Origin of the sequence: Acinetobacter sp. YH12094, assembly GCF_013419295.1 — a bacterium.
In the GTDB taxonomy this organism is placed as follows: domain Bacteria; phylum Pseudomonadota; class Gammaproteobacteria; order Pseudomonadales; family Moraxellaceae; genus Acinetobacter; species Acinetobacter amyesii.
The window spans coordinates 55,709-108,866 of the sequence record NZ_VPAK01000012.1; the positions used below are offsets into that span (position 1 = coordinate 55,709).

At 42.3% G+C, this 53,158-nt stretch carries 53 protein-coding genes (1 of these 53 only partly in view); 27 read left to right on the forward strand and 26 right to left on the reverse strand.

The window, feature by feature from the left end; translation table 11 throughout:
- A protein-coding gene (locus tag FTU34_RS10740; protein WP_180035663.1) for a type 1 glutamine amidotransferase crosses the window boundary here: on the reverse strand, window positions 1-624 show its 5' portion. The gene continues 114 nt to the left of window position 1, outside the view; 624 of the gene's 738 nt are visible here — the first part of the coding sequence; its start codon is at window positions 622-624; its stop codon lies beyond the left edge, outside the window.
- Window positions 625-782: 158 nt separating this feature from the next.
- On the opposite strand from FTU34_RS10740, the gene FTU34_RS10745 reads away from it, so the two are divergent.
- From FTU34_RS10745 to FTU34_RS10775, 7 genes are all read left to right on the forward strand, one after another.
- The gene (locus FTU34_RS10745; RefSeq protein ID WP_180035662.1) at window positions 783-1,985 is read left to right on the forward strand and encodes a PLP-dependent transferase; all 1,203 of its coding nucleotides are present in this window, start codon (window positions 783-785) and stop codon (window positions 1,983-1,985) included.
- Window positions 1,986-1,999: 14 nt separating this feature from the next.
- Window positions 2,000-3,583: a helicase HerA-like domain-containing protein gene (locus tag FTU34_RS10750; protein ID WP_180035661.1), complete on the forward strand. Its 1,584-nt coding sequence runs from the start codon at window positions 2,000-2,002 to the stop codon at window positions 3,581-3,583.
- Between the two features lie 150 nt (window positions 3,584-3,733).
- The gene (gene hmpA, locus FTU34_RS10755; RefSeq protein WP_078192460.1) at window positions 3,734-4,942 is read left to right on the forward strand and encodes an NO-inducible flavohemoprotein; all 1,209 of its coding nucleotides are present in this window, start codon (window positions 3,734-3,736) and stop codon (window positions 4,940-4,942) included.
- Between the two features lie 86 nt (window positions 4,943-5,028).
- Window positions 5,029-5,472, forward strand: a complete 444-nt coding sequence (locus FTU34_RS10760; protein WP_180035660.1) for an Rrf2 family transcriptional regulator — start codon at window positions 5,029-5,031, stop codon at window positions 5,470-5,472.
- An 85-nt stretch (window positions 5,473-5,557) separates the two neighbouring features.
- Window positions 5,558-6,418, forward strand: coding sequence for a ribosome biogenesis GTP-binding protein YihA/YsxC (yihA, locus tag FTU34_RS10765; RefSeq protein WP_180035659.1), 861 nt, complete (start codon window positions 5,558-5,560; stop codon window positions 6,416-6,418).
- 157 nt (window positions 6,419-6,575) lie between these two features.
- Window positions 6,576-7,520: a metal-dependent hydrolase gene (locus tag FTU34_RS10770; RefSeq protein WP_180035658.1), complete on the forward strand. Its 945-nt coding sequence runs from the start codon at window positions 6,576-6,578 to the stop codon at window positions 7,518-7,520.
- A 224-nt stretch (window positions 7,521-7,744) separates the two neighbouring features.
- Window positions 7,745-8,170, forward strand: a complete 426-nt coding sequence (locus FTU34_RS10775; protein ID WP_180035689.1) for a VOC family protein — start codon at window positions 7,745-7,747, stop codon at window positions 8,168-8,170.
- Here the strand turns inward: FTU34_RS10775 and FTU34_RS10780 are convergent.
- Window positions 8,167-9,426, reverse strand: coding sequence for a dicarboxylate/amino acid:cation symporter (locus FTU34_RS10780; protein ID WP_171525930.1), 1,260 nt, complete (start codon window positions 9,424-9,426; stop codon window positions 8,167-8,169). The genes FTU34_RS10775 and FTU34_RS10780 overlap by 4 nt on opposite strands.
- 249 nt (window positions 9,427-9,675) lie before the next feature.
- Complete coding sequence (locus tag FTU34_RS10785) at window positions 9,676-10,548, reverse strand: acyl-CoA thioesterase II (protein ID WP_180035657.1); 873 nt, start codon at window positions 10,546-10,548, stop codon at window positions 9,676-9,678.
- Window positions 10,549-10,835: 287 nt separating this feature from the next.
- Between FTU34_RS10785 and plsB the strand changes: the two genes are divergently transcribed.
- Window positions 10,836-13,409, forward strand: a complete 2,574-nt coding sequence (gene plsB / locus FTU34_RS10790; RefSeq protein WP_180035656.1) for a glycerol-3-phosphate 1-O-acyltransferase PlsB — start codon at window positions 10,836-10,838, stop codon at window positions 13,407-13,409.
- A 97-nt stretch (window positions 13,410-13,506) separates the two neighbouring features.
- On the opposite strand, the gene FTU34_RS10795 is transcribed toward plsB, so the two are convergent.
- Window positions 13,507-14,118, reverse strand: coding sequence for a hypothetical protein (locus FTU34_RS10795; protein WP_180035655.1), 612 nt, complete (start codon window positions 14,116-14,118; stop codon window positions 13,507-13,509).
- 121 nt (window positions 14,119-14,239) lie between these two features.
- A complete protein-coding gene (locus FTU34_RS10800) occupies window positions 14,240-15,016 on the reverse strand; it encodes an NAD-dependent epimerase/dehydratase family protein (RefSeq protein ID WP_180035654.1) in 777 nt (258 codons plus the stop codon).
- Between the two features lie 59 nt (window positions 15,017-15,075).
- On the opposite strand from FTU34_RS10800, the gene recG reads away from it, so the two are divergent.
- Both recG and FTU34_RS10810 read left to right on the forward strand, forming a co-directional pair.
- Window positions 15,076-17,121, forward strand: coding sequence for an ATP-dependent DNA helicase RecG (gene recG / locus FTU34_RS10805; RefSeq protein WP_180035653.1), 2,046 nt, complete (start codon window positions 15,076-15,078; stop codon window positions 17,119-17,121).
- 139 nt (window positions 17,122-17,260) lie between these two features.
- Entirely contained in the window at window positions 17,261-17,893 is a 633-nt protein-coding gene (locus tag FTU34_RS10810) for a ComF family protein (RefSeq protein ID WP_180035652.1), read from the forward strand.
- A 45-nt stretch (window positions 17,894-17,938) separates the two neighbouring features.
- Here FTU34_RS10810 and FTU34_RS10815 read toward each other — a convergent pair whose 3' ends face one another.
- Both FTU34_RS10815 and FTU34_RS10820 read right to left on the reverse strand, forming a co-directional pair.
- Entirely contained in the window at window positions 17,939-18,346 is a 408-nt protein-coding gene (locus tag FTU34_RS10815) for an NUDIX domain-containing protein (protein ID WP_180035651.1), read from the reverse strand.
- Complete coding sequence (locus FTU34_RS10820; protein ID WP_180035650.1) at window positions 18,343-18,951, reverse strand: TIGR00730 family Rossman fold protein; 609 nt, start codon at window positions 18,949-18,951, stop codon at window positions 18,343-18,345. The genes FTU34_RS10815 and FTU34_RS10820 overlap by 4 nt, the downstream gene beginning before the upstream one ends.
- Before the next feature lie 155 nt (window positions 18,952-19,106).
- Between FTU34_RS10820 and FTU34_RS10825 the strand changes: the two genes are divergently transcribed.
- Window positions 19,107-20,120 (forward strand): CorA family divalent cation transporter, encoded by a 1,014-nt coding sequence (locus FTU34_RS10825; RefSeq protein ID WP_078189297.1) that lies wholly within the window; start codon window positions 19,107-19,109, stop codon window positions 20,118-20,120.
- Window positions 20,121-20,195: 75 nt separating this feature from the next.
- On the opposite strand, the gene FTU34_RS10830 is transcribed toward FTU34_RS10825, so the two are convergent.
- The 8 genes from FTU34_RS10830 to dxs form a co-directional block, all read right to left on the reverse strand.
- Window positions 20,196-20,456 carry a lipid asymmetry maintenance protein MlaB gene (locus FTU34_RS10830; RefSeq protein ID WP_218945760.1) on the reverse strand — a complete coding sequence of 87 codons (261 nt, stop codon included), beginning with the start codon at window positions 20,454-20,456 and terminating at the stop codon, window positions 20,196-20,198.
- A 39-nt stretch (window positions 20,457-20,495) separates the two neighbouring features.
- Complete coding sequence (locus FTU34_RS10835) at window positions 20,496-21,131, reverse strand: phospholipid-binding protein MlaC (RefSeq protein ID WP_078189299.1); 636 nt, start codon at window positions 21,129-21,131, stop codon at window positions 20,496-20,498.
- Window positions 21,132-21,148: 17 nt separating this feature from the next.
- On the reverse strand, window positions 21,149-21,829 hold the full coding sequence (locus FTU34_RS10840; protein WP_180024337.1) for an outer membrane lipid asymmetry maintenance protein MlaD: 681 nt from the start codon (window positions 21,827-21,829) through the stop codon (window positions 21,149-21,151).
- A complete protein-coding gene (mlaE, locus tag FTU34_RS10845; protein WP_078189301.1) occupies window positions 21,829-22,608 on the reverse strand; it encodes a lipid asymmetry maintenance ABC transporter permease subunit MlaE in 780 nt (259 codons plus the stop codon). Before mlaE ends, FTU34_RS10840 begins: the two co-directional genes overlap by 1 nt.
- Window positions 22,605-23,423 (reverse strand): ABC transporter ATP-binding protein, encoded by an 819-nt coding sequence (locus tag FTU34_RS10850; protein WP_078192847.1) that lies wholly within the window; start codon window positions 23,421-23,423, stop codon window positions 22,605-22,607. Before FTU34_RS10850 ends, mlaE begins: the two co-directional genes overlap by 4 nt.
- A gap of 408 nt (window positions 23,424-23,831) precedes the next feature.
- Complete coding sequence (locus FTU34_RS10855) at window positions 23,832-25,643, reverse strand: DEAD/DEAH box helicase (RefSeq protein ID WP_078189302.1); 1,812 nt, start codon at window positions 25,641-25,643, stop codon at window positions 23,832-23,834.
- A gap of 457 nt (window positions 25,644-26,100) precedes the next feature.
- Window positions 26,101-26,931 carry an inositol monophosphatase family protein gene (locus FTU34_RS10860; RefSeq protein ID WP_180035649.1) on the reverse strand — a complete coding sequence of 277 codons (831 nt, stop codon included), beginning with the start codon at window positions 26,929-26,931 and terminating at the stop codon, window positions 26,101-26,103.
- Between the two features lie 112 nt (window positions 26,932-27,043).
- A complete protein-coding gene (gene dxs / locus FTU34_RS10865) occupies window positions 27,044-28,954 on the reverse strand; it encodes a 1-deoxy-D-xylulose-5-phosphate synthase (protein ID WP_180035648.1) in 1,911 nt (636 codons plus the stop codon).
- A 311-nt stretch (window positions 28,955-29,265) separates the two neighbouring features.
- Between dxs and ribA the strand changes: the two genes are divergently transcribed.
- Complete coding sequence (gene ribA / locus FTU34_RS10870; RefSeq protein WP_168379100.1) at window positions 29,266-29,868, forward strand: GTP cyclohydrolase II; 603 nt, start codon at window positions 29,266-29,268, stop codon at window positions 29,866-29,868.
- 94 nt (window positions 29,869-29,962) lie between these two features.
- Here the strand turns inward: ribA and hemN are convergent, their stop codons facing one another.
- Window positions 29,963-31,336, reverse strand: a complete 1,374-nt coding sequence (gene hemN / locus FTU34_RS10875) for an oxygen-independent coproporphyrinogen III oxidase (RefSeq protein ID WP_180010508.1) — start codon at window positions 31,334-31,336, stop codon at window positions 29,963-29,965.
- A 277-nt stretch (window positions 31,337-31,613) separates the two neighbouring features.
- Between hemN and hemF the strand changes: the two genes are divergently transcribed.
- The 3 genes from hemF to aroE all read left to right on the forward strand — a co-directional run bounded on the left by hemF (window position 31,614) and on the right by aroE (window position 33,899).
- The gene (gene hemF, locus FTU34_RS10880; protein ID WP_180035647.1) at window positions 31,614-32,555 is read left to right on the forward strand and encodes an oxygen-dependent coproporphyrinogen oxidase; all 942 of its coding nucleotides are present in this window, start codon (window positions 31,614-31,616) and stop codon (window positions 32,553-32,555) included.
- Window positions 32,556-32,786: 231 nt separating this feature from the next.
- Window positions 32,787-33,008, forward strand: a complete 222-nt coding sequence (locus FTU34_RS10885; RefSeq protein ID WP_078189308.1) for a hypothetical protein — start codon at window positions 32,787-32,789, stop codon at window positions 33,006-33,008.
- A 102-nt stretch (window positions 33,009-33,110) separates the two neighbouring features.
- Window positions 33,111-33,899: a shikimate dehydrogenase gene (gene aroE / locus FTU34_RS10890; protein ID WP_168379097.1), complete on the forward strand. Its 789-nt coding sequence runs from the start codon at window positions 33,111-33,113 to the stop codon at window positions 33,897-33,899.
- 86 nt (window positions 33,900-33,985) lie between these two features.
- Here the strand turns inward: aroE and FTU34_RS10895 are convergent, their stop codons facing one another.
- The gene (locus tag FTU34_RS10895; protein WP_180035646.1) at window positions 33,986-36,496 is read right to left on the reverse strand and encodes a hypothetical protein; all 2,511 of its coding nucleotides are present in this window, start codon (window positions 36,494-36,496) and stop codon (window positions 33,986-33,988) included.
- 230 nt (window positions 36,497-36,726) lie between these two features.
- Here FTU34_RS10895 and FTU34_RS10900 point away from each other — a divergent pair, with 230 nt between their 5' ends.
- Both FTU34_RS10900 and FTU34_RS10905 read left to right on the forward strand, forming a co-directional pair.
- Window positions 36,727-38,550 carry an acyl-CoA dehydrogenase C-terminal domain-containing protein gene (locus FTU34_RS10900; RefSeq protein ID WP_180003419.1) on the forward strand — a complete coding sequence of 608 codons (1,824 nt, stop codon included), beginning with the start codon at window positions 36,727-36,729 and terminating at the stop codon, window positions 38,548-38,550.
- Window positions 38,551-38,894: 344 nt separating this feature from the next.
- The gene (locus tag FTU34_RS10905; RefSeq protein WP_180003417.1) at window positions 38,895-39,197 is read left to right on the forward strand and encodes a hypothetical protein; all 303 of its coding nucleotides are present in this window, start codon (window positions 38,895-38,897) and stop codon (window positions 39,195-39,197) included.
- A 42-nt stretch (window positions 39,198-39,239) separates the two neighbouring features.
- Here FTU34_RS10905 and FTU34_RS10910 read toward each other — a convergent pair whose 3' ends face one another.
- Both FTU34_RS10910 and hemW read right to left on the reverse strand, forming a co-directional pair.
- Window positions 39,240-39,647, reverse strand: coding sequence for a hypothetical protein (locus FTU34_RS10910; RefSeq protein ID WP_180009514.1), 408 nt, complete (start codon window positions 39,645-39,647; stop codon window positions 39,240-39,242).
- A 133-nt stretch (window positions 39,648-39,780) separates the two neighbouring features.
- Entirely contained in the window at window positions 39,781-40,935 is a 1,155-nt protein-coding gene (gene hemW / locus FTU34_RS10915) for a radical SAM family heme chaperone HemW (protein ID WP_180003413.1), read from the reverse strand.
- A gap of 125 nt (window positions 40,936-41,060) precedes the next feature.
- Between hemW and FTU34_RS10920 the strand changes: the two genes are divergently transcribed.
- The 3 genes from FTU34_RS10920 to FTU34_RS10930 all read left to right on the forward strand — a co-directional run bounded on the left by FTU34_RS10920 (window position 41,061) and on the right by FTU34_RS10930 (window position 43,792).
- Entirely contained in the window at window positions 41,061-41,519 is a 459-nt protein-coding gene (locus FTU34_RS10920) for a DMT family transporter (RefSeq protein ID WP_180003411.1), read from the forward strand.
- Between the two features lie 41 nt (window positions 41,520-41,560).
- Entirely contained in the window at window positions 41,561-42,919 is a 1,359-nt protein-coding gene (locus FTU34_RS10925; RefSeq protein WP_373686368.1) for an MATE family efflux transporter, read from the forward strand.
- A gap of 441 nt (window positions 42,920-43,360) precedes the next feature.
- Entirely contained in the window at window positions 43,361-43,792 is a 432-nt protein-coding gene (locus tag FTU34_RS10930; protein WP_180035645.1) for a hypothetical protein, read from the forward strand.
- On the opposite strand, the gene FTU34_RS10935 is transcribed toward FTU34_RS10930, so the two are convergent.
- Window positions 43,789-44,001 (reverse strand): DUF1737 domain-containing protein, encoded by a 213-nt coding sequence (locus tag FTU34_RS10935; RefSeq protein ID WP_180010499.1) that lies wholly within the window; start codon window positions 43,999-44,001, stop codon window positions 43,789-43,791. The two genes, FTU34_RS10930 and FTU34_RS10935, sit on opposite strands and share 4 nt — an antisense overlap.
- A gap of 201 nt (window positions 44,002-44,202) precedes the next feature.
- On the opposite strand from FTU34_RS10935, the gene FTU34_RS10940 reads away from it, so the two are divergent.
- Complete coding sequence (locus FTU34_RS10940; RefSeq protein ID WP_180035644.1) at window positions 44,203-45,501, forward strand: AarF/ABC1/UbiB kinase family protein; 1,299 nt, start codon at window positions 44,203-44,205, stop codon at window positions 45,499-45,501.
- 107 nt (window positions 45,502-45,608) lie between these two features.
- Entirely contained in the window at window positions 45,609-45,863 is a 255-nt protein-coding gene (locus FTU34_RS10945; RefSeq protein WP_078189321.1) for a type B 50S ribosomal protein L31, read from the forward strand.
- A gap of 121 nt (window positions 45,864-45,984) precedes the next feature.
- On the opposite strand, the gene crcB is transcribed toward FTU34_RS10945, so the two are convergent.
- Window positions 45,985-46,368 carry a fluoride efflux transporter CrcB gene (gene crcB, locus FTU34_RS10950; protein WP_078189322.1) on the reverse strand — a complete coding sequence of 128 codons (384 nt, stop codon included), beginning with the start codon at window positions 46,366-46,368 and terminating at the stop codon, window positions 45,985-45,987.
- A gap of 168 nt (window positions 46,369-46,536) precedes the next feature.
- Between crcB and FTU34_RS10955 the strand changes: the two genes are divergently transcribed.
- Window positions 46,537-46,869, forward strand: coding sequence for a HopJ type III effector protein (locus tag FTU34_RS10955; RefSeq protein ID WP_078192490.1), 333 nt, complete (start codon window positions 46,537-46,539; stop codon window positions 46,867-46,869).
- Between the two features lie 89 nt (window positions 46,870-46,958).
- Here FTU34_RS10955 and FTU34_RS10960 read toward each other — a convergent pair whose 3' ends face one another.
- Both FTU34_RS10960 and FTU34_RS10965 read right to left on the reverse strand, forming a co-directional pair.
- Window positions 46,959-47,393 (reverse strand): protease inhibitor I42 family protein, encoded by a 435-nt coding sequence (locus FTU34_RS10960; RefSeq protein WP_257226275.1) that lies wholly within the window; start codon window positions 47,391-47,393, stop codon window positions 46,959-46,961.
- A 63-nt stretch (window positions 47,394-47,456) separates the two neighbouring features.
- On the reverse strand, window positions 47,457-48,017 hold the full coding sequence (locus FTU34_RS10965; protein WP_078189325.1) for a hypothetical protein: 561 nt from the start codon (window positions 48,015-48,017) through the stop codon (window positions 47,457-47,459).
- A gap of 304 nt (window positions 48,018-48,321) precedes the next feature.
- On the opposite strand from FTU34_RS10965, the gene FTU34_RS10970 reads away from it, so the two are divergent.
- Complete coding sequence (locus FTU34_RS10970; RefSeq protein ID WP_180035643.1) at window positions 48,322-48,948, forward strand: class I SAM-dependent methyltransferase; 627 nt, start codon at window positions 48,322-48,324, stop codon at window positions 48,946-48,948.
- Between the two features lie 47 nt (window positions 48,949-48,995).
- Here FTU34_RS10970 and FTU34_RS10975 read toward each other — a convergent pair whose 3' ends face one another.
- A complete protein-coding gene (locus FTU34_RS10975; protein ID WP_180035642.1) occupies window positions 48,996-49,589 on the reverse strand; it encodes a hypothetical protein in 594 nt (197 codons plus the stop codon).
- A 55-nt stretch (window positions 49,590-49,644) separates the two neighbouring features.
- Entirely contained in the window at window positions 49,645-50,115 is a 471-nt protein-coding gene (locus FTU34_RS10980) for a Holliday junction resolvase-like protein (protein WP_078192492.1), read from the reverse strand.
- A 132-nt stretch (window positions 50,116-50,247) separates the two neighbouring features.
- Here FTU34_RS10980 and FTU34_RS10985 point away from each other — a divergent pair, with 132 nt between their 5' ends.
- From FTU34_RS10985 to sodC, 3 genes are all read left to right on the forward strand, one after another.
- Window positions 50,248-50,892, forward strand: a complete 645-nt coding sequence (locus tag FTU34_RS10985; protein WP_180035641.1) for a ParA family protein — start codon at window positions 50,248-50,250, stop codon at window positions 50,890-50,892.
- 150 nt (window positions 50,893-51,042) lie between these two features.
- A complete protein-coding gene (locus FTU34_RS10990; protein WP_180003496.1) occupies window positions 51,043-52,164 on the forward strand; it encodes an AI-2E family transporter in 1,122 nt (373 codons plus the stop codon).
- Between the two features lie 116 nt (window positions 52,165-52,280).
- Window positions 52,281-52,829, forward strand: a complete 549-nt coding sequence (gene sodC / locus FTU34_RS10995) for a superoxide dismutase family protein (protein WP_180010495.1) — start codon at window positions 52,281-52,283, stop codon at window positions 52,827-52,829.
- Between the two features lie 71 nt (window positions 52,830-52,900).
- Here the strand turns inward: sodC and FTU34_RS11000 are convergent.
- The coding region (locus FTU34_RS11000) for a zinc ribbon domain-containing protein (RefSeq protein WP_180021479.1) at window positions 52,901-53,158 on the reverse strand (258 nt) is incomplete at its 5' end.

Consider the following 53,158-nt stretch of genomic DNA (forward strand, 5'->3'; position numbering starts at 1 on the left):
TCCTGAAAAAAATGCCACTTCTTCATCATTTTCCAAAAATAAATCGAGTACTTCAGGGGTAATTTCAGGATGAAATTGAAAGCCCAAAACATTTTGTCCAATTTGATACATTTGATTACGACATGCATCATTTTCCGCCAGTAATACCGCTCCTTTAGGAATTTCAAATGTTTCACTGTGCCACTGCATGACTTTAAACTCTTCCGGTAGTTTGAAACAGCCATGCGGTACGTTAGCGACCTTACGGATGGTCGTCCAACCCAATTCTTGTTGTGCATTTCGACTCACCGCACCACCCAAAGCATTGGCAATCAATTGCCCACCTAAACAAAGGCCGATTGCGGGTTTACCGATGGCTAAATAGCGTCGCAGCCAACGTTTTTCTATTTTTAACCATGGGAAATTTGCCTCATCATTTACGCTCATGGTTCCACCCATAATGATAAGTAAATCGACATCTTCAACATGCGGCAAAGCCTCGAGATCTAAGGCTTGATCGACAGGTAATGCAAAGAATTCTGTGGCCGTAATTTTGGCCTGATGCTGTTTTAAAAATTCATAACAACTGCCGAACCCTTCGCCAGCAATATGCTGAAAATAATGTACTTTTAAATGCGACTTCATGCGCTAAACCTATTGTTGTTGCTCTGATATCGGTTTTGCAAGAATGAAGCCAACTTTGCTTTTCACTTAATTTTCTATACAAAAGCATCGTAAATCCATGCGTTTTAGTCGTATTCTTTTGAACATTCATTATTATTTTGATCATTTCAGAGCGCCACGTGAAAAAGAATCCTCAAACCGAACTCATTCATGCACCAAGAAAGGCACCGCAATACATCAATAGTGTTCAACCTCCCCTGTTTCGTGCATCCACTATAATTTTCGAAAATACAGATGCGCTATTTAATCGCCATTGGACTGATGATTATGACTATAGCTATGGCACACATGGTACCCCCACAACATTTACCCTAGGCGATCAGATTGCTCAGATTGAAGGTGGCTTGTATCACTTACTCGCACCAAGCGGTTTATCTGCAATTAATTTGGTCAATTCATGTTTTTTAAGTCAAGGGGATGAAGTGTGGGTCGCAGATAATATCTATGGCCCAAATATGGACCATTTACGCAATTTAGAAACCCGCTATGGCATCGTGGTCAAGGTTTATAACCCTATTGATGTCGATTCATTTAGCCCTTCAGCGCAAGCCAAGCTTATCTGGTTAGAAGCCGCGGGTTCTGTCACTTTAGAGTTTCCAGATTTAGTTGGCTTGGTCAAAAAAGCTCAAGCGCAGAACATTCTCACTGCACTGGACAATACGTGGGGCGCAGGACTTGCCTTTAATGCTTTTGATTTTAGTGCTGAGCACCTGGGTGTCGATATCAGTGTGCATGCCTTGACCAAATACCCAAGTGGCGGCGGGGATATTTTGATGGGTTCGGTAATTACACGAGATAAAAAGCTTCATCACAAACTGTTTCGTGCGCACGCCATTCAAGGCATTAGTATCTCTGGTGATGACGCCGCGCAAGTACAACGCAGTCTGGCTTCTATGCGCCTGCGCTATGAACACCAGTCACAAAGTGCTTTAACTTTATTAAATTGGCTAAAACAGCAACCAGCCTTTGTACAGGTTTTACATCCTGCTGATGAAGCTTCCGCAGGACATCAGTATTGGAAAGAAATTTGTACAGAACAACACAGTGCCGGCTTGGTCAGCGTGGTATTTAATGAAAAATATAGCTTGCAAGATGTACGCCGCTTTTGTGATGCGCTGAAACTATTTAAACTCGGTTTTAGCTGGGGTGGCCCAGTCAGTTTAGTCATGCTATATAACTTAAAAGATATGCGTGTACTCGAACATTCACATATTCAAGCCGGCTTACTGGTTCGCTTCTGTATAGGACTAGAACATCCTGCAGATTTAATACAAGATATAGAAAACGCACTACAACATTTTAATAAACAGCAACCCGAATAAATACAGGAACATCTATGGGTACACCAATTATTATTGGCAAAAAAACACAAGACACCACACAAGATGTGGTGCTTTATTCACAATTTGCAAACCGCCATGGTTTAATTGCTGGAGCAACAGGCACTGGTAAGACGGTGACGTTGAAGGTGTTGGCAGAAAGTTTTTCTCGGCTGGGTGTACCTGTATTTTTAGCTGATGCCAAAGGGGATGTTTCTAGCCTTGCCAAAGCAGGTGAAAGCAATCCTAAGTTTGACGAACGAATTAAAAGCTTAAATATCGAGAGCATTCCTTTTGCTGCCTCCCCTGTGGTGTTTTGGGATTTGTTTGGTGAACAAGGACATCCCATTCGCACCACCATTTCTGAAATTGGTCCACTGCTCCTTGCCCGAATTCTAAATTTAAACGACACGCAAGAAGGTGTGCTATCTGCGGTCTTTCGTATTGCCGATGATCAGGGCTTATTGCTCATCGACTTTAAAGACTTAAAAGCCATGATCAGCTACGTCAGTGAACATGCATCCGAATTTAAAAATGAATATGGCAATTTATCACCTGCAAGCTTAGGTGCAATTCAACGTAATTTGCTTGCATTGGCAGATCAAGGCGGTGACAAGTTCTTTGGTGAGCCTGCGCTCAATATCATGGATTTCATTCAAACGGATGCGCAAGGTCGTGGCAACATCAACCTGCTCGCAGCCGACAAGTTAATGAATACCCCTAAGCTCTATGCGACTTTCTTACTTTGGATGCTGTCAGAACTGTTTGAACAATTGCCCGAAGTTGGAGATATGGATAAACCCAAACTAGTGTTCTTCTTCGATGAAGCGCATTTATTGTTTGATAATGCCAGCCCTGCTTTACAAGAAAAAATTGAGCAAGTGGTTCGTCTGATTCGCTCTAAAGGCGTTGGGATTTACTTTGTAACGCAAAACCCACTTGACCTACCTGAGAGTGTTTTAGGACAACTGGGTAACCGCGTTCAGCATGCGCTACGTGCATTTACCCCAAAAGATCAGAAAGCAGTTAAAACGGCAGCAGATACTTTCCGAGCTAATCCTGCGTTTAAAGTCGATCAAGTAATTACGGAACTGGCTGTAGGTGAAGCATTAATTAGCTGTTTAGATGAACAAGGCACACCACAAATCGTTGAACGTGCTTGGGTGATGCCACCCTACTCATCATTTAGCCCAATTGCTGTAGAAGAACGCAAAGCACTCATGACAAATAGCGTTGTTGCAGGCGTGTATGACACCGAAGTAGACCGTGAAAGTGCCTATGAACTTTTACAAAATAAAGTGGCGGAGCGCCAACAACAAGCCGTCCAAGCGGAACAAGATAAAATACAAGCCAAAGTACAAGAAGCGTTAGCCAAACAACAAGCCAAAGAAGCAGATGCACTCGCCAAACAGCAAGCGCGTGAACAAGAACGACTTGCACGCGAACAACAAAAAGAAGCTGAGCGTTCAGCCAAACAACGTGAAAAACTGATTCAAGACACGGTAGGAACTTTTGCAAAAAGTGCTGCACGCAGCTTGGGTGGGTCGACAGGTCAGAAAATCGTACGCGGTTTGCTAGGTTCACTGTTTGGTAAAAAATAATTCGCCATTACGATTATCTATGCTGAATTTATGGGATATTTTAATATCCCATATTTTTTTTATGGTTTTTACTAAAACATGTATTGCGCGGATGTATTTAAAAATGTATTTTAAATACATCTTATAAATAACAGCCATGAGAGATCAGCTATGACTCCGCAGCAAATTGACCTAGTAAAAGCTACTGTTCCTGTTCTACGTGAAAATGGTGTCGCGCTGACTGGTTACTTCTATAATCGTATGTTGGGCAATAACCCTGACCTCAAAGAAACCTTTAACATGGGACATCAGCGCAGCGGTGCTCAGGCACAAGCTTTGGCGGGTGCTGTATTGGCTTATGCTGAAAATATTGAGGACCCATCTGTACTTTTACCAGTTGTAGAATTAATTGCGCATAAACATGTGAGTCTTAACATTCAAGCTCCAGACTATAATATTGTCGGCGAAAATTTGCTGCACTCGATCAGTGAAGTATTAAGCATTTCAATGGAAGATCCACTGATTGCAGCTTGGGCAGCAGCATATGGACAATTGGCAGACTTGTTTATCAGCACTGAAAAAGCGATTTATGAGCAACATCAGCAAACTAAAGGCAGTTGGTTAGGTTGGCGTAATTTCAAAATCGCGAAAAAAGTGGCTGAAAGTGATGAAATCACCTCATTCTACCTTGAGCCTTCTGATGGTGGTGATTTACCAAAATATGAAGCAGGTCAGTACATCTCTGTACGTGTATTGGTCGATGAGCTGGGTCTAAAACAACCACGTCAATATACACTGTCTACCAGCCCACAAGACAACTACTTACGTATCTCTGTAAAACGTGAAGATCAGAAAGGTGACTTGGTTCCAGGTTGGGTATCAAATACACTGCATGGCTTGGAGATCGGTTCAGAAATCGAAGTGTCTGCACCAACAGGTAATTTCTTCCTGATTGATTCACAAAAACGCAATGTCTTTATCAGTGGTGGTGTAGGTCTAACACCAATGATTGCGATGCTGAATCAGTTGGTGACTTTAGACATGCCACAACCTGTAACCTTTATCCATGCCTGCCGTAGCAAACAAGTGCATGCAATGCATAAACACATTCAGGATTTGGAAGCAAAATACCCACGTCTTAGCACTTTTACAGCGTATGAGTTCCCTCATGCTAATGATAAATTAGGTGAAGATTATGATGCTGCTGGTCGTCTAGACTTAGGCAGCATGGATACTGCACTGTTACCGATCAATGCGGATTATTACCTTTGCGGTCCAATGCCATTTATGGCTGAACAACAGAAAGCTTTAATTGCTCGTGGTATTCCTGCTAGCAATATTCACAGCGAAGCTTTCGGCACTGGTGGTGTAAAACACTAACTAAGCTATTCACCTGAAATACAAAGGGTTAGTTTAGTTATGCTAGACTAGCCCTTATTTATTTCTCTCAGACTCACAGTATTATCATGCAACTCAATAAATTCACCGATTATGCATTACGCATTTTGCTCTATATCGCACGTCCTCGTGATGTGCCTTATAACATTGCTGAAATTGCAGAAGACCTGCATGTTTCGCGTAATCACTTGGTGAAAATTGTGCATTTTATGGCAAAACAAAACTGGTTAATCACCAGCCGCGGCAAAGGTGGCGGCATTCGCTTAAACCCTGAAGCACTTGACGCTCAGCTCGGTCAAATCGTACGAATTCTGCAAGGCCATCACCAGATAGTAGAATGCAATGACCCACCCTGCGTACTACGCAGTCAGTGTGGTTTAAAAAGCCTCTTAGACCAAGCTTTAGAACAGTTTTATCAAAGTCTCGATCAGTACAAACTTGCTGACGTCTTACAACCAAGCAGCGCATCTAAATTTACAACACAATCTCCGATTCAACTGCTCAATCTCTAATTTCACTTTGCCTGCGACAAAATTCGCTTGCCTGCCCGACTTCCTTTATAATGCGTGTTGTTAAATCAGTTATTGAAGTTGGGTTATGCATCAGCACAGAGGAAAATCACGAAACAGTAAAGCGGCCAATGCGCCGAAGCAAAAGATTACTTACGAGAAAAAAGTAGACTCTGCGATTACTGAATATGCTGTGCGCTCACTCAACTGGCTACGCAAAGCTGAGTTCTTAATGAGTGCGCCTAAACTCAACCTCTGCGTTGAAGATACCGGCTATGAAATTGCCTTTGCTGGCCGCTCAAATGCTGGGAAGTCAAGTGCCATTAATGCGCTCACCAACCAAAAGCAATTGGCTCGTGCGTCGAAAAAACCGGGTCGTACCCAAATGATCAACTTTTTCAGTTTAGGAAATCCTGATCAGCGTTTGGTCGACTTACCGGGTTATGGCTATGCTGCTGTACCTGAAGCGATGAAAATCGTGTGGCAAAAAGAGCTAGAAAACTATCTAATACACCGTGAAAGTTTACAAGGTCTTGTGCTGTTGATGGATATCCGTCATCCACTACAACACTTTGATGTCATGATGTTGGAATGGGCACATTCACGTAAATTGTTCGTGCATGTACTGCTCACCAAATCAGATAAACTAAACCGTGGCCCAGCCTCTAAAGCACTACAAGAAGTGAAAGCAGCATTGAAAAAAATGAAGCTGAACTTCTCTATCCAATTGTTCTCATCATTGAATAAACAAGGCTTAGAAGAGTTAGCGAGTGTCATGGCGGGTCGTCTAAACTTCACTCTAGAACAATCGACAGAGTTTGATCTCGACAGCATACCTGAAGCATCGGAAGATGATATTGAAATCGATGTGGACGCGGAAGCATTCGATGACTTCCACACTACATCTGAAGACTTACCCCAAGCTGAAGGCAAAAATTCAGACCACTAATCGAGTAATTTTAAAGTCGGTACAAAGATGATTGTCTGACAAAAAGTATCTTCTGAAGATAATGAAATGTCCTGTATTGCTAATCACAATGCAGGATTTTTTTTGGATACTGAATACATCAGATGTGTACTCGATCACATAAAAACAAGGATAGGTCATGAAATTACTCTCCCGCTTGAGAACCACAAAACTTGGATCATCAATCGAATATAAAATTAAGCCACGTAAAGTGAAATTTGAGTGGCAAGATACTCAAGTTGACTGGGTGCCTAACCAACCTTTTGTCAGCTATTTTATTAATGAAATTAATATGATCTTACCGGCAGGTGAGTTTTGGTTTTGCCGTCTGTATAACAAAGTATTGCCACAAATTAGAGATGAAAAATTAGCAGAGGACGTTAAAGCATTTATCCGCCAAGAAGCTATGCATGCTCAGGCGCATAACTCTGCTAATAAAGAATATCTATCTCAGCGTAATATCAGTATTCAACGCAACCTTGAAATCATGGACTTCCTCTTTGGCAAACTGCTTGCGGATCAACCTTTAGGGTTCAACGTACCCAAAGCATTGGATCATCAATGGGATCTCTTTCGTTTAGGGGTGATTGCAACGGTTGAGCACATGACCTGTGTACTAGGTAAATATGCTTTATACAACAAAGAGTGGGAACGCCTCGGTGCCGATCCGAATATGCTCGATCTAGTAAAATGGCATGGTGCAGAAGAAATTGAGCATCGTACCGTGGCCTTTGATTTGTATCGTCATCTCGGTGGGGGCTATATTTCTCGCTATTATCAAAGTGTGATCGTGATTGCAGCCGTACTTGGTCTATGGGTCGATGGTGCAGCACATATCATGCAGCAAGACGCGCGCTATGCATCGATTAAACCTGCCGTATATAAACCGTGGATTTGGCGTGAATGGGCGCGTATCGCGCAAAAAGACAATCGCTTATTGCCACATCCGCTTTGGCTAGTGTCACAGCAATTGGGGTATTTAATGCCTTGGTACGATCCTGTGCATGAAGCGAAAACTGAAGATGCGATTGCTTACCTCGACAACTCTCCTGCTGCAAAACGTGCCGCACTGAAAGTTGCATAAACACCATTTAAAATCTGTATTAAGCAGGGTTCGCCCTGCTTTTTTTTGTGCTCACTTCCATTACGCTCTATTTTTTTATTGAGCAATCAACAAACTTAAGATGAATAGGGTCGTCATAAGTTCGAGGTTTAAAGTATAGTTCTTCCGAACTCCCTATTCTCTTTAAAATGCATTTATACTCAGCCTCATCCTAAAATAAAAATAAGCCATTCAGGAGCATCTCCCTGCACGCTCACATCTCCGTCATCACACTGGCCGTGAAAGATTTACACTCTGCATTCGCGTTTTATCAGGACGGTTTAGGCCTTAATAGCGCAGGGATTATTGGGACTGAATTTGAACATGGCGCTGTGGCATTATTTGATTTACAACACGGTTTAAAGCTCGCACTCTGGCCACAATATAGCCTTAGTCATGACACAGAAATCAGCACTTCAGCGTTTTGTCCAACGCAAATGTCTCTTGGACATAACTTTAAAAGTCCCGCAGCCGTCGATCAAATCATGCACCAAGCCCAACGCGCAGGTGCAAAAACAATTAACCCCGCACAGCCCACGTTTTACGGTGGTTATACAGGCTATTTTCAAGACTTAGATGGGCATCTGTGGGAGATCGTCTACAACCCACATTTTAGTTCTTTATCTGCTTAATTCGACAACGCAGGTTCATCTACATCTCGCGTATGACGATCAACCACCACGCTAATCATCATATCACCCTGTACATTCACCACAGTCCGTACCGTATCTAAGAGTCGATCTATCGGCAGCAATATCGCAATCGCTTCTGCAGGGAGTCCGACTGATTGTAAAACCATAATCATCGTCACCATTCCAGCGCTTGGAATACCCGGCGCGCCGAGTGACGCAATCATGGCGGTTGCACAGACAATTAACTGCTGACCCAAGGTTAAATCTAAGCCCATCAAGTTGGCAATAAACAAGGCAGCAGCAGCTTCATACAGCGCTGTACCATCCATATTCAACTGTGTGCCCAATGGAATCACAAAACCTGCTGTTTGAGGACGTACGCCTAAATTTTCCTGCGCACATTTCATCGACAGTGGCATCGTTGCTGAACTTGAACTAGTTGCAAAAGCAGTGATTAAGGCAGCTCGTGTTCCTCTAAAAAATGTCAGTGGGCTCATTTTCCCAAAAATCCATAGCAGCAGAGGTAACACCACTGCCCCATGGAAAATCGTCGTGCCAGTGACCACCGCAGCAAACTCCGCGAGGCGACTCAACACCGAAATATCTTCGGTAGCAATCAATTTAGCCAATAATGCAAAAATACCAATCGGTGCAAGCTTCATCACCCAGCCGATGATCATCATCATGATGTCGAAAAATTGCTGACTGAGCTTTCTCACACTTCGGAACTTTTCACCGCCTTTGACCAAGGCCACACCGAGAAATAGTGAAAACACCACGACTGCGAGTACGTTGCCATCACTAAAGGCTTTAAACGGATTAATCAGTGTATTTTGAATAAAATTGGTAAAGAATGAACCTGCTGTGAGGGTGTCAGGACTTTGATGCTGTTGCATTGCATCTTGGAACATGACGATGTCCACGCCCTGCCCGACTTTAAAAATATGCGCGCATGCTAGACCCAAGATCAGTGCCAAAGTTGTGGTAGTGACACAGCACGCTAAGGTAATTTTCCACGTTCGACTCAGCTGACCACCCGCTTGTAAATTCGATACCCCCACCACGATCGAACTAAAGATCAGCGGAACCAAGATCATTTTCAGCAAACCAATAAAAATACTACTGGCAATCCCCAAGCCATACAGGCTGGCGGATAAAAACTGCGTCTCTGGAAACTGAATTAATAAAAACCCAAATGCCACACCCAATATTGCGGCAATTAAAATCTGCGTATTTAAGCTCATTGTGCCTTGCATTTATCATCCTTTATTCAGGCACTATGCCATGCGCCCCACCGGGAATCGAGGAATTTTTTGTCACATGTACTGCTGCAATTCTGCAAAGCACGAATTCAGCCCCATTCAACGTATACTGTAACCTAACTAGATAACTCCATTCTGCAATTAAGTTCATACAAATAAATGATGGACATAAAAAAACCGAATCAGAAGATTCGGTTTTTTCCAGTATTCAGCTTTTACGACTTAACACATAGTGCTCAAAGCTTATTGGGTTTCAATTTCGCGTAAACGGATCAAGCCTTCTTGTGTCGTACTACAGACCAACTCACCGTTTTGCCACATGCGACCGAAATTTAGACCACGTGAACTAGCACTGACGGTGGCATCCATGTCATAAAGCATCCACTCATCCACACGGAATGGCTTATGGAAATACATGGCATGGTCAATACTCGCACACTGCAAACTTGGTGATAAATAACTTAAACCATGTGGACGTAGTGCAGTCGTCATCAGCGTAAAGTCTGAATAGAATGCCGCAATAGCCTGATGTAAAGAGATGTCATCAACATCGGCAGCAATCGTATCATGGGTACGAATATAGTGTGCATACGATGGCGCAGCAGGCTGCGGTTGGTACGGGTTTTGTGGATCAATCGGGCGAATTTCTACGTGACGGTCGCGCATAAAAGACGCACGGACGTTTTCAGGGACAAACTCCACCATCATTCGTTTCAGCTCTGCTTCAGATTTTAAATCTTCGACGGCTGGATATTCTGGCTCTGCAACTTGGTAGTTCAACCCGTCTTCTTGCTCTGCAAATGACACCATACACATAAAAATGGTTTTACCATGTTGAATCGCACGAACCTGACGACTCACAAAACTGCGTCCATCGCGAATACGATCTACTTCATAAATGATTGGTGCACTGATATCACCGCCAAATAAGAAATAGGCATGTAAAGAATGAGCAGGTCGATCTGTCGTATAAGATGCCGCACGTAGCGCCTGACCTAAAACCTGTCCACCAAAGACACGTTTCCCGACCAAATTTCGGCTTTGCCCACGAAAAATATTTTCTTCTAATTTTTCAAGGCTGAGTAAATCAACCAACTCTTGTGTTAAGGCATTCATAACAAACCTATCTATCATTCGGGATTAAGCTAATGCAGGCAACATCAACAGATGTTTAAATATATTTTCCATTTTGCCATAAATCCAGACTAAAACCCTAAAGATTCGCTGACTGATCTGTCACCTTGCTGATGCAATATAACTGCTAAAAATACGTTTTTTAACGATAAAATCTTACAATATCTATGCAATTTGTCAGAAAATGACATACAGTTTTTAAGTACAATTACGCAGAATAGATTCCCCTCAGAATCTCTGTGGTTTGGTCATGAAAAGTAGGAGTTTGTATGTCCAAGAGCGGCTTTGGTCAGATGTATCGAAAGCTTTCGAGTAAACTGCTTGACCTTGTGGTAACACCGCATGTTTTAGGTGAAGTCCCTGTAGAACCTGTAGTGACTGAAACCGATACAGATACCGGCGTACAGACAACGAAAATTACCTGCTACGTTCTGCAAAATCATTCACGGAGTAATGCTTTAATTGTCGATGGTGAAACCCGTCGTTTAAAGCTACACCCTGCACTCGACCCAATGACAGTGGGTACGCAAACAGAAAAAGCATCTGTGGTGTTTTTACAACATCATGATGAAGACAACTTACTCAATCCACCGCCACATGCCTTTCCACCTCGTTTATTGCGTTTAATTGAGGTTTTGGAAAAAAATCCTGATGCGGATGTTGAGCTCGTTCCTGTAACCGTGCTGTGGGGTCGTGAACCCGATAAAGAAGATTCTTGGTTTAAATTATTATTTACCGATACATGGTCTACACCAAGCAAAGTGAAGCAGCTGGTCAATATTGGTTTGCACGGTCGTCAATCGTACCTTGAATTCCATGAACCACAGTCTTTGCGTCGTTTGGTTGAATATGCCAAAACTACACATCCGAACCTGTCACCTGCGACTTATATTGTCAGCACACTGAATGATTATTTAGATGCACAGCGTGAAGTGGTTTTGGGGCCGGATTTATCTGACCGTCGTAATGTGATGCACGGCCTGATCAAATCTACGGATGTGCAAGATGCGATTCGTCGTGAAAGCATTCGCAGTAAAATCAGTATGGTTGAAGCTGAACGTCGTGCGATTGGTTATTTAAATGAAATCGTTTCTGACTATTCTGCATCAACAGTACGTTTTGCTGACTTAGCACTGACTCGTCTGTGGACACAGCTTTATGATGGCGTCGAAGTGCATAACTTCAGTACCGTTCGTGAACTGGCCAAAGACTATGAGATCATTTACACCCCATGCCATCGTAGTCATATCGACTATTTATTATTGTCATATGTGATCTATAAACGTGGCTTGATGGTGCCGTACATTGCTGCGGGTGATAACTTGAACATGCCATTTGTCGGGCAAATTTTACGTGGCGGCGGCGCGTTCTTTATTCGTCGTTCATTCCGTGGCAATGGTCTCTACACCACCGTATTTAAAGAATACCTCTACAGTATTTTGGCGCGTAATACGCCGCTGGAATACTTCATCGAAGGTGGGCGTTCACGTACCGGTCGTTTATTACCACCGAAGACCGGCATGCTCGCCATGACTGTCCATGGTCATTTACGCAATCCAGCCAAACCAATCGTGTTCTTACCGACCTATATTGGTTATGAGCGTTTAATGGAAGGTGCGACCTACGTTGGCGAAATGAATGGTAAGCCGAAAGAAGGCGAATCGATCATTGGGATTATGAAAACTCTGCGTAAGATCGAACGTATTTTCGGTAAAGTTCATTTGAACTTTGGTGAGCCAGTTTTCCTTGATGATATGCTGAAAAAGCACAATGCAAGCAACATCAAAATCGAGAAGAATGACGATCCAATTCCGCCAGAAGTTTCGGATGCCATTAACAGTTCTGCACACGTGATTTTAGAAAATATTAACCGTGCAGCAGTGGTGAACCCAGTTTCATTGCTTTCACTGATTTTATTGGCAACATCTAAACACACTTTAGATGAAGAGATTTGCATTAAGCAGTTAGATACCTATCGCGATCTTTTAACTGCCTTACCTTACGATGAGCGCATGCAAGTGACACCGCTGTCAGGTAAAGAAATCATTGCTTATGGTTTAAAACTCAAGCTGATCAAACGTGTTAATCATGTCCTTGGCGATATTATTGCCATTGCTGATAATCAAGCGGTGCTGTTAACCTACTTCCGTAACAACATCCTGCACGCATTTATTTTGCCATCACTCATTGCTGCTTTGGTTGAACATAATGGTTCTATTCGCCGTGGTGATTTGATTAATGTCATTCGTACACTGTATCCGTTCTTAAAAGCTGAGTTATTCCTCAAATGGAATAATGAAGAGCTTAAAGATCAGATCTGTGCGTATGCAGAAGTACTGATCAAAGCTAAACTGATTTCTGAAGATACAGAAGGCAACCTGATCTCCCCTGCGCCTAACTCAGAGCAGCACAATCAGTTAGTAGTCTTGGCTGCACCTGTAATGCAAAGTCTTGAGCGTTACTACATGACTTTGGCTTTAATTACACAACGTGGTTCGGGCAATATCTCTACGCGTCAGGTTGAAGAACTCAGTCACTTGGTTGGTCAACGTCTATCTGTGTTGTATGAATTTAACTCGCCAGAGTTCTTTGATAAGGCCTTGTTCCAAAGCTTTATTAAAGTCTTAACACAACAAGGTTATATCAGCACCAATGAAAACAACGCCATTGTGTTTGATGAAAATTTCCAAAATGTTGCGCAATATGCCAACCTCGTTTTGGATGATGTGACCCTGCAAATGTTGCAGCACATTACGACCTTTAGTGATGAAGAGTTAAAAGAAGCACTTGATAAAGTTGCTGCGGAACAAGCCAAAAAACGCTTGAAACGTAAGAAGAAATAAACCGTTTTGATTTTTTCGCTATAAAAGTGGAAGAATATAAGCAGAATCAGGGACAAGTTGTAAAAGGCTTGTCTCTGTTCATTAGAGATAATGAGCTTTAAATTTTGGAATCTTCATTTTTTTCAGAAGAAAAATTAAAGTAATTATTTACTATGTATCTTAAAGCATAAAAAAACTCTACAGCCTCTTTCATTGTTGGAAGTTCATAATCAATGTCATGAGTTAATGCATTTCTTCTTATTGTTAAACTTGATATTTCATTCAAAATATCATTTGGAAGCTTCCCCTCCCATTTTGCTACTTGTTTCTTATTATATGGACCATCACACGAAACCATAAAATCTTTAAAAATTTCAAATTGTTCAATCATAATCAACTTTGATATTACAGGCTCAACCCTCGATTGATGCGGTTCAAGCTTTGATGTAGGTATCTGTGTTTTCCCCGTATTATGAAATTGATTATCTAAAACAACTCCTGCTATTGCACGCATATAAATACTTGATCTCATACAATATGGCTGGCTCCTATCCATATCTTTCTGATTTGCTCCCAATGACAAATAAGGGCCTTCCTTCCAAGCAGAATTATCTTCTCCCATATATTCCCATCCCATCATTTTTTCAGCAGAACGTGCTTGATCAAAGGTCATGACAGCATCACAAATAGCACTTGTGGAAAGCTTAATATAATCAATATAGCTCGACATAAATCCCCTTATAGTTAACTGAATTGAATTATTCTTTATAAATAAATATTAAAGCACCATTTGTTTTTATCAAATAAACTCAATAATTATTTAAATTCAAAATCTAAATACCCCAAAATACTCAACACTCCAACTTAAAACCACTCTCCATCATCCGCGTTGCATAAATCTTTTTACCTGTTTCTACTTCGCTCTCTAAAACCAATTCGGGTAAATGCATAGCTCTTTGTAATTCCAAGATCCGCTCATGTAATGGTTGAGGTTGTTTATTAGAACAAATATATGATTTCTCAGGATGTTCCACGTGAAGTAGATGACACAGAAATTTTGCCAAATCATCGATATGTATTCGATTGGACCAATGGATATTGGGATAGCGATGAGTCGTTTCGGCCAGTTTCTGCATTCGTTTTGTCGATGTGCCATAAATCCCTGATGGACGTACAATCACGCATTCGGTAGGAAATGCTTGTGAGTAGCGATGCTCCATTTCGCGTAACAACATCCCCTGCTCATCGATCGGTTGTGGCACAGTGTCATCATCAATGCGCTCCCCCGCATGCTCACCATAGACACGAGTGGACGACACCACGATTAAACGTTGTATTGGATGACTTGCTAATGCTTGAACAATCGGCTGTACAGAATCGACATAAGTGTATCGATAAGCATCCACAGCATTGAATTGAGCATGACGTGCAGAAGCCAAAAGAACATAGACAGCATCAATCGGTTGAACCTGCGATAAATCCAGTTGGTGAACATCTTGGATTAAATGTTCTGCAAAATCATCCTCTTTCGCACTACGACTCACTGTGGTAATTTGGTGACCTTGCTGAAATAATTGTTTAGCAACACGTTGCGATGTTTTACCATAACCGATAAATAGAATATGCATCAAACGACCTATTCTCAGAACTGATCCATTTAGATCATATAAACCGAAGTTGAGGGGACATGGCTTCCGTCCATCAATTGCAAGGGGTTGGCAATGCCGCCGCTGCTTTACTTGAAAAACTAAATATTTTCACGACAGATGATCTTTTGTTTCATCTGCCACGCGACTATGAAGATCGTAGCACGATCATCCCCATGAACCAATTGACCGTGGGTCGAAGTTATTTACTGGAAGGTACAGTCAAAAGTATCGACTTTCCACCCGGAAAGCGTAAATCGATGGCCGCCCTACTGGATGACGACTGTGGCAAAGTTACTTTACGTTTTTACCATATCTACAAAGGCATTACTGATCGGGTAAAACCGGGCAATCGTTTACGGATTTTTGGTGAAGTCCGTGTTGGTGCTCGTGGCTTAGAAATGTATCATCCTGAACTACAGGTGATTACTGAACACACGCCTTTACCACAAACCCAACTCACTGCGATTTACCCCGCAACCGAAGGCTTAACACAGCCCAAACTACGTGAATACGTCAAACAAGCACTACAGTTATATAGTGATGACTTACCTGAATTACTGCCAGAAAAATTCACCAATGGCTATGCCCTAAAACAGGCGCTGGACTATATTCATCACCCCCCTGTCGATGCCAATATGTTGCAACTCAGCCAAGGTTCTCATCCTGCACAGCAACGTTTAATTTTCGAAGAATTGGTTGCCCATCAGGTCAGTTTGCTCAGCCGCCGTGCTTATATTCAACAAATCGAAGCACCGTCATTCTCTGCAAGTAAGAACTTCACCAAACAACTTTTAAGTACGCTGCCATTTGAAATGACCGGCGCACAAAAACGTGTGTCCAAAGAAATTGCAGTCGATCTGAAAAAAAACAAACCTATGCTGCGACTCGTACAAGGTGATGTAGGTGCAGGTAAAACCCTAGTCGCAGGCGTTGCAGCCTGTCATGCGCTCGAGGAAGGTTGGCAAGTGGCCATGATGGCGCCGACAGAAATTTTGGCCGAACAACATTATCTAAATTTCAAAAAATGGTTTGAGCCTATGGGTCTAACTGTGTCTTGGCTTTCCGGCAAACAAAAAGGGAAAGCTCGAGCTGCTGCAGAACAAAGTATTCAAGATGGTTCAGCCAATTTAGTGGTCGGCACACATGCTTTATTTCAAGACAATGTACAATTTGCCAAATTGGGTTTAGTGATTATTGATGAACAACACCGTTTTGGCGTCGATCAGCGTTTGGCGCTACGAAACAAAGGTCTCAATGGCATGACACCGCATCAACTGGTGATGACGGCAACCCCTATTCCTCGTACCTTGGCGATGTCGGCTTATGGCGATTTAGATACCTCCGTCATTGATGAACTGCCACCCGGTCGTACACCGATTCAAACAGTCACTATTCCACTTGACCGTCGTGAAGAAGTGCTACAGCGGATTGCCAGCAATTGTGCTGAAGGTAAACAAGCCTATTGGGTCTGTACCTTAGTTGAACAATCAGAAACTTTAGATGCTCAGGCCGCTGAAGCGACTTTTAATGAAATTAAAGAACGCTTTCCAGACCTCAATATTGGTCTGGTTCATGGCAAAATGAAGGCCGATGAAAAACAATCAGTGATGCAGCAATTTAAAAATAATGAATTGCAATTACTGATTGCAACCACAGTGATTGAAGTCGGTGTTGACGTCCCAAATGCCTCGATCATGGTAATTGAAAATGCAGAACGCTTAGGGCTTTCACAATTACATCAGCTACGTGGTCGTGTAGGGCGTGGTGCCAAAGCCAGTTTCTGTGCTTTGCTGTATAAAAATCCTTTATCGCAAAATGGGCAAGAGCGTTTACGCATCATGCGTGAAACCAATGACGGCTTTATTATTGCTGAAAAAGATTTGGAAATTCGCGGCCCTGGTGAACTTCTCGGCACCAAACAAACGGGAGATATGGGCTTTCGTGTAGCCAAATTGGAGCGAGATGACCATTTACTCAATCAGGCACACTATGTGGCTCAACAAGTCCTAAATGATTATCCTGCACAGGCTCAAGCACTTTTAAAACGATGGCTGCCTGAAGCACCCCGTTATGCCTATGTATAATTAGGATGATGTTTCGATCATCCTAAAAATAAGATTGGCTTTAACCAATAAGCTTGTCGAACAGGTTTCTGTGGTGTTGTGATTGCACTTCACCACAAACTGTGCAGAATACTCAAAAAAGAATGATTAGAATAAAAATATGCTCCAATCTATCCAACACTTCATCCAAAAAGGGATGCAGAGCTTTTCCCCTTGCCTACTCTGTAGTATCGATCGACAACAACATCATTCGCTTTGTATTGACTGCTGGGAACAACTGCCTTGGTTTAAACAAATGGTTAATCGCCATGAACACAGCATCTCTTGTGCCTTTCACTATGATTTTCCAATAGATCGCATCATCCAAAGCTATAAGTATGAGCAACAATTGCAGTATCAAAATTTACTGGCACAGAGCCTTTTAAGCATGCGCTTAGCTCGAGTTCAGGCCATTGTTCCCATGCCTATTTCAGTTGAACGCCTCAAGGACCGTGGATACAACCAAATGCTGCTCGTTGCACACATGATGGCAAAGCAATTGCGCATCCCTGTTTGGCAACCAGTGATTCGTCAAGCACAGCACGCTCAAAAAGGTTTAAGTCGACTAGAACGCCTAGAAAATATCGAACAGCAATTTATTATCGACCCAACTGAAAAACGCCGTTTCCGTAAAGTCCTCATCATCGATGATGTGGTGACCACGGGGAGTTCAATCCATGCATTAAGTACGCTGTTACATCAGCTACATTGCACGCAGGTATATGCCGCATGCATTGCTGCGGCACAGCCTTAGTTTCAAACATCAACCACTATAAAGAAACTGAGCAATCGAAGCGGTTTAGCTTTCAACAAGAGATCGCGCCTGCTGCTTCACCCAAGGAATCACCACCTCACGTGTTAAAGGTGCGAGTTTTGTTTGTGTATCATCTAAGCTGACCCATTGCATCGCTGCAATTTCCGCATCAATTTTCGGTTCACCTTGCAACTGGACCAGATAGACATAACTCACCAATAGATGATCGACTTCGTTCGCAGCAGCCGTTTCAAAACGACCAATGAATTGCTCAATCTGCGCAGCGCAACCAATTTCTTCCTGAATTTCACGTAGCATGGTGATTTCAGGAGCTTCATTGGGTTCTAATTTTCCACCTACTTGCATAAAGAATGCCGTGTGTTTTTTACGAACCACTAAAAGTTCATGCTGTTCATTTAAAATAATGGCTGCGGCAACAGTGATAATTTTCATCTATCTTGTTCCAAATCGGCGATAAAGGCTGTACGTTCAACCATGCCCCATTTCGGCTCTGGCGCAGTGAAATGTTGAAACTGCTCAACAATCGTTTCAATATTATCTTCTGCAATTAAGCCTTCGATAAAACGCGGATGGGTAAAGCCTTTTTCTGCAGTTGTTTTTAGAAAATTCAATAAATCGTCATAAAAACCATCTACATTGAGAAAGGCACATGGCTTTAAATGAATGCCCAATTGAGCCCACGTCCACTGCTCAAAAATTTCCTCTAAAGTCCCTGCTCCACCTGGAATCGCTACAAATCCATCCGAGAGTTCAGACATTTTGGTTTTCCGTTGTTGCATATTTTCTACCACATGCAATTCGGTTAAATCGGGATGTGCCAATTCTTTATCGACCAAGACTTTTGGAATCACCCCAATGACTTGCCCACCTGCATGCAAAGCACTATCTGCCACAACCCCCATCAAACCTGAACGACCACCACCATAGACCAGTGTGATGCCTTGTGCCGCCAAATGACGACCGACTTTTTCAGCCACCTGTAAATAGGCAGGATTGTTACCAAGGGCGGAACCACAGAAAATTGCGATAGATTTCATTTATAATCACCATCAGATCAGGAACGCTATGCTGGAAAAATCAACTTTAAACAGATTTTTTCATAAATTAAGCATTAGAACAGTGTTTTTCAGCAAATCCTTGTCTAAAATACACCCATTCATTTTTAACTTACTGCGTAAGGGGAAAAGACAACATGCTTGAAGCCTTTTACGCCACAGAGCGCGGTAGCCTGGAAGATGTCACCATCAATGGTGACTTCGATTTACATCAGGATTTAGTCTGGCTCGATCTCATTGCCCCGTCTCAGGAAGAGCAGCAATGGATTATGGATGCCTATGATCAAAATTTACCCACATTAAAATCATTAGAAGATATTTCGTCGAGTGCACGATTCTACCGTGATGACGATGGTATTTTGCACATCAGCACCTATTTTTTAACGAAAAATAAAAATTTTCAGGTCGATGGCGAACCCGAAGAAAATGCCAGCACCTTAGCTACCGTGCAGACAGTTGCCTTTATTTTGCATAAAGAGCGCTTATTCACTTTACGGGGTGAAAAGCTTGTGGCTTTCCGTGCCTTTCGTGCCCGTGCGCGTCGTAATGACTATGAAATTGACTATAAAGATCCAACTTGGATTTTATTGGGTCTTTTAGAAGCCAAACTCGATGAGCTTGCGGATATCTTGGAAGATATCCACAAGGACTTAGAAAAGTATTCCACAGAAGTGCTGAATAACCGTCATCGTGAGATGATTTTAGACTTAGATGACATGATTACCCGACTTGCGCATTTAGAAGATATGCTCGGGAAAGCTCAGCTGTGTCTGATCGATTTACGTCGTGTTCTCACCTTCCTGTCACGTCCTCGGGCCTTGGGCAGTCATATTTATGATGCCGACATCCGAGAACTCAGTGAAGACGTACGTTCTCTTGTTGAGCATGATGCGTTCTTATTCCAAAAGGTTCGATTCTTACTGGATACCACTTCTGGGTTCATTAACACCGAGCAGAACGATACGATTCGTCGATTCTCGATTTTACCGAGTATGCTTGCGCCACCGATGTTAGTGGCTAGCGTCTATGGGATGAACACCGATGTACTGCCATTCGCACATGGTACAACCAGTTTTATCGTGGTCAGCTTAATCATCGTGGCATTCTTTATTGGCCCATTGATGTACTTCCGCTGGAAGAAATGGATTTGATCCTTTCCTATTGCGTAGACTTGCGAGAGTTTCTTGTCCCGCTAAAATAAAAAAAAGCACCTTACGGTGCTTTTTTTAGATCAATTGCAAGTCATGCTCAAGATGACAGGCTTGAATAATCTTCATCATTTTTTCAGGGACTGCTTTAAACTGTAAACCTTGCGCTTTTGGCGTTTGACGTAACCAACGAACCAAAACAGCTAAAGCCAAAGTACTGCCATGCTCAAGCTCAGCAAGATTGACCACTAAGGGAAAAGCTTGCTGTTGTTGAATCAATTTCAAGCCGTCTTGATAGTACAATTCGGCATTGTTGTAATCGATTTTGCCTGAAACCATCAATTCTTGTTGATGAAGTTTAATCACACATCACCTATCTTATTTTTTCTTGTCCAATGCTGCATCAGCATCAGGTTTGAAGTTCGCAATTGCTTTATCAATGTTACCGCCATTACGTTTTACAGTTGCCGCAAACTGATTACGGAATTGTAAGCCTAGGTCGATACCCGAAACGTTGATATTACGGATTTTCCATTGTGAACCTTTATCCGCCAACTGGAAAGAGACTGGAATTTTTTCACCGTTGTTATGGAAATCAATCGTTACAACAGGGTTCTTACTGTTCGATGCTTTATAAGGACGCATGCTATATGTTTGGTTACTAAACTTAGCAAAAGCTGAACCATAGTTTTCGATCAGTGTTGCACGGAAGTTACGTTCAAACTGCGCACGTTGAGCCGCTGAGCTGTATTGATTCGTTGCATAAGTACCCATCACGATACGTGTGAACGCTTGTGAATCGATATACGGGTCTAAGTTTTGACGAACAATCGTTTTCACAGCCGCAGGGTTATTTTGTAGTTTTGCGTGGTCTGCTTTTAAACGTGTAATGAGGCCATCAGCCACTTTTTTTACAAATGCAGGTGGTGCTTCGCTTGGAGCAGCAAAAGCTGTACCTGCCATCATAGTTGATAAGATACTTGCTGTAAGCGTATGTTTTAACAATGTGTTCACTTAATTTCTCCTAAAAATTATTCAACAAATGCAGGTTCTTCTGCCGTTGTTGTGTCAGCAGCTTCTGTTTTTTGTTCAGCATCTGCTGTGTTGTCAGATTTGTTCCCTGCACCACCGGTCACAAATTTAGACACCAAATCTTCGATTTCCATCGTACCTTGGGTATTACCAATTTGGTCACCACGTTTTAAGAAGTTGACACCACCACCCGGTACAATTTTCAAATATTTCTCGCCCAATAAACCATTGGTTGCCACCATAATGTAAGCATCTTCATCGATATTGGTGATGGATTTCATGTTAGCAATCAGTTGCTGTTCCATTTCTTTTTGTTTCGCAGGTGTCGCTGCTTCATAGTCTGATGTGTAACGCAGTTCTTCGAGTGCATTCTTTTGCACTTCTTTTAATTGTTCTGCATTGTAAGAGGTTAATGAGCCATCCATAATCAGATGTGCTGTCACTAAACGCGTCACAGGATCGAGTTTCAACGATTCCACTTGACCAACTTTGACACCACTTAAGGTAACTTTAGCACGGGGTTTAATCCCGTTTACATTTTCAAATGTCGCGGTCAATTCATAACTGTCTTCGATGTTATTGCCGACCAAACCACTCACACGCATCGCCAAGAAGAAAATAGCGATAGCAAACAGAATGACAAAAAAACCGACGGCCAGTTCACTCGTACGTGATTTCATTAAATACCTCCGAACATGACCGCAGTCAACACGAAATCTGAACCTAAAACACACAACGAAGAATACACGACAGTACGTGTGGTCGACGTTGCAATACCTTCTGAAGTTGGGACACAGGCATAACCCTGATAGACCGCAATCCAAGTACAAATTAATGCAAAAACAAAACTTTTGATGATGGTGCCATTAAAGACATCTTTAAAGAATTGCACACTGTTCTCGATGCCACTCCAATAAGAGCCTTCATCTGCACCCAGAAAATCAACACCCACCAATTTACCGCCCATGATGCCGACCGCAGCGAAAATCACCGACAACATTGGCAAGCTAAAAATACCGGCCCAAAGTCGAGGCGAGATCACTCGTTTTAATGGATCGACCCCGATCATTTCCATACTCGACAACTGCTCAGTGGCTTTCATCAAACCAATTTCAGCCGTCAAAGCAGAGCCTGCACGACCTGCAAAGAGTAAAGCCGCCACCACAGGTGCAAGTTCACGCAGTAACGTCAGTGCAACGGCGGTACCGAGCATTGCTTCACTACCAAAGGTCGACAGAATGCTATACATTTGCAAACCCAGTACCGAGCCAATAAATAAGCCAGATACCACAATAATCAGTAATGAAAGCACACCAACACGGTACATCTGATAAATAAACAATTTCACGCCAAGTAAAGTCGGCATGGAAAAAAGAATCTGCAGCAACATAATGGTTGCTACGCCGATTCCTCGAACACGTTCAATGACGCGTCTACCTAATGCGGCAATAGCATTCATGAACGAACCTCATGATTTAAATAGGGCTGATGACTGAATTGATAATCGACCGGACCTTCTACCGAACCCGTCAAGAACTGCTTCACAAAAGGCGAGGCATGTGCTTTTAACTGCTCAGGTGTTCCCTCGCCCTGCACTTTCCCTTCAGCCACCACATAGATGTAATCTGCAATTGATAATGTTTCAGCCACATCATGCGAGACAATAATCGTAGTTAAATCTAAAGCTTCACGTAGCGAACGAATCAAGCGAGTTAAAACCCCCATCACAATCGGGTCTTGCCCTGCAAAGGGTTCGTCATACATGATCAGCTCAGGATCGAGTGCAATTGCACGGGCCAAAGCCACACGACGATTCATACCACCCGATAGTTCAGAGGGCATCATTTGTTCTGCACCACGTAAACCAACCGACTCTAATTTCAACGCAACAATTTCAGCGATCAAATGCTCTGGCAACTTGGTATGGGCACGAATTGGAAAGGCTACGTTTTCATATACCGACATATCGGTAAATAATGCACCGCTCTGAAACAACATCCCCATACGCGCACGCGCAGTGAAGAGCTCCTGACGTGACATTTGTGCAATGTTTTGCCCATCAAGCAACACCTCTCCATTATCGGGAGTCAATTGACCACCAATTAAACGTAGTAAAGTCGTTTTACCTGTACCAGATGGACCCATAATTGCAGTGATCTGACCACGACGAATTTTTAAACTGACATTGTCATAAATGACGCGCTCTCCTCGCTTAAAACTCAGGTTTTTCACTTCGATCAGTGCCTGAGTCTGAGAAGACGTTTGATTATTCATAGCTGAGGATTTTCCTGCATTTTTTTCAGCATGCATACTATAAAGGATTGAAGTTTAAAATGTTACCATTGCATGAGCGCATATCCCTGCATTCCATCAGGTAAATTGTTTTTTATTATTAATGCGATTTTATAGAGGATGTTTTCAACCCAATAGAAGAATTTAGTTAAAATAATTGTATATATAGTAAACGATATTACACAATAAGAGTGTCAAACCGATATAAGGCATAAGTACCTCGATCATCACTGTACGCATATTTGCCAACGCGTTTCCGTTCATATTAATTATCATTAAACACATAAAGTTTGATCAAGTATACATTTTTCTGATTAAAAAGCTAATTTAAATCCATAAAAAAAAACCGGTGTTTCCACCGGTTTTTTCGATATTTCTTTCAAAATTCAATTAGTCATTGAATTTACGACGTGGACGGTCTTCACCGAAAGTGCGTTCGCCACGTGGTTTATCATCACCGAAACGTTTTGGACGGTCATCGCCGAAACGTTTTGGACGATCTTCACCAAATGAACGTTGAGGACGGTCACCGTTGAATTCACGACGTGGACGATCTTCACCAAATGAACGTTTTGGACGATCGCCATAACCTTCACGAGCTGGTTTGTAATCTACACGGTTACCACGGTTGTCATCGTTAGAACGACGGTCAAAACCACCTTCACGACGTGGACGATCGCTGTTAAATTCGCGACGTGGACGATCTTCAAAACCGCCTTCACGACGTGGACGATCGTTGTTAAATTCACGACGTGGACGATCTTCGAAACCGCCTTCACGACGTGGACGATCGTTGTTAAATTCGCGACGTGGACGATCTTCGAAACCACCTTCACGACGTGGACGATCGTTGTTGTATTCGCGACGTGGACGATCTTCGCCACCGAATGAACGACGTTCGCCATCACGGTTGCCTTCACGACGTTTGAAGTTTGATTCACCTTCAAAACGACGACCGCCACCGAAGCCACCGCGACCACCGCGACCACCATCACGACGACCACGACCGCCATCACGGCTACCGCGTGCAGGAGGTGGAGATGGCTCAAGACCTTCAATTTCAGACACATTTAAACGTGCATCTAAGAAGTCTTCTAAAGCACGGATTTTACCGCGTTCACGGTAAGTCGCTAAAGTAATCGCGTTACCAGTACGGCCCGCACGACCTGTACGACCGATACGGTGTACATAGTCTTCGTTCTTCATTGGAAGACCGAAGTTAATTACGTGAGAAATAGTTGGTACGTCTAGACCACGTGCAGCAACGTCAGTCGCAACTAAGATTTTTGCACGACCTTCACGAATGCTACGTAAACGACGGTTACGTACAGTTTGTGGCATTGCACCATGAAGAGCGACAACTGAGTGACCTGCTTCTGCAAGTTCTTCAGCCAACATATCTGTATCTTCTTGAGTAGATGCGAATACAACTGCTTGATCTACAGACTCATCAGATAACCAGTGAGTCAAAAGTTTTTTCTTGTGTTCGAAACCGTCAGTCCAGTGAAGAGTCTGAGTAATGTCAGTATTTGTAGAGTGACCAGTTTCAATCGCAATACGCTGTGGATCATTCATCATGCGTTCTGCAAGTGTAATGATACGCGGCGCAAATGTTGCAGAGAACATTAATGTTTGTTTACGGTTAGCAGCCAAGTCGCTGATCGCTTCTAGGTCTTCAGAGAAACCTAAGTCAAGCATACGGTCAGCTTCGTCAACGATTAACGCATCAACGTTGTCTAGTTTAATTTGACGACGGTTCACCAAGTCAAGTAAACGACCTGGAGTCGCTACGACAACTTGTGCACCTTTAAGCTGTTGAATTTGTTTACCGAAAGGCATACCACCCATAATTGCAGCAATACGAACACCTTTCATATGACGTACTAAAGCAATTGCGTCTTGGCTAACCTGTTGAGCCAATTCACGTGTAGGGCAAAGTACAAGAATAGACGGTGCAGTTACCGCTTTCATGCGCTCTTTGAAAGACATCAAAGTGTCTTGACCAGCCAAAGCATTCACAGTTGGGAGTAAGAATGCAGCAGTTTTACCAGAACCAGTTTGGCTTGATACAAGAAGGTCTTTACCTTCTAATGCAGCTGGAATTGATTGTTCTTGCACTGGAGTCGGAGTAGTAAAACCTAGACCTTGTAATGCTAGTTGTAACGACTCATGTAAAGGAAAATCAGCAAAAGTTTTGCTCATAGAGTATTTCACCCCAAAAATGGGTGCTCCATTAAAAATATAAATTCAGATGGACATCGGCAAAAAGCGGCACAGCAAAAAACGCTGAAAATATAGAATCAGCGGCGATCCGAGAACGACGATGTGTATAACGCACACATGATTACAGCCGCAACCTGAAGGAATCGCTTAGCGATTGGGTGGGGCGCGAAATATCGTCCTCTCTTTGGACCGGAACGCGCATACACAATGATAGAAGAGAATGTTCAGGTAATGAACGAAATTTAGTGCGTGCGGCGATTATAGCAGAAAGTTTTTAAATGTCACCTGTTTTAGTCAACTTCAGAATGTTTTTTGTAAGAAGCTTTAAATTATAGGTGTTTAAGCCTTTATTTTTGACCGATTAGACAAAAATAAAGCCCTCATAAAGAGGGCTTTATTTCATTATTCTGTCAATAAACTCGAACTAAGCGTTCTATTATTTAGCAGCTTCACCCCAAGCTGGAACAACAGCTTGCATAAGTGGTTTAAGCATTTTCATAGAACATGCAAGTACTTGACCATTGTCCATTGAGTCGTTACCACCACGAGCATCAACCACAGTACCACCCGCTTCTTTTACAATAAGTTCACCCGCAGCGATGTCCCATGGTTTCAAACCAAGTTCGAAATAACCATCGAAACGACCTGCAGCAACATATGCTAGATCAAGAGCAGCAGAACCTGAACGACGGTATTGAGCACCGGCTTCAGTCACATTTAACAATGAGTTGAAATGGTTTTTCGCATAAGAAACCACTTCGCCATTACGAATTTTACGATACGCATGACCCACTGAAAGGAACGTGTTTTCTAAGCTGTCTCTTACATTTACACGAATACGGCGTTGGTTCATCATCGCACCGCGACCACGGCTTGCAGAGAACAACTCATCTTTCACAGGGTCATAAATAACACCGTGCTGAGTTACACCTTTATGTTGAACTGCGATAGAGATGCAGAAATGTGGAACACCATTAACGAAGTTTAATGTGCCATCAAGTGGGTCGATGATCCAACACCAATCAGCGTCGTGACCTTTACCTTCTTGAAGACCAAACTCTTCGCCTAGGAAACTGTGATTTTTATAGCTTTTACGTAGGGTATCGATAGTCAATTGTTCCAAATAACGGTCTACACGCGTTACTGGACCATCAATTCCTTTTTCTTCGACTTGTAGATCGAGTTTATGACGATTTTGATGCGCTTTTAAAAGCTCTTGACCAACTAATTGAGCCGCACGCGCAGCCATAACCACCATAGGTTCCATTGAACACCCACTACAAATTTGAAGATACTGATAAAGAATAATGCATAAAAGCCCTTATATCTTATCAAATATAAGGGCTTTTAGGGAAAAAATGTTTCTAAAAATTAGAAATTCAGCAAACTACAGTTGACTTATGTTTTATCCAGCTTTGTGTCACAGAAGTGATAATGCCTTCAGCATCTAGTCCAGCTTGTTGTAGCATTTGAGCATGTGTCGCCTGATGCATAAATTCATCTGACAAACCTAAATTCAGCATCGGTTTAACAATACTAGCCTGCGCTAAATATTCATTTACCGCACTGCCCGCACCCGCCATGACTGCATGCTCTTCAACTGTCACAAATAGTTGCGTACTTGCTGCGATTTGATCGATCAACTGTGTATCTAATGGCTTCACGAAGCGCATATTAATCACACGTACAGCCACATCTAGCTTTGTCGCTAAAGCCTGTCCTGCCTCTAGTGCCGCTTGAACACGACTACCGAAAGCCAGAATAGAAATGGTGTCATCTTGCTGATCATTGAAGTTTGCAAGAATTTCACCACGGCCAATTTCAAGCTCGGTCATCTCTTGCTGAATCTTAACACCCAGTCCATTACCACGTGGGTAACGTACCGCCGCTGGGCCTTTATACAAATAAGCCGTATGCAACATTTGACGACATTCATTTTCGTCTTTCGGCGCCATGATCACCATGTTTGGCACGGTACGCATAAAGGCATAATCATATGCACCGGCATGCGTTGGGCCATCTTCACCAACCAAACCTGCACGGTCGATACCAAATGTCACATCAAGATTTTGCAAAGCGACGTCATGAATCAGTTGATCATAACCACGTTGTAAGAAGGTTGAATAGATTGCAACAACCGGTTTTACCCCTTCACAGGCCATCCCCGCAGCCAAAGTCACCGCATGTTGTTCTGCAATGGCAACATCAAAGAAACGCTCAGGAAACTGCTTGGCAAATTGCACCATGCCTGAACCTTCACACATCGCTGGGGTAATCGCCAATAAACGATCATCCTGTGCAGCTTCATCACATAACCACTGACCAAAAACATCTGAATATTTCGGTGCAGTTGCCACTGCAACGGGTGCATTCACTTTACTGATGGCATGGTATTTGATTTGATCTGCTTCGGCAGGTGCAAAGCCTTTACCTTTTTTGGTATAGACATGCACTAAACGTGGGCCTGTGCGTTTTTTTAAGGCTTCAAACACATTTGTTAATTGTTCAACATCGTGCCCATCAAAAGGACCAAAGTAGTCAAAGCCAATGGCTTTAAATAAGTTATCTGCAGCATCGGTCGCAGCACAATGTAGGCGTGAGTTATACGCCCATTCAGGATGAGGTTGAATATAGGCTTCGCCATTTTCAGAAATATTCACCGATTGACCACTTTCCCAAATCGCAGCCAAATGCTTGGCAAAACCACCGGTACTGCATGAAATCGACATATCGTTGTCGTTCAATACCACCATAAGGTCAGCATTGTGTGCCACCGCATCGTTCATGGCTTCAAAAGCCATGCCCGCTGTCATCGCGCCATCACCCACGATTGCAACCACATGACAGGGATCTTGCTTGAAGCGACGTGCCAATGACATCCCAAGACCAGCAGAAATCGCTGTTGATGAATGGCCTACGCCAAAGGTGTCAAATTCAGATTCTTCACGGGCAGGAAACGCAGCCAAACCATCTTTGGCACGAATCGTCACTAATTGTTCACGACGACCGGTCAAGGCTTTATGCGGATAGGCTTGATGACCCACATCCCAAATCAGACGATCACGTGGCGTTTCAAAACAGTAATGTAATGCCACGGTTAATTCGATCACCCCAAGATTGGCACCAAAATGCCCACCACTTTGTCCGGCCGCATACAAAATAAATTGACGTAACTCATCCGCCACTTGCTCTAATTGGCTGCGCTCGAGTAAACGAAGTTGTTGAGGATGGTTAATCGTATCCAGCAACGGTGTTACAGGGCGTTGAGATGGTATTTCTTTATACAGCATAATGTGGCAAAGCCTTCTAAAGCCTGGCAAATTCCTAAGCTCGGTCTAAATGGGTAACTCGATCATATCGTCGAATTGTATCACCTTACAATCAGCCAAACTTGTAGCGATGTAATTTTTAGCAATGATCTCGTTGGGGAGATTTTGAATGAGTCAGATTATCCTGAATAATCTTCCTATTTATCAACTATTATCGTTCGCTTTATACAAAAAAGAAAATGTTCTGCATAAATTCGTCGTTGCAATTCTACCAATGTCCAAGCATTACGCTATACTTTAGCCAATTTATAATCGAATAAACGGGTTAAGCAGTGCCTATAGAATTTGTCGCAACGTCAAGATTACCGACCGCTTTTGGTGAATTCAATATTACGGTTTTTCAGGATCCTGAAACCGGTGAAGAACATGTCGCACTCTCTAAAGGACTAGAACAAGCTCCCACTGAACCTGTTTTAGTACGTATCCACTCCGAATGCCTGACTGGTGATGCCTTTGCTTCACTCAAATGTGACTGCGGCCCACAACTTCAAGCCACCCAAAAATTAATTAATGAAGCGGGTCAAGGGGTGATTTTATATTTACGCCAAGAAGGTCGCGGTATTGGTTTAACCAATAAAATCCGTGCTTACGCTCTACAAGACCAAGGCCATGACACAGTCGATGCTAATTTATTATTGGATCTTCCTGCTGATGCACGTCGTTATGATATGTGTCCTATCATGTTAAATCATCTCAACATTACTGCGGTGCGTCTCATTACCAATAACCCGTTAAAAATTGAAGCGCTACAAGAACAAGGGGTGAATGTCGTTGATCGTGTTCCGCTGACTGTGGGTTTAAATCCCTTTAACGAACAATATTTAAAAACCAAACATGATCGTATGTCGCATATGTATCAAAAGGATGATTTTTAAAAATCCTTTAAATTCTCCATAAATTAATCCCTCCAAACCTCTCTTTACAAAAGGGAGGCTTCCCCCTCTTTATTAAAGAGGAGTTAGGGAAAATTCAAATCGTCATCGAAAAAATACGATTTTCAGGAACACGACGTTTTAATCGTAAATCAAACGCCATGCAGATATTGCGAACAAAAGGCTTGCCTGCATCACTCACCTGAATGTGCTGATCAAAAATCTCGAGCAAGCCATCTTCTTGCATTTCAGCCAATTGCGCTAATACTTCATCAAGCTCAGGAAATTGCATTTCTGGACCTGCCCAAGAAGTTTGGAAGGTACACATCAAATTGAGAATATGTTTACGAATGATTAAGTCCTCATCTGTCAGCACATGCCCCCGATAGACTGGAATTTCATTCACTTCTAAACGTGCATAATAGTCTTCAATTTTCTTTTCATTTTGTGCAAAGCTGTACCAACTATCACTGATCGAAGATAAGCCGAGACCAATCATCACTTGGGTTTTCGATGCGGTATAGCCCATAAAATTACGGTGCAAACTGCCCTGCTGAAAAGCTTGATACATCGGATCTTGGGTTAATGCAAAATGATCCATCCCAATTTCATGATAGCCCTGCGCCAGTAGCTGTTTTTTACCTTCTTCATAGCATTGACGCTTTAAATCATCTTTCGGGACATCGGCATCTTTAAAACCACGCTGACCATTGCCCTTAATCCACGGCACATGTGCATAGCTATAAAAGGCTAGACGATCTGGCATCAAACGATTGGTCTGTTCAATGGTATGCAACACGTCGTTTAAATCCTGAAATGGCAAACCAAAAACCAAGTCATGCGAAATAGAGGTATAGCCAATATCACGTGCCCACTGTGTCACTTGTTCAACATGTGCAAAGGGCTGAATACGGTGGATGGCTTTTTGCACCTTCTCATTATAATCCTGCACTCCATAACTTACGCGCCGAAATCCAACATCGTACAAGGCTTGTAAATGCTCACGTGTGGTATTGTTCGGATGGCCTTCAAAGCTAAATTCATACGCATCGGCAATATCAGCATGCACTAGAATGCCTTGAATCAACTGGGTGAGATGCTCAGGAGAAAAGAAGGTAGGCGTTCCCCCGCCCAAATGAATTTCTTTAATTATTGGCCGGTCGACCAAGAGCTGACAATATAAGTCCCATTCTTTCAGCACCGCCTGAATATAAGGCAGCTCCATCTCATGTTTTTTTGTGACTTTTTTATGGCAGCCACAAAACGTACATAAGCTTTCACAAAATGGTAAATGGATGTACAGGCTGATGCCTTCGCTGTGATTGGTCTCATCAAATGAACGCTTCAATCCCTGTTTCCACTGTTGCAATGAAAACTCAGCTTCCTCCCAATACGGCACGGTTGGATAACTGGTATAGCGTGGACCTGGTACATTGTATTTTTGAATTAAAGAACTCGCCTGCTGAGACATCGATGCACCATTTCAATCAATGAGATTCAATTTAAATCTACCTTATGATTATTGTGCTGAGCTTCAGATGTGAATTCAACCTAGCAAATTTGTCGGAATAGGCCCAATTTCAGCCGGAGCAATTGCTGCTAACTCTGCATGATCTTTTTATTTAATCACTAGATTTCCAGATTGAAAGCAAAGATCCGATGCTGAGTATCGGGAAAAATGCCTTAAGTTTTCACGTAATTTATGTTTTGATGACACTTATCTTTAAATTATTTTAATAAAGGTCACCATGCAGAATCCAACTTCAGCCGATATTCAACGTGTAGATGAATTCCTTCGCGATTTACAGGCACGGATTTGTGCCGCATTGGAACAGCAAGAACGTGCTGGTGGCGGAAGTGCCGAATTTGCGATCGATGACTGGGAACGCCCTGAAGGTGGTGGTGGTCGCTCACGTGTTCTTCAAAATGGAACGGTGATTGAAAAAGGCGGCGTGATGTTCTCGCACATTAACATTTCAAAATTACCCGCCTCTGCGACTGAACGCCATCCCGCTATTGCAGGTGCAAAAGCGCAAGCCATGGGCGTGTCGTTGGTAATTCACCCGAAAAACCCCAACGTCCCAACCTCACATGCCAATGTGCGTTTATTTGTCGCCGAAAAAGAAGGACAAGATCCGATTTGGTGGTTTGGCGGTGGTTTTGACCTCACTCCATTTTATCCAAATGATGAAGATGTCTTGTCTTGGCATCAAACTGCCCATGATCTTTGTGCCCCATTTAGTGATACACTCTATGATGAACATAAGAAATGGTGTGATGACTATTTCTATCTCAAACACCGTGATGAACAACGTGGTGTGGGTGGTTTATTCTTTGATGATCTCAACCAATGGGACTTTGAAACCTGTTTCAAATATATGCAGGCCGTCGGTAATGGTTATTTAGAGGCGATTTTACCAATCTTCCAAAGAAACCAAGACAAAGCCTATACCGAAGCACAACGAGACTTCCAACTTTACCGTCGTGGTCGTTACGTTGAATATAACCTAGTGTATGACCGTGGCACCTTATTTGGCTTACAAACTGGTGGGCGTATTGAATCCATTTTAGTAAGTATGCCACCTTTGGCGGGCTGGTCGTATCGTCCTGAATGGGAAGAAAATTCTCCAGAGAAAAAGCTCACCGACTTTTATTTAAAACCGCATGATTGGCTTAATATATTGAAATAAAATAGATAGACATGTATTTGCCTCTGTCCATCAGGGGCTTTTGATTGCCTTTTAATTAAAGTATTTGTATTTCTAGGTAATATCTTGATGCATAAATAAATTTTTTAAGCATTTACTTTGTAATCAGATTGCTCAACAATGACACATCTTTTAAACAGCTTTACGCTATGTCATTGCACAATGTGTCAATAAACTCATGGCTGTAACTTTCTTGTACGGAGTACAACGCACATGACACATCAAACACTCAATAAAAAAGCAGTCAGTCTTACTGCCTTGGTGTTTTGGAGCTTTGCTGTTGTGCTGATCAGCGCTATCAGTACTAATATTTTTTCCGAAACGTCTTTGAATGATAATTTGGCTATTGGCTTCATGGTGGTTGCCTTGATTGGTTTAGTCATCAGTGCAGCGAGCATCTTGATTCAAAGCGTCCTAGATATTTGTAATCCTTAATTTTCCGCCTTTATTTCACGATTTTAAGACTGCCCGAACTTTAGCCATCCTCGGTTTTGGCGTATATTGTCTGCTCTTTCACATCTACATGGACGCTGTGCAATGAGCAAACAATTTGCCGTGATTGGCAACCCGATTGAACAATCACGCTCACCTGAACTTCATCATGCCTTCGCTGAAAAAACAGGCCTCGACATTCAGTACAGCAAACGACTTGCGCCACTCGATGGTTTTCAGCACAGTGTCGAATCCTTCTTTGCCGAAGGTGGCATCGGTATGAATGTCACTGTTCCGTTTAAAGAACAAGCCTATGCACAATGTGCCGTCCTTACTGAACGTGCCAAAATTGCAGGTGCGGTCAATACACTATGGATGCAAGATGGCACACTCCATGGCGATAATACCGATGGACAAGGCCTAGTCGATGCCATCCGTGCCTTAGATTGGAATTTAGAACAGACCGATATATTGATCATTGGTGCAGGCGGTGCGACACGTGGCGTGATTTACCCACTGGTACAAGCTGGGGCCAAAAAAATCGTCATTGCCAATCGTACTTTAGCGCGTGCTGAACAATTGGTCGCTGACTTAAAAACTGCCGTACCGAATGCCGAACTTGCAGCCATTGCACTCACTGACTTAGCAGGTCAATTTGATCTGGTGATTAATGCCACATCGGCCAGCTTAACGGGTGATGCACTGATTTTGCCTGAAGCTTTACAATTCACGCACGCCTATGAAATGGCCTATGGCAAACCGTCGACGTTTTTGGATCAAGCCAAAGCACGCCATGTTCCGACCTCAGAAGGTTTTGGCATGTTGGTTGGTCAAGCGATTGAATCTTTTTCCATTTGGAATGGCATTAAACCTGATCTAAAAGACTTTCTATAATTCAAAATGATTTGCTCAATTCACTTTCTGAGCAGGCTAAACACCTAAAAAAAGAACCTCAATTGAGGTTCTTTTTTTGATCCAACTTAGTTCTTGTGTTTTTGAATGGCCTTATAGGTTTCATAATAAGCCGATTGGCTGAACAACTCTTCGTGTTCTGCTGTTAGGCCTTGTAATGACGCTTCTGATAATTTTCCTTTGATATCATCAGCAAAGGCTTGCGCATAGATTTTTGATGCTTTCACCAAATGTGCTTTTTCAGTTCCTTCCAGTTCATAACTGGCTAAAAAGTTTTGTTGATATAAATGTGCAAAAATCGCCTGATCAGTTTTATAGGTTTTTTGCAACTGCTTCCATTCAACCTGAGCTTTGTACTCGCCAATTCCTGACTGTACATAATGGTTGACCGAAGAACCTAAGTCATCAAAGTCTTGATAGCGATGCAAAGCATGCTTATCACGTAATTGATTTAAACGTTTCAGCGCATTGCCTGTTGGCTCTTTTAAGCCATCAACAAATCGATATGCATAAACTTCTGCAATTTCATTCAAATCATTGGCTGAGTAATAACGCACATACTGAGCGCGATAGTTAGCAAATGCCACGACAAATGCCGCTTGATAGGCTTTCACTTCAGATTGATGACGTTTATAACTTTGCAATGCCACAGTACTGAGATATTCAGGAAGTTCGATTTCTTCATTTGCAGCACGGACATCATCAACCGATGCAGTTTCTGCTTCAGCAAGCAGAGGATCATTTCCTGTGATCGGCGCAAGCAGGCCTTTCAACATATTTTCAAAGAGTGAATCTTTACTGACTTCCTCAATGGATTTTGCCTGTTTCATGGCTTGACGATCAATTTTAGTCGCATTGCCATAATTCAAAATTTGGTTGCTACTTTTCAGCTTTAATTGACCTAAATGTGGCTCATTAAAGGCCAATTGATAGTCCATTACTTGGACGCGGCCTTTGTGATCTAAGCCTACATCCATCACCACATTCGAAGATGATTTATCCTGTGCATTCAGCACCTGCGCAATTTCAGTTTGATGCTTTTGCCATAATTGCTGGAATTGTTTTACATCGACAAGTTGTTCACTTTGATATTGCTGGAATACCGGCTTTAACTGTTCAACAGCGTCCGAAATCTCTGAATCTGTATTGGATGCGTCCGCAGCAGAGGCCGATGGTACAGAATCTTCTTGCAGCGGTATCACCCGAACATCTTGATAATCCTGACACAGTGTGACTTTACCAATCGGCACCTGTTTGGTGTTCATCAAGGCCTGACAGACTTCTTCAGATAAATTCGCTGTTTCATCATCTTCTTCGGAAACCGCATAAGCTTCGGTTACTTCAGTATCCGAACTATAGGTTTCTTCGTCATCAGCCGCGGTCGCCTCCGCATATGCACTTGCAGTATCGATCGCGTATTCAGCAGATTCAGCGGCAGAAGACGTTTGTTCTTCTTCAGTTTCGTGTTGGTGATACATCAGGCCATGCATTTTCGCATTGAGCAGCTCATTCACACGTTCAACAGATGCATAAGCCGCATCATAGTCTTCATCCTCAGCTGCTGCCGCTACTGCAGTCCCTCCCGCCGCTTCAGCCGCAGCCATCGCCTCTTCGGAAGCACTAAGATGCACAGCAGCATCCACAGATTCATCTTGCTCAGCGTCACTATTACGCTGACCTTTGATTTGCGTGGTGTAATAGTTGGCGTTCACAAAATCAAAAAGTTCAAGCTGGGTGTATAGCGCATCGAGATCACCCACATAGCGGATTTTTTTAGTCAGCCCTGCATTTTTTTCATCACGTGTTAAAGCAATATTTTGCACTTGATTCGGCTCTGCCAAGACATAAGGCAAAGCATTCATTTGTTTTAAATAGTCAGCAAATTTTTTCAAATCGTACTGAGCAATCGTGTCTTTATGTTTTGAAAAATCCACATAAGCCAAGCTGCTTTGGCTTTCACGATTTACCATAAACGGCATGAACGCAAAATAGTTGGTATAAAATTTATGTTGATTAAAATCAATGATCATCGGCAACTGTGCATTCACCTGCAAAGTCGGTTTTTGATAACTCAGTTGTAAGGTTAAGGCAGCAAGTTTTTCTCTAAAATGTACTGAACCGCTATAGCTAAACTGTAAATCATTCAACACATTCAGTAGTGATTGTGCAATTTTGGATTGCGGAGAAACGCCATCATCTTCATCGCTATAGCGCGCTGATGGTGGGATCGATTCATTGGCAATCGCTTGATAGAGCTGTTTCTTTTCTTTTTGGCTAAATGGAATATTTTGGGTTTTAATCAACTGATCCAGTTGTTTTTTAAGTTTAGGATCCAGCTCTGGCTGTGTGCTTATCGCAGGTTTTGACTTGGTTTCAGGCTTTTTTTCATCGAACTGAATATCTGTCTGAATTGAAAATTGCCCTTTCATGTCATAACTGGCATTTTCAAACATTGCGTTTAAGCCTTGAGTGGCTTGTTGCCCGAGAGACTGATCCGTTGAATTGGTTTTTATGACATGTTGAGCACACCCAGTAATACTCAAACCCAGTAAACAAAGTGTTATATATTTTAATCGCATAATTGTACGAAAGACCTAAGTTCTTTATGATTTATTAAAAGAAAAAAATGATCAAAAGATCAACATCAAGTCTATCAGAAGTTTACATTTCACATGTTGGTTAAATATTACAATTCGCCTTTCTGACATTTTTTAAGGGCGTATTCATCAATGTTTTTTGGATAAAATTATGAATAATCAAATCATCAATACAGATAATCCAAAAAAATTTAGATATTAGGATTAAGACTATGCCTGCATATAAAGCGCCTTTACACGATATTCGTTTCTTAATGAATGAAGTACTCGATTACCCAGCACATTACAAAACTTTGTCTAATGGTGAAGCTGCTGATGCAGACACTGTCGACATGATTTTAGAAGGTGCAGCGGATTTTTGTGAAAACATCCTTTCGCCTTTAAACCAAACGGGTGATGAAGAAGGCTGTCATTTTGAAAATGGCGATGTAAAAACACCAAAAGGTTTTAAAGAAGCCTATGACCAATTTGTACAGGGTGGCTGGCAAGGTCTGTCTTTCCCTGAAGAATTTGGCGGTCAAAACTTGCCACAGTCGTTGAATCTCATCAAATCTGAAATGATGGGTACAGCGAACTGGTCATTCCAAATGTATCCAGGTCTCAGCGTAGGTTGTATCAACACCATTCTTCAATTTGGTTCAGAAGAACAGAAAAACCAATATTTACCGAACCTTGTTGCTGGAACTTGGTCAGGCACCATGTGCTTAACTGAACCTCAATGCGGTACCGACTTAGGTCAGGTAAAAACCAAAGCGGAACCTCAAGCTGATGGTAGCTATGCAATTTCTGGTACAAAAATCTTCATCTCTGCGGGTGAGCATGATTTAACAGAGAACATCGTACATATCGTTCTTGCACGTCTTCCAGATGCACCTGCAGGTACAAAAGGCATTTCATTATTCATCGTTCCAAAATTCCTTGTGAATGCAGATGGTACTGTGGGCGAACGCAATCCAGTAACGTGTGGTTCGATTGAACACAAAATGGGGATCCGTGCTTCAGCAACAGCTGTGCTGAATTTTGACAATGCGATTGGTTACTTGATCGGTGAAAAACACAAAGGCCTACATGCAATGTTCACCTTCATGAACACTGCACGTATTGGTACAGCAATTCAAGGTATTGCACATGCTGAATTGGCATTCCAAGGCGCACTTCCATACGCGAAAGAACGTATGTCTATGCGCGCACTTTCAGGTAAAAAAGATCCTGAAAAAGTAGCCGATGCGATTATTCACCATGCAGACGTACGTCGTATGCTTTTAACTCAAAAAGCGATCGCTGAAGGCGGCCGTTCAATGATTTACTATGCAGCTCAAATTGCGGACAAAATGACTGATGCTTTAACCCGCGGTGATACAGCAGCATTTGAAGCACATGATGACCACTTAGGCTTCTACACACCGATTCTCAAAGGTTTCTTAACCGAAATGGGTTATGAAGCTGCAAACCATGGTATGCAAGTATACGGTGGTCATGGTTATATTAAAGAATGGGGCATGGAACAAATCGTTCGTGACTCACGTATCTCTACTCTCTACGAAGGCACAACCGGTGTTCAAGCACTAGACTTGATTGGTCGTAAAGTTCTGCTGACCTCTAAAGGTAAAGTGATTCGTGACTACACAGCTGAAATCTTGAAGTTCTGTGGTCAACATGCACGTAACAAATACATGCGTCGTTTTGCGTGGGACTTAACGAAGCTTTGCGCACAATGGAATGCATTAACGGTTCGTATCATGCTTGCAGCACGTAAAGACCGTGACATCGTATCTTCTGCATCTGTAGATTTCTTGATGTTCTCTGGCTACGTGATGATGGCTTACTTCTGGGCACAACAAGCTGCCGTAGCTTCTGAAAAATTAGCAGAAGGCAATGGTGCAGAAGTTCCTGAGTTCTATAAAGCAAAAATCAAAGTGGCAGACTTCTACTTTGAACGTCTATTACCACGCTCACAAGGTCACGCTGAAGCAATGGTTAACCCATCGAAGACCATGACTTCTTTGGCTCCTGAACACTTTAGCTTTGACTACTAAGCTTTAAACCGAGTTAAATGACTCTATAAAAAGACCGCTTCGGCGGTCTTTTTATTGTCTTCTCTTTTAATTTTGATCTATAGGAATTACGAGTAGTATTCTTAATTTCTTCATGAGGTAATAACAATGTATAAAGATGAACTTTATATGGAGAAATATTGTTGTATTTTTCAACAAAAATAAAACACCTTATCGCCAAAACATAATTTTATTTAATAAATATTAAATACTTAAAGTAAATTTAACTCCATAATTTTAGCTTTACATTTGTATCTCATACAACTTCATATCTTCTCCATAGCCTCCCCCTATGATGACTTCAATGATTCATAGAGAGCGTAACCATGAAAAAATTGATGTCTTCATTGATGGTTGGTCTGATTGCAACAACTGCGACAATGTCTGCAATGGCAGCGCCCGCATTCGATCATAAAAATCCACCACCTGCTCCATACTTTGATAAAAAACCTGTACCGCCTAAAGCAATACATCACAAATCTGCTGGGCCGCAAATGGTGAAAAAAGAGCATCAACACGCTCATGCAAAATTTGCCAAACAAAATCATAAGGCAGTAGCTTTTAAATGCAATCAACACAAACCTGTTCCGCAGCATAAGTTACCGCCTATGCCACCGAAACATCGTTAAGCTAAATTAAAAAAAGACCGCTCATGCGGTCTTTTTTAATATTTACTTTGCTTTATCAGCAATAAATTCTTTGATCTCTATGGGTTTATCTTTTACCAACTCAACAGTGCCTTCATTCACACCATTAAAGTTCTTAAAGTGAATTGAAACACCTTGGTCGTTGGCAAGTCGTACACCACTTCCTGAAACTCCTCGTTTCAATTCATACACACGATCAGAATTATCAGTCAATTGTGCGGTTTCAAAATTATCTTTGGTTTTTAACTCAAGGCTAAGATCTTGTGGCCCTGTAAAGTGAATCACTTGCTCATCTTGAGATACTGCAACATCGTTTGTTTGTGCAGTTGCGGTCGTTGCCTCTGTTGCAACATTTTGTTCTGATGGTGCTTTTTTATCGGTGCAACCCACCAAAGCTATAGTTAATAACGTCGCAGTTAAAATATATTTCATTTTCTGAAGTTCCTTTATGCCATGTAAATTCAATTATCAACTGAATAATTTCATACACATTCTGCAAATTACATTCGGAATATGAAAAATTACTTGTCGCTCAAATTTTAAAACAAGTTTGACATAGCTTTCATTACAGGAATTCTTCCAATACTGAATTTAAAAAGATATGTCCCTGCTCGGTACAAGACAAAAGTGTTGGATCACTGACCATCAATTTACGTTCACGTAATGAGTTCAATAACTCGGCAATCGGCTCTAAACTTTCCCCTGTACGCTCGCTATATAGCTTGGCTTCCACCCCATGATTTAAACGAAGTGCATTCATCATAAATTCAAAAGGCATGTCGGCTGCTTCGATGCGCTTAAACTGAAGATGTTCAGCAGGTACTTTGGCTAAATAGTCTTTCGGCAATCGGGTTTTTTGGAAACGATACACCCCGTCTGGCATGGTCACTTTGCCATGTGCGCCTGCGCCAATCGCCAAATAATCGCCAAACTGCCAATAATTTAAATTATGTGCCGACGGCTTTTCTTTACGCCATGCAGATACTTCATAATTGATAAAGCCTTGCGCTGTTAAATAGGCTTCGCCCTGTTCTTGAATATCTTCAAGCACATCATCGACAGGTAAAATCGGTTTTGTGCGGAAGAAAACCGTATTGGGTTCAATGGTCAACTGATACCACGACACATGCGTTGCGCCATTTTCCACAGCCAATTTCAAATCCAAAAGCGCTTGCTCAATGGTTTGTTCAGGCAGGCCATGCATCAAGTCGACATTTACCCGTTCAAAACCCGCCTCTTTTGCATGCTGAATGGCAGAAATCGCATCATCATTCGAGTGAATCCGCCCCAGCTTTTTCAGCTGGTCGGTATTAAAACTTTGCACACCGATAGATAGACGATTAATCCCTGCATCTAAATAACCAGCAAAAGGATCGTGCTCAACCGTGCCCGGATTGGCTTCCAAGGTAATTTCACAGCCCTTTTCAAATGGCACCAATGCTTTGAGCTGAGTAAATAACCATTGATAACCTTGGGCAGAAATCAAAGATGGTGTACCGCCACCAATAAATACACTATGAATCAGGCGGCCCTGAGCAAAATCGACTTGGGTTTTAAAGTCTTCAACCAACGCCTGTAAATATTCTTGTTCTAAGTCCAGAGACAATTCACCATTCGGCACCGCATGCGAATTAAAGTCACAGTATGGACATTTGCGCACACACCACGGCATGTGAATGTATAAAGATAACGGAACAACTGCAGGATTTAATTCAGCCAAGGAAAATGCTCAAAAGGAACAAAAGAAGTAAGCGCATTTTAACATGACTGCATCAGAGCGCTTATGAAAACTCATCCACAATACAGTAGACTAATAAAATTAAAGAAGAATTAGATGATTAGAAGATGAAAATAAGCAGCCATTTATTGTACTTACTGCCGCTCGCGATGGGTGTTGGTATCGCTATGACCATTCAAACAGCGATCAACAGCCAATTGCGTGAATATTTATATTCACCGCTGCAAGCTGCCCTTTTTTCTTTTTTGGTTGGTACAATAGTCCTCGCCTTTATGGTGTTTTTTCAATCGGCCGAAAAACCGGACTTTGCAAGTTTTGCTCAAATCCCTTGGTATTTATGGCTGGGGGGATGTTTGGGTGTTTATGCCATCAGTATCAGTATTTATACCGCACCGAAACTGGGTTTTTTATCCCTCTCCGGTCTGATTATTTTTGGACAGATCTTAATGTCGATGGTATTTGACCATTTTGGCTTGCTCGGCACTGAAAAAACCCCGATTAACTGGCAACGCTTATTGGGTGGCGTGGTGATTTTTATTGGTGTGCTTCTCACTTTCCAACGCTAAGACCTCATTCCTAAGCACCTCACAAGAAATGAGTACATTCTGTGTCTACTGTCACGGCTGTAACAAGCAGCAAGTATGAATTAAAACAACTGTTTCATTTAATGATCCCGATATTGATCACGCAGTTTGCGCAAGCGGGATTTGGTCTCATTGATACCATCATGGCTGGACACATGTCCGCCAATGACCTTGCAGCCATTGCGGTCGGGGTCGGTTTATGGATACCGGTCATGCTGCTGTTCAGCGGCATTATGATTGCAACCACCCCATTAGTGGCAGAAGCCAATGGTGCTCGCACGCCTGAAAAAATTGCCACCATCGCCCGTCAGTCTTTGTGGGTCGCATTATTTTTAGGGATCATTGCCGCATTAGTCTTACAAGCTATGCCGCTGCTTTTACCGTTATTGGGTGTCCCTGAAGTATTACTTCCGAAGGCGAGCTTATTCTTACACGCCATTAGTTTAGGTATGCCTGCTGTCACCATGTACGCAGCTTTACGTGGTTACTCAGAAGCATTGGGGCATCCACGTCCAGTCACTGTGCTGAGTCTGCTGGCCTTATTGGTGTTAATTCCACTGAACTTTATTTTTATGTATGGTTTAGGCCCAGTCCCTGAACTGGGTTCAGCAGGATGTGGTTTTGCCACCGCGATTTTGCAATGGTTAATGTTCTTTGCTTTGGCGATGTACGTTTTCAAAGGATCGGCCTATCAAAAAACCCAACCTTTCGCTGCTTTTGAAAAAATGAACAGTGAATGGATCAAACGTATTTTAAAACTCGGCTTTCCTATTGGCTTAGCCATTTTCTTTGAAGTCAGTATTTTTAGTACAGCCGCTATTGTGTTGAGTCCCTTGGGCGAAGTCACCATTGCAGCGCATCAAGTCGCCATTTCGATTACCTCGCAATTGTTTATGATTCCAATGTCACTAGCGATTGCGCTGACCATTCGGGTCGGTACCTATTATGGGGAAAAAAACTGGCTGGCTATGCGAAAAGTCCAGAAAGTCGGTATGTTGACAGGGACGGTATTTGCCCTGATTACCATGTTGCTGCTTTGGCTTTTACGTAATGAAATTGTGTCACTCTATACCAATGACTATGATGTGACTCAGCTTGCGGTGTACTTGGTGTTGTTCGCGATTGCCTATCAGTTGATGGATGCATGGCAAGTGAGTGCCGCAGGATGTTTACGCGGCATGCAAGACACTAAAGGGCCGATGTGGATCACTATGATCGCGTATTGGATCATTGCCTTCCCTGTCGGGATCTATCTTGCACGCTTCACTACGACTGGTGCTGCAGGCGTTTGGATTGGCCTGATTGTAGGTCTGACTGTCGCATGTACACTGCTACTTACGCGTTTATTTATGATGAATAAACGTTTAGCACATGCGGGATAAGCCCTAAAAAATCATCTAAAAAGTTACTTAACTGATGTTACGCACATAAAAGTAATTTTGCATTTTTAAAATGATTTTTAATTTTATTCGACGGAGTCTTACATCTTAGGGATTGAATAACGGGATTAGCCTTCGGCTGGAGGTACTTTTGTTTCGGCAAAAGTACCCAAAACCATTGTCATCCGCAAAACTCGTTCACCAGCGTGTAATTATTCAAAGTCACGCAAAAACATTTTTGATTAGAAGTAGTCCTGTCTCAAACACTTGCGGATGACGTTACCGCGTATCGTTCTTTTATTTGAATCAAATGGCGCTTCTGATGTTACTACGTAACATCAGTTACTTAAAAAAGACGGCTACGCTATGCAGAAGATTAATGCAAATTAACACCCTGCATAGCAATGCCATAAATAAAAAAGCACGAAGAAGAGGAAAATAAACATGTCCCATGTATTTCGCTCGATCAGTCTCTGTCTGAGCTTAGGCTTTTCCATGTCACTACAAGCTGAACAAACGATCAACCGACATGAATTTCCTTTATATCACGCACCCATCAAAGTCCAATCACAACCCGAATTTGATTACATCAATCAAGCACTTTGGACAGCCTTTCGCTTTTATCATGAACAACAGGCGGACTCATATACCACACGTTTAAAATTAAGTTGTCAGCAGACTGGTATGGCATACACCTATCAGGACTTCATCAAGGCCAATCAAAAGTTTGCCTCTGCGGATGATCAGGATTTTATCGTGACGCAAAACCTTATCACCTTGAATGAAAATTTACACCATAATCAATGCAGCAAATATCTCAGTCCACATTTAGAACTGGAAAAAACTGAATCGAGCGAAGCAGCAAAAACCAACTAATTAAGCGCCTCGATGGCATTTTTTAAACTTTGTGGCACTTGGCTGTCGTCCTCTACGTCTTTCACGATCGCCTGCCCGACAATCACCTCTGTCCCATTAAAACTCATGGTTGGTGAGCCATACAATTCATAGCCTTCATTTAAAGCTTTGGTCACACGGGCACAGAAATTGACATCATCTTTACCGGTTAAATAGCGATACACTTTCATCGTTCAGTTCTCTTCTAGCGACGCGATATTTTAAACCATTCAGCACGTGGCTTAAATTTGCCTGAATTATTTTCAGTATTTACATTTTTGCCCATCATTTTATCAATGCAAATAAAGTCTTAACAATTTAAAGTAGGCAGTTTGTGTTTTGTCGCCTATGATCGGTATTAGATAATAAATGATGATCTTGAGGAACATCACATGGCAAAAACGGCTAGCACACCGGGTCGTCGCTTTATGAAACTTGCCAGTATGACGGCAAGCATTGCTACTAAAACCGTTTCCAATTCCATCCGCAATATCACTGCCGATGAAGAACAGAAAAATGCATCTCGCAGTAAACTTTTTCAGGACATCGGTCTGCAAATTGCAGACACTTTGGGTGAAATGAAAGGTGCGGTGATGAAAGTCGGACAAATTGCCTCGCAGTACAAAGACATTTTTCCACCTGAAGTCGCAAAGGCCATCAGTAAATTACAACGCCAAGCGCCAGCCATGCCTTTTGCTGAAATTAAGGCTCAAGTAGAACAAGAACTCGGCAAACCCCTCGCACAGATTTTTAAAAGTTTTGAAGAACAACCTTTTGCCGCTGCATCCATTGGGCAGGTGCATAAAGCCGTGTTACCTAATGGTCAGCAGGTGGTGGTGAAAGTGCAATATCCTGGTGTCGAAGAAGCCTGTGAAAGTGATTTAAAACAAGTTCGGCTTGCCCTTCGTCTGATGGGCGTATTGAAAATTGATCGGAAGTTACAAAACAAGCTATTTCGTGAAATTCAGGACAGTTTGGACAACGAACTGAACTATGAAATTGAAGCGCAAAACTTAGATGTGGCCCGTGCGTTTCATAGTGCGCTGGATGACAAAATCATCATTCCACAGGTCTATAAAGATTATTCTTCACGTCATATTTTGACTCTAAGTCTAGAGCTTGGCGACAGTATAGAAACTGCCAGCACATGGTCACAAGAAACACGAAATGCCTTGGGAAGGCGCTTATTCCGTGCCATTGGCCGTGAAATTTTCTTCCTTAAACGTTTCCACTGTGACCCGCATCCAGGCAACTTCGCCTTTCGTGAAGATGGTTCAGTCATCGTATATGACTACGGCGGTGTGAAAACCCTGTCTCCTGAAATCGTGTCGCACTTTAAGCAATTGATTAATGCTGCACGCAAGCACGATATTCCACTGATGGAACAGCAACTCGATGCCCTACATTCCCTCAATGAACTCGGTAAATTCCCTGTGGACTTGTATGAGCAATGGCTTGAAGTACTGATGCGTCCGCTGACCACACAATACGACTTTGCTGAAAATTCAGCGCACCATGACGGGGTAGAATTAATTAAGCCATCTCTTAAATACTGGGATGTGTTTAAACCGTCGCCAGACACCCTGATGGTGAACCGGACTGTTTCAGGGCATTATTGGAATTTGATTCATTTGAAAGTGAATGACAATCTCAATGATCTTTTTGATGAGTTGGTCCCACCTAGCGCTTAAGGGAGCGTAAAGCGCTGATGATTGCCCGATGAATTTCGGGCAATATTTGCATTTTTAATTGTTATGTTATAACATTTCTTTAATCAATAAATTTAAGGAACAGAAGAATGCGTGCCAACATCCATCCCGAATACCGTGAAGTGCTCTTTCATGACACCAATGCCAATGCCTTTTTTGTGATTGGCAGTACCTTAAGCACCAATCAAACCAAAGAGTTTGAAGGCAAGACCTATCCATATGTGACGCTCGATATCTCAAGCGCATCACATCCTTTTTATACAGGTGAACAACGTCAAGTAAATAATGAAGGACGTATTGCGAACTTTAATAAACGCTTTGCACGTTTCAAACGCTCACAATAAGTTCAGTCTCGATTAAGTTTTTGCTTTTAAAATTAAAGCATTGAAGAAGTTCAAGGTTCCCCTCCTCCAGCCTGAGCTTCTTTTTTTTATGTCTGAAATTTTGTGGATTTCAAGCGTTGTTTTAAACATCTATTTTTAAAATCGACTGAAATAAGTAATATCCCAGTCCCAATACGATGACGCCAATCACCACACTGGAAATAGCATAACTGAATGCTAGCCCACTTTGCCCTTGTCTAAGCAGTTGAAAGGTTTCTAAGCCGAAACTGGAAAAGGTGGTAAAGCCACCTAAGATCCCAACCATAAGCAATAAGCGTGCTTCATTTTGTAGAACGGGATATTTTTGGCTAAATGCAAAGAACACACCTGCACAAAAGCAACCTAAAATATTCACCCACCATGTTGCCCATGGAAAGAGCACGGTTGGCTTAGCCAATAACAGTCCTGCTGCATAGCGAAGTGTTGCTCCAATTGCGCCGCCACATGCGACCAAAAGCCAGTTCATAGTTGTCCTACTTCAACATCATTGGTATCTACAATTTAGGCAACAGACTGCCTAAGGTCGCCCTTCAATATACACGCATTTAATTTACGCAAATAGTGTTAAATGTTTGGGCCAAAGCTTGCTATAGTCTGCAACACTTTGCGGTATTTTTTATTGAAAGAGGACATTATGGCTCAGGAATTATTAGATCAACTTCAAGCAGGGACTGCGAAATTTTCAGATGTGATTGCATTTATTGAAGCGCGTTATAACCACACACCAACTGCTTTTACCAATGGCAAACAAGCCAATGCAGCGACTGAAAACCAAGGCAGTGCCAAAGTATTTTCTTTTGCCCAATTGAATGGTCTAAACCAAGCTGAAACCTTAAGTCTTTTTGCTGAACATTATGCTGCTGTTTTGGCGACACCAGACGCAACTGACCACCAAAACATTCGCCAATTTATGCAAAATGGTTGGGAAGGTATTCAATTTGACGGTCAAGCGCTCAGCGCGAAATAATGCTTAGATGGACGTTCTAAATCAGTTCGTCTGCAATAAAAAAGCCAGTACAAATACTGGCTTTTTTTATCGTTCATCATCAGTTCAAATCAGGACACTCGTACTCTACAAGTCCATTCAGCCATCGCGGTTTTTTCCCAAGCTCGTGCATGCTTCAAATGTAGTAATTCTTCACCTGCAGTCGTTGCGGTAAAACGATAAGTTTTTTGACCGCCTGCACCAAGCACTGGTGTCGCATCTGCAGCAGCTTGTTGTTGAGCTGACTGAAACACTTCTTCAACTTTAAAAAGTTTCGGTTGCTCAGCCAAAGACCATACATATCCGGTACTTGGATTTTCGTTTAACAACACTTCCAAAGTCTGTCCACGATCCATCTCAAGCAAGGTCGGACAACTTTGCTGTTCAGTAAATACATGGGTTTTCCCATCTACAGTTGAACTCATACTGTTACATCCACCAAGCGCCAAACCACTCGCCATCATTAGACTCAAAATAAGCTTTTTCTTGATCGTCATTTTCATCATCAAATTATTTTACCTTGCATCTAATGCACACCGATTTCAATACGATCTCGATGTAATCGAAGTTTAGCCTTTGACTTTTTCAATCCACTGAATCGAACTGACACGAAAAACTTCACAAGCCCCATCACCCGTATCTGTTGGGGTCAAAGATGAAGTCCAAACCAAATCTTTGTCTTTCACCTCAACCAAATCCCCTTTTAAACGCACAAGATCGCCACGTTTTACTTGAGTAATTTGTTTAGCAATTTGCGGGTTTGCAGGAATGATGTGCATATTCGACACCATCATCATGGCTTGCTTTTGCGGTACAGGAACACGATCCATTTTCCAATTTAAGAAACGGTCATATTGATTGACTGAAATCGTACGAGCTATTTCTGGCTCTGCAAATAAACCCCAACTGACCGCATAATCGATCGGAGAAAATTTTGCTTGTTCATCTGTTTGATAGGTTTTTGAACCTAAAATTCGGAAATCACCTTTAAATTCTTTCAAGGTGGAAATTGACTGGCCTTTGGCAGCAGGTGCTAAGCCTTTGGCAATATTATAATCTGAAGACGCTTGGACACCGACATTCAATAAAAAGCCTGCAAGCACAGTACTTAATGCAATTCGCTTGATCATCGCGTTATCCTCTTACCCTGTAATACTTCACATTACTCAATTTTAATTCTGCAATTGAGCCGACTTCATCTATTCATAATGCCCCAACCTGAACATGAGCTTAAAATCGCGTAGGTTGAGCCTGATGAATGTCGTTTTCACTAGTTGTAACTCTATATTACGCACACAGTCTGCATAAACCTTATGAACTTGGTAACAAAATGCTGTTATTCAGTCAATTGGCCCATATCCACGCCCTACCACATGATTTAAAATTAAAAAGACATGAATTACACTTTAAAAAAAGCCAACAAAAATCCTCGCTATGATTTATAAATTTTATCAACAACACATTTTTCCGCATCTTTTAAATCAAGTCATGCAGGTGCCAAGCCTGATGGATAAACGACGCGAACTCCTGTTAGCCGTGTCTGGTGAGGTACTCGAAATTGGCTTTGGTACAGGTTTGAATTTAGCCTTTTATCAAAATGTCGATACGGTTTTTGCCCTTGAGCCCAATCCCGATATTTTTCATTTAGCTGCTGAACGTGTACATGCAGCACCTTTTGAGGTACAGCATATTTTAGCCGGTGCTGAAAAATTACCCTTTGCAGATGAAAGTCTAGATCATGTCGTGAGTACATGGACCTTATGCAGCATTGCTGATATTGAAACTGCGCTTGAAGAAATCTACCGCGTCCTGAAACCAACAGGGACATTTCATTTGGTTGAGCATGTACAACACAATGAAAATCGGAAAATTAAGCAGTTACAACACCTACTGACGCCTATTCAAAAGAAAGTCGCGGATGGCTGTCATTTGGATCGTAATATGCAAAAGTTGCTTGAAGATGCCCAGTTTGAATGTTTTGAAACGCAGTATTTTGATGCTGAAGGCATTCCAAAAATTGGACAGCGCATGTTGCTCGCCCGCGCACAGAAGTTGAGTTAAAGCGTCCAAGGCCATGTTTAAGCACAATCAAATCTAGTTAAAAGTACCTAGTCTTTGATTAGTCGAATGGCATTAATTTTTAGGATATGACAGGGCTTTTTATTCAACACATTATAAGTGCTATACGACTTACCTGTTTTGATGGAATGTACATCCACCCATGCACCCAAAATCTCCACACGATCCCCTGATTTCAAACGCCGAATACGATTTGCGACGTCTTCGGATTGAGCAATCACACTGACATTTTGCAATTCAGACTTGAGCTTTTCAATTTGTGTCGAGGGCACGTCTTTCGCTTGCACGCTAAAACAGCGGTTCTGCTGAGACCACTCAAGATGATATTTTAAAGACTGGAAATCATTTGAGCCTGAACTCAGTAGCAGATCAATATTGCTGACATACGCCAAGTCTTGAAAGCCACCCACCACGGTCGGTGCGGCCGGATGTAATGTACGACTACTCGCACTGTAGTAGCGTTTATCCAACAGCAAATATTCACCGGAAAATGCCTGAGTCGCTGTGACCTGAAAATTTTTCAGCACACCAGTCTGCTCTAAATGTGGAATGGCACGAAAATATTCAGACCATATCCACAGCATGAGCGCAAAAACGGCTGCAGTCGCTAAGAGTTTTTCCATGTGAATATTCTGTCCTTATTGCTTTTCGACGGTTCTGAGGCTGAGTCACGCGAGCTTAAATATGCTCAAAATCAATTCGGATGGTTTCAAAACGTACTCGCCCTTCGGCAATGGCTTGAGCAATCGCTTGTTGCCCTTTGGTCAAACGTGCGCCACCACTTTTAATATCAATCAGCACCACTTCGATGTCTTCAGCGAGTCCATCACCATCACGAAAGTCGGTATAGCCATCAAAAACCACATAATCGATCGGGTCACCGAGAAACTTTGCATCGCTAGGTAAATACTGAAATTCAGGCATGATCGGCGCCATTTGTTCGGCCATTTTGCCTTTTAAAACAGCACGACTGGTATTTACACTGCGTTTTTGTGCATGGGCCAAGGCCTGCTGATGTTCCAATTCTAGTTCTGCAATATATTGCTCGTATTCTGCCTTAATCCTTCCATTGCGACTGCCACTTAAAATTAAGGTGGTCAGTACAATCCCAATACACGCGCCAATGAGCATGGCCATCCAGACAGACATTTAAAATTCCTAATCTTTTTAATATATTACAGCGAAACGTATAGAAAAAACTTAGACTTTGGTTCTTTGTCATATTCCCCGCATTAAACAATGATATGCTAGGGATGAGCAGAATAAAATCTATTTAGGTCGATGAAAACGATATTAATTGCCAATCAAAAAGGTGGTTGTGGCAAAACCATCACAGCAATCAGTTTAGCCTCTGCACTTGCGCAAAAAGGTTATAAAGTGGCCTTGGCAGATGCTGACAATCAAAAGTCTGCACGTCAATGGCTCAAACAGCGCCCAGAGACTGCCGCCCCAATTCAGAGCCTAGATTGGCGTCATGAAAAGTCGATTGGTGATGTGCCAAAAGGGATTGAATATCTGATTATCGATGCACCGGGTGCGTTATCGGGTGAACATGCAGATCAGTTGGTCAGTGAAGCTCACGCCATCGTTACCCCGCTACAACCATCTTTCTTCGACATCGACTCGACCCGTCGTTTTTTAAAGCATTTGCAAGAAATTAAACGGATTCGTAAAGGTAAAGTCCAAATCCTATTGTTGGCCAATCGTGTCAAACCCAATTCTGCTCATTCCAAAGAAATTCAAGATTTTTTCAATAAAGTTGAACAACAGCCCGTTGCTTGGATTTCTGAACGTACCGCTTATGGTCAACTTGCCATGCAAGGTCTTTCAGTTTTTGACAAAACGCAAAAATTGTACCTCGGTATGCAACAACAATGGCAACCTGTGCTCAATGCCATTATTGAAGACGAAGCCGAGTGGTTTTAACCCATCATTCCACATTTTGTTGATATAAAGGCCAATCTTGCAAGGATCTAGCCTGAAAGATATTCACCATAAGTTAACAAGCTCTCGTTTTCGGGAGCTTTTTTTTCGGTTAAGATTGAACACAACATGATGAAAAAATCAGAGCACGCATTGCCAACGTTCGCACCTACATTACAAAAAGTCTTATTGTTCGGATTATTTTTTATCCTGATTTTTTTGAGCTTTAGCGTACTCAAATACTTTATTGTGCCCGTCGTTTGGGCTGCGATTATTGCTTATATGACATGGCCGCTGTATCAATCAGTACATCGTTTTTGTGGCAATCGTGCAAATCTAAGTGCGGCGCTGATGATCTTACTGGTGGTACTCGTGGTGGGTCTGCCGGTGATTTTTGCAATCTTCTTGTTACAACATGAAGGCCGTAACTTGTATTTTGAATTACAAAAGCAAGTTTTCTCTGGTCATGTCAATGTGCCTGATTTTATTCGCCAACTGCCGTTTATTGGTAAAGAAGTCAGTCGTACCCTGCATGAACTGAACAATGACCCGAACAGTATTATTCAATCGGTACAAATTTGGATTCAGGGGCATTTGAACTACGGTAAAGTTCTGGTCGGCGAAGTCAGTAAAAATATCTTTAAGCTGTGTTTTGCCGTGATGTCTTTATTTTTCTTCTATCGTGATGGTCAAACCATTTTAAGTCAGGTCAGTAAAGCCCTCGAAATGGTGATCGGGCCACGTATTCATCATTATCTTGCCACTATTTCGGATACTACACGTGCCGTAGTGTATGGCATCGGTCTTACCGCCATTGCCCAAGCTTTACTTGCCGGTGTTAGCTATTTTGTCGCCGATGTGCCTAACCCAATGTTATTAACCATCATTACCTTCATGTTGGCACTGATTCCTTTTGGCCCACCGATTTCATATACCGCTGTATCCTTGTGGTTATTTTCACAAGGTCAAACCATTGAAGCCATTGGCGTCATGGCTTGGGGTGTTTGTATCGTGAGTACGGCCGATAACGTGATTCGTCCTTTAGTAATTTCAGGGGCAACGCAGATTCCATTCTTATTAATCATGTTTGGTGTTTTGGGTGGGATCGCCAGTTTCGGTCTTGTCGGTTTATTTATCGGTCCAGTGATCTTGGCGGTACTCTTGGCGATTTGGCGTGAATGGTTGCATGAAACCCAAATTGAACCCGTCATGATGCCCAAAGCAACATTGGCACATAACTTAGACAATATGGATGATAAGCCTGAACAACCTTAATTCAGGCTTGAATTCATTAAACAAATATTACAATCAAATACTTAAATTATCTGTCATCCTGTATCCGCATCTGTTTCAATGGTTGAGACTCCATAAAAACAGACAGGATGCCAAACATGTCTTCACTATTTAAATTCGGCGCGCTTGCTGCGGTCAGTGCCCTGATGTTTACAGGCTGTGCGAGTACCTCGACTTCAACAGGTCTGAATGCAAAAACCGTGACGGTCAATGCCGTGACTGCTCAAGGTATTGGTCAAAGCATCGGTCAAATTAACATGGTTGATAGCCCTGCTGGCTTGGTTATTCATACCAATTTAACCCAGCTTCCTCCGGGTCCACACGGTTTCCATATTCATGAAAAAGGTTCTTGTGCCCCAGCTGAAAAAGATGGAAAAGCGGGTGCTGCTCTTGCTGCAGGTGGTCACTTTAACCCTAAATCTGCACCTCACCACGGTACGCCGCTAACCGGTCACATGGGTGACTTACCGATCCTTCAAGTTCAAACCGATGGCACAGCAAAAGTGAATTTAATTGCACCACGCTTGAAATTGGCGGATGTACAAGGCTTAGCCATCATGGTCCATGCCGGTGGTGATAATTACTCTGACGACCCTAAACCTCTAGGCGGTGGCGGTGACCGTATTGCCTGTGGTGTGATTCAATAATCAACTTTGCATATAGATTTGAACAAGCGGACTTTAAGTCCGCTTTTCTATTGATTGACATCCTCACCCCCTTAAAAGAGGGTGATTCCTACAGCTAGACGCTTATGCCCAAGCGCAAGAATGTTTAGAGCTGAGTTTATATCTCGATCATGAGCTGTACCACAGCTCATGCACTCCCATTCTCTTATTCCAAGATCTGTCCTACCTTTTGGACTACTTGAGGTGATCTCACCGCAGCACGAACAGATTTGGGTCGTATAGGCTTCTTGGACTTCTTCAAACAATACGCCTGCGTTCTCGCATTTATACTTGAGCATTGTTTTTAGTGC

Excerpts from the sequence above, each read along its gene's own strand:
- FTU34_RS10935 (WP_180010499.1), bottom strand. The coding sequence starts at position 44,001 with ATGAAAGTGTATCGCTATTTAACCGGTAAAGATGATGTCAATTTCTGT.
- yihA (WP_180035659.1), top strand. The coding sequence starts at position 5,558 with ATGCATCAGCACAGAGGAAAATCACGAAACAGTAAAGCGGCCAATGCG.
- FTU34_RS10945 (WP_078189321.1), top strand. The coding sequence starts at position 45,609 with ATGCGTGCCAACATCCATCCCGAATACCGTGAAGTGCTCTTTCATGAC.
- FTU34_RS10760 (WP_180035660.1), top strand. The coding sequence starts at position 5,029 with ATGCAACTCAATAAATTCACCGATTATGCATTACGCATTTTGCTCTAT.
- hemN (WP_180010508.1), bottom strand. The coding sequence starts at position 31,336 with ATGTCTCAGCAGGCGAGTTCTTTAATTCAAAAATACAATGTACCAGGT.
- FTU34_RS10795 (WP_180035655.1), bottom strand. The coding sequence starts at position 14,118 with ATGTCGAGCTATATTGATTATATTAAGCTTTCCACAAGTGCTATTTGT.
- FTU34_RS10965 (WP_078189325.1), bottom strand. The coding sequence starts at position 48,017 with ATGATCAAGCGAATTGCATTAAGTACTGTGCTTGCAGGCTTTTTATTG.
- FTU34_RS10900 (WP_180003419.1), top strand. The coding sequence starts at position 36,727 with ATGCCTGCATATAAAGCGCCTTTACACGATATTCGTTTCTTAATGAAT.
- FTU34_RS10920 (WP_180003411.1), top strand. The coding sequence starts at position 41,061 with ATGAAAATAAGCAGCCATTTATTGTACTTACTGCCGCTCGCGATGGGT.
- hemF (WP_180035647.1), top strand. The coding sequence starts at position 31,614 with ATGCAGAATCCAACTTCAGCCGATATTCAACGTGTAGATGAATTCCTT.
- recG (WP_180035653.1), top strand. The coding sequence starts at position 15,076 with ATGGCTTCCGTCCATCAATTGCAAGGGGTTGGCAATGCCGCCGCTGCT.
- FTU34_RS10785 (WP_180035657.1), bottom strand. The coding sequence starts at position 10,548 with ATGAATGCCTTAACACAAGAGTTGGTTGATTTACTCAGCCTTGAAAAA.
- FTU34_RS10800 (WP_180035654.1), bottom strand. The coding sequence starts at position 15,016 with ATGCATATTCTATTTATCGGTTATGGTAAAACATCGCAACGTGTTGCT.
- FTU34_RS10895 (WP_180035646.1), bottom strand. The coding sequence starts at position 36,496 with ATGCGATTAAAATATATAACACTTTGTTTACTGGGTTTGAGTATTACT.
- mlaE (WP_078189301.1), bottom strand. The coding sequence starts at position 22,608 with ATGAATGCTATTGCCGCATTAGGTAGACGCGTCATTGAACGTGTTCGA.
- FTU34_RS10855 (WP_078189302.1), bottom strand. The coding sequence starts at position 25,643 with ATGAGCAAAACTTTTGCTGATTTTCCTTTACATGAGTCGTTACAACTA.
- FTU34_RS10985 (WP_180035641.1), top strand. The coding sequence starts at position 50,248 with ATGAAAACGATATTAATTGCCAATCAAAAAGGTGGTTGTGGCAAAACC.
- FTU34_RS10955 (WP_078192490.1), top strand. The coding sequence starts at position 46,537 with ATGGCTCAGGAATTATTAGATCAACTTCAAGCAGGGACTGCGAAATTT.
- FTU34_RS10885 (WP_078189308.1), top strand. The coding sequence starts at position 32,787 with ATGACACATCAAACACTCAATAAAAAAGCAGTCAGTCTTACTGCCTTG.
- crcB (WP_078189322.1), bottom strand. The coding sequence starts at position 46,368 with ATGAACTGGCTTTTGGTCGCATGTGGCGGCGCAATTGGAGCAACACTT.
- FTU34_RS10930 (WP_180035645.1), top strand. The coding sequence starts at position 43,361 with ATGTCCCATGTATTTCGCTCGATCAGTCTCTGTCTGAGCTTAGGCTTT.
- FTU34_RS10970 (WP_180035643.1), top strand. The coding sequence starts at position 48,322 with ATGATTTATAAATTTTATCAACAACACATTTTTCCGCATCTTTTAAAT.
- FTU34_RS10780 (WP_171525930.1), bottom strand. The coding sequence starts at position 9,426 with ATGCAAGGCACAATGAGCTTAAATACGCAGATTTTAATTGCCGCAATA.
- dxs (WP_180035648.1), bottom strand. The coding sequence starts at position 28,954 with ATGCTGTATAAAGAAATACCATCTCAACGCCCTGTAACACCGTTGCTG.
- FTU34_RS10905 (WP_180003417.1), top strand. The coding sequence starts at position 38,895 with ATGAAAAAATTGATGTCTTCATTGATGGTTGGTCTGATTGCAACAACT.
- FTU34_RS10815 (WP_180035651.1), bottom strand. The coding sequence starts at position 18,346 with ATGAAAATTATCACTGTTGCCGCAGCCATTATTTTAAATGAACAGCAT.
- aroE (WP_168379097.1), top strand. The coding sequence starts at position 33,111 with ATGAGCAAACAATTTGCCGTGATTGGCAACCCGATTGAACAATCACGC.
- FTU34_RS10830 (WP_218945760.1), bottom strand. The coding sequence starts at position 20,456 with ATGGTTTCAGGCAAAATCGATTACAACAATGCCGAATTGTACTATCAA.
- sodC (WP_180010495.1), top strand. The coding sequence starts at position 52,281 with ATGTCTTCACTATTTAAATTCGGCGCGCTTGCTGCGGTCAGTGCCCTG.
- FTU34_RS10825 (WP_078189297.1), top strand. The coding sequence starts at position 19,107 with ATGCTTGAAGCCTTTTACGCCACAGAGCGCGGTAGCCTGGAAGATGTC.
- FTU34_RS10840 (WP_180024337.1), bottom strand. The coding sequence starts at position 21,829 with ATGAAATCACGTACGAGTGAACTGGCCGTCGGTTTTTTTGTCATTCTG.
- FTU34_RS10975 (WP_180035642.1), bottom strand. The coding sequence starts at position 49,589 with ATGGAAAAACTCTTAGCGACTGCAGCCGTTTTTGCGCTCATGCTGTGG.
- FTU34_RS10910 (WP_180009514.1), bottom strand. The coding sequence starts at position 39,647 with ATGAAATATATTTTAACTGCGACGTTATTAACTATAGCTTTGGTGGGT.
- FTU34_RS10750 (WP_180035661.1), top strand. The coding sequence starts at position 2,000 with ATGGGTACACCAATTATTATTGGCAAAAAAACACAAGACACCACACAA.
- FTU34_RS10770 (WP_180035658.1), top strand. The coding sequence starts at position 6,576 with ATGAAATTACTCTCCCGCTTGAGAACCACAAAACTTGGATCATCAATC.
- FTU34_RS10850 (WP_078192847.1), bottom strand. The coding sequence starts at position 23,423 with ATGAATAATCAAACGTCTTCTCAGACTCAGGCACTGATCGAAGTGAAA.
- FTU34_RS10980 (WP_078192492.1), bottom strand. The coding sequence starts at position 50,115 with ATGTCTGTCTGGATGGCCATGCTCATTGGCGCGTGTATTGGGATTGTA.
- FTU34_RS10940 (WP_180035644.1), top strand. The coding sequence starts at position 44,203 with ATGGCAAAAACGGCTAGCACACCGGGTCGTCGCTTTATGAAACTTGCC.
- FTU34_RS10860 (WP_180035649.1), bottom strand. The coding sequence starts at position 26,931 with ATGGAACCTATGGTGGTTATGGCTGCGCGTGCGGCTCAATTAGTTGGT.
- FTU34_RS10820 (WP_180035650.1), bottom strand. The coding sequence starts at position 18,951 with ATGAAATCTATCGCAATTTTCTGTGGTTCCGCCCTTGGTAACAATCCT.
- FTU34_RS10810 (WP_180035652.1), top strand. The coding sequence starts at position 17,261 with ATGCTCCAATCTATCCAACACTTCATCCAAAAAGGGATGCAGAGCTTT.
- FTU34_RS10960 (WP_257226275.1), bottom strand. The coding sequence starts at position 47,393 with ATGATGAAAATGACGATCAAGAAAAAGCTTATTTTGAGTCTAATGATG.
- plsB (WP_180035656.1), top strand. The coding sequence starts at position 10,836 with ATGTCCAAGAGCGGCTTTGGTCAGATGTATCGAAAGCTTTCGAGTAAA.
- hmpA (WP_078192460.1), top strand. The coding sequence starts at position 3,734 with ATGACTCCGCAGCAAATTGACCTAGTAAAAGCTACTGTTCCTGTTCTA.